Origin of the sequence: Corynebacterium sp. c24Ua_83, assembly GCF_039907245.1 — a bacterium.
Classification (GTDB): domain Bacteria; phylum Actinomycetota; class Actinomycetes; order Mycobacteriales; family Mycobacteriaceae; genus Corynebacterium.
Genome location: NZ_JASBOI010000012.1, coordinates 1 through 56839, shown reverse-complemented (window position 1 = coordinate 56839; position 56839 = coordinate 1). Strand labels below are relative to the sequence as shown.

Here is a 56839-nt window from a genome sequence, read left to right as displayed (position 1 = left end):
CACGTATCGACAACGGCAAAAGTCTGGATCCCAGAGCGTGCCTGTGTGGCCTGTTCTTTAGCTTCTTGGACCTCGGCGCGGTTGGCCTGTTCCTTGGTGAAACCACCAGGGATTTCTTCTTTATCGGAACGCATCTGTCCTGGGATGACTTTGCTTTTGGGGTTGATGGTGGGGTGCCAGTTTTTGCCCGCTTGGTTATCTACGTTGTTGTCGTCGAAGCCTGGTTCTGCCGGTTCGAGATCTTCGCGCCCGGGTGCGACGTAATCGGCGTTGTTGTCGCCTGGTGTGCTGGCGGCTGCTGGTGGTTGTGCGGGCTGAGCTTGCACGGTGGGGGTGAAGCCGATGCCGAGGGTGAGGGCGAATAGGAGAGTGGTGATAGTGCGAGATGGTCTGGCCATGTTGGGTCATCTTTCGCTGTGGTGAATGGTTAGAAATGAACTTAGCGCAAGATAGTTCCTTTGGGGATGAAAAATGGTTGAATAGTTGGGAAATCTTGTAAATATGCAGGAAGGTTCCTGAACTTATTCTGCATGGCTGTTTGTCGACAGTCTATTCAGCGCTATATCTGTTCTTCTTATATATGGAGTAGGTGAGCGGCCGGGAGAGGGGTGCGATGCGACGTGCCGTGAAAGAGATGCGAACTCCCCGGACTTTCCTCATATCTCGAGCCAGGCATACTCGGAGGCAATCGACGTGTGGCATTGTTCACCCCGATAGCCACGTATCCGGCAGCAGCCTCAAGTACTGCCCCCGCTTTCAAGCGGCGTCCGGTTTTCCCTTCCCCATCATCTGCACTACGTGTTCAGTGCCCAAGTCGATCAGTGCCGACAGATTATTAATCGCACTCGAGTTCGCGGAACGGAAGGCCTGCACGCGGTTCCTGACGCCTTTGCCAGGTGTAGCGGAGTCGTATTGGGCCTGGATTGAGAACACAGCATCGATAAGGGCTGTACTGATCTCCTGGGGGTAACCACCGCGGTAGGCGGTGAAGTTTGATTCGGGGATGTGGCGGGTTGCGGCAATGACAGCGTCAAGCTGGGCCGAGGTTATGGTCATGCCTTTGAGATCTCCGTATCAGTGGTATTTGGTACGCCTACGTGGGCTGCATTGATCCCTAAAGCGAAGTAGTACTGTACCCCATGCGAACATCACGGTCACTGACCCCGATTCCGGTGATACTCATGCGATGGACTGCCGCGTGGGCTCGGACGGCAGCACTCTAACTTGTCAGGTAGGAAAATCGAACGATTACGACTTTGGGGCAGACTTCGCCCTGAAGCAAAAGATGTGGTTCGACTACCTCACAATCGCCACTCCCCAGTAGGACTCCCCCGCGCCCTTCACGGATCAGGCGAACGCTAGGCAGGGGTCAGCGCACCGGCAGTAGCGATCACCGCGAACTCCGCGATCCAGATCCACAGCCAAGGGCGCTTCGGTAGCAATGGCAGCTCGTCTGCCAGTGAAGGCCGGGCGAAGATGGACTGTGTCGCCGAGTCGAAGGATTCCCACACTTCCCGGTAGCCGGACTCCGTGGCAGCCCACTGCCGAACCGCCTTGGTATCGCGGTTGTTCGCATACATCCAGAACAGTGCCGGTCCGGCAAACATGAGGAAGTAAAGTACAGCCAGGAGGATCTTCAGGCCTCCATCGACGTCCTCCATCGAGCCGGATAGGATCCCGAACAGCATCATCGCACCCAGGATCAATGCCAGCCAGGCCGCGATCTTCTTCGCGGTGCTCGGGCGGTACTTCGACAACCGAATGCGACGAGCTTCCAGATCCTGCTCATCGGAAGTGCGCACGACCTGCCCATCATGTGGATCCTCGTCGGGCATCCAGCCAGCCAGATAATCCTTATCCTGCGGGCGCTGCGGGTCCTTGTAACTCATGGATCTCAGTGTAGGCACTGCGCCGGACAACCCACAGTTCATTGTTCGATTTCGAGGGCTACACTGTGAATGTCCCTATGACTGTCCCAATGGACGTCCTATTTCGCCGACGCATAAGAGGAAACATACAGACGCAGTGAGCCAAACCAGCCCCGACCATCAGCCCTCCCCACTATCCCCGAAGCCCCCGCGCAACCCCGCGGAGTTCCCCATCCCCCAACGCCCGAGCGCTTGGGAACTGTTCAGTACCTTCAACTCAAAGGCCTCGGGCTGGGCTGGTGGACTGCGAGCCGCACTGTCGTTGCTGATCCCCGGCACTATCGCATGGTCGTTGGGCCACACCGATGCGATGTTGCTAGTTGCTGGCGGAGCGTTCACCGTCATCTACGGCGGCAATCTGCCGTACCGCATCCGCCTGAAGGTGATGGCGTTCTCCGCCGTCCTGCTGGCCGCCTGCCCCACCATCGCCGCCTGGCTGGGCAAGATGATGTGGGAGCACATGGATTCCGGCGGCTCGCACTGGTGGCTACTCATCGCCGGCGTGTACTGCACCTTCCTCTCCGGCGTGTTCACCTACGCCCAGAATGCACTGCGCCTGCCGCCACCGGGCGGCTTCTTCATCGTCATGGTCTCCGGCGGTGCCACCATGATCGCCCGCAACGACCTCAACCCGCTAGCCATCGGCGGCTGGGCCCTGTTCGGCGCGTTCGTCGCCATCATCGTGGGCATGTTCCCCGCCCTGTTTAACCCGCGCGGCCCGGAGCAACAGGCCATCCGCACCCTTAACAACGCAGTAGCAGACTTCGCTGAGGATCCAAGCCCCGGCAACTACTACCTGGCCCGCACATCCCTCTCCGAGGCATGGGCCACGCTCATGGGCGCGGGCATCGTCTCCGGCGGCAGGGTCGTCCGCGAATCACAACGCGGCCTGGTGGTGCAGGTGCAGCAGGCCCGCCAGAAACTCATGGCCGCCAGTGCGCACTCGGGCTACGTAGATACGGACGAGGACTTCTCCGATACCAACGGCATGGTCGACCCCACCCGCACCGCAATCCCACACCACAAGCCATCAGTGAAGTACCGCTTCGGCCGTTCCCTCAATATCCACAGCCATGCAGAGCTCAGCATGGAAAAAGTGGTGCTGGCCAGCCTGGTCTCTTGCGCCCTCACGATCTGGCTGGGCCTGGACCGCCCCGACTGGGGCGTGATCACCGCCCTGCTGATCCTGCAGTGGGGTCCGGAGAAAGTCCCCGGCACCATCCGTGGCGTCCACCGTCTCTTGGGCTCCATCCTGGGCATCGGCCTGTTCGCCATCGCCCATGCTTTCCAAATCGGTGGCCTCCCCCTGCTGTTCCTGCTGGCTGCCTGCCAATTCGCCGCGGAGTTCTTCATCGTCAAGAACTATGCGTTCACCGTCATCTTCACCACACCCATGGCGCTGATGATGGGCAACTCTCTGGACCGTCCGCTCGGCGACGTGGTGATCGATCGCCTCGCCGAGGTGTGTATTGCGGTTATCTGCTCGTTTATCTTCTTGTGGCTGTGGCGCACTACGTCGGACGCCCACTACCACCGCCGCCTGGTAGGCCACTGCGAAGCGGCAATGGGTGCATTGCTGGGCGCCTTGCTGATCAACCCGCCGGACCGCGCGCTCTACGCGCGCCGCGATCTGCAGTTCGAGCTGCTCAGCGAGCGCAAGCACATGATGAAGATGATCAACAACAACTCGCCCTATGCACGCAGCGTGTGGGCCAAGCACAACCAGCTGCAGCTCACCGGATATACCCTGCTGGATTACTGCAACGCCCACGCGAACGAGGAGCTCTCCTTAAGCGAGATCAACCGCCTGGCCGCGGCAGTGCGCCAGCTCGGCTGAGCCTAGTGGGCGTCAAAAGATCTAGTCGGCAGATCTAGTCGGCGTCAGTAGACAGAGCCGCGACGAAGGCCTCCTGCGGAACAGAAACCGAACCGATGGCCTTCATGCGCTTCTTGCCTTCCTTCTGCTTCTCCAGCAGCTTGCGCTTACGTGACACGTCGCCGCCGTAGCACTTGGAAAGAACGTCCTTGCGCAGGGCGCGGATGTTCTCGCGGGCAATGATCTTGGAGCCGATGGCGGCCTGCACCGGCACTTCGAACTGCTGGCGCGGGATGAGCTCCTTGAGCTTCACCGTCATCTTGTTGCCGTACCAGTGGGCATTCTCGCGGTGGACAATAGCGCTGAACGCATCCACCGGGTCGCCCTGCAGCAGGATGTCCACCTTCACCAGGTCGGCCAGCTGCTCGCCGGCTTCCTCGTAGTTCAGCGAAGCGTAGCCCTTGGTGCGGGACTTCAGCTGATCGAAGAAGTCGAAGATGATCTCGCCCAGCGGCATGGTGTAGCGCAGCTCCACACGATCCTCGGAAAGGTAGTCCATGCCGCCCATCTGGCCACGCTTGGACTGGCACAGCTCCATCGTCGCGCCCAGGAACTCCGCCGGCACGATCACGGTCATCTTCACAATCGGCTCGTAGATCTCGCGCATCTTGCCACCCGGCCAGTCCGAAGGGTTGCGCACCAGCACCTCGCTGCCGTCCTCCTTGACCACGCGGTACACCACGGAAGGAGCGGTGGAGATCAGGTCCAGGTCGAACTCGCGCTCCAGGCGGGCGCGGGTGATCTCCATGTGCAGCAGACCCAGGAAGCCACAGCGGAAGCCGAAGCCCAGGGCCACGGACGTCTCGGGCTCGAAAGTCAGGGAAGCATCGTTGAGCTGCAGCTTCTCGATGGCCTCGCGCAGATCCGGGTACTGGTCGGCGCTGATCGGGAACAGGCCGGAGTACACCATCGGGGTCGGCTCCTGGTAGCCCTTCAGCGGGGTTTCCGCACCGTTGACGGCCCAGGTGATCGTGTCGCCCACCTTGGACTGGCGGACGTCCTTCGCGCCGGTGATGATGTAGCCAACCTCGCCCACGCCCAGGCCCTTGGTCTTCGTCGGCTCCGGGGAGACCACGCCGATCTCTTGGGTCTCGTGGGTCGCGCCGGTGCTCATCATCTCGATCTTCTGGCGGGATTCCAGCCTGCCGTCCATCATGCGCACGTAGGTCACCACGCCGCGGTAGATGTCGTACACGCTGTCGAAGATCATGGCGCGGGCGGGGGCATCGGCATCGCCGACGGGCGCGGGCACCAGCTCGCAGACCTTATCCAGCAGCTCGGATACGCCCTCGCCGGTCTTGCCGGATACCCGCAGCACGTCCTCCGGCTCGCAGCCGATGATGTGCGCGATCTCCAGGGCGTACTTTTCCGGGTCCGCCGCGGGCAGGTCGATCTTGTTCAGCACCGGGATGATTTCCAGGTCGTTTTCCATCGCCAGGTACAGGTTCGCCAGCGTCTGCGCCTCGATGCCCTGTGCTGCGTCGACCAGCAGGATGCAACCCTCACACGCCTCGAGGGCGCGGGAGACCTCGTAGGTGAAGTCCACGTGGCCAGGCGTATCGATCAGGTGCATCACCAGCTCTTCGCCCGCGTGCGCGCCGGTCTTCGGCACCCAGGGCAGGCGCACGTTCTGCGCCTTAATGGTGATGCCGCGTTCGCGCTCGATGTCCATGTTGTCGAGGTACTGGTCGCGCATGTTGCGGTCCTCGACCACGCCCGACATCTGCAGGATACGGTCCGCCAGGGTGGACTTGCCGTGGTCGATGTGGGCAATGATGCAGAAGTTGCGGATCCTCTCTGGGTCCGTAAACGTCTCTGTGGCGTAATTCTTCTGCTTGGCTGCCATTTGCCCTCCTCTTTCGCTTATGCGTAACCCTACTATGCATCGCCCCGGAAGTAGCAGACGGGGTTTAGCTGCGAACCTTATTACTGTGCGCACGTGGTTCGGGTAATCTGTCACCTATGGCTGGTTCCGAAGGAAGTGTTGTGGATGTGACGCCCCCACGGGGGAAATCCCGCAATCCCATTGGGGCCATCAAGGGGTTCTTCCAGCGGTTTTATATCCGTCATTTCACGCGCCGGCAGGCTCTGAAGCGCGGCATCGCTGAACTTAATGCACACCTGGGAATGGGGGCGGAGTACGCCGGTTTGGCGGGCGACCGGGACGAAACCATCAAAACTCCCAGCCGGGAGCTCGCCCGCCCCGTCACCTACATCCCGGACATGGACGGGCAAGCGGATGCTGGTGAGGTCGTGTGGGCAGACATCCGCCCGAAGAAGGGAGTGCCCCCTGAGCGGCGCGCGGTGCTTGTGGTCGGGCGCAAGAGCCACCGGCTTCTTACTCTGCTGATTTCCTCCCGCGAGGAGTACGCTGATCAGCCGATCTGGGTTCCCATAGGAACCGGCCCGTGGAGCTCCGGCGCGGACCGCGATAGCTGGGTGCGTATAGATAAGGTGCTGCAGGTGCCGGAATCTCACATCCAGCGCCGCGGCATCCCGCTGCCCTCCCGCCGTTTCGATCGAGTAGCCAACGTGCTGCGCCAGGAGTACGGCTGGGGCTAGATGTGGGGCTAAAAGCCCCGCCCGGAGCTTTTTGCCTTTTCTGCTCCCCTGCTGCTAACATTTCCCGAGTTCACAGTGCTGCTCGTAGCAGCCACTAGCGCTAACCCCTAGCGCCAGCGCCGTTGTTGAGACGCACTGCGAGGCCACGCCGCATCCCACAGGACCTTGGGTGGGGTGTTAGAGACCGCGCGGCCGCGGCGGGAGCCCGCTCCCCTGAACAGGTTTTTTCCGAAGACTTTTTGAAAGAAGAGGTACGCCACCATGGCAAACATCAAGCAGCAGAAGAAGCGCGTTCTCACCAACGAGATCGCTCGCAAGCGCAACCAGGCTATTCGTTCCCGCCTGCGCACCGAGACCCGCAAGTTCAACGCCGCCGTTGAGGCTGGCGACAAGGAAGCCGCTGAGGCTCAGCTGCGCGTCGCTTCCCGCTTCTACGACAAGGCCGTCACCAAGGGCACCATCCACCGCAACAACGCGGCAAACAAGAAGTCCGGCATGGCCGCTCGCTTCAACAAGATGGCCTAAGGTTTATCCAAAAGATTCTCCAGCCGGCACTTGCCTGAATCGAGGCCCGCACCCTTCTACAGAGGTTGAGACGTTGCGTCACAAAGCAACAACAGTAACAACCTCCCCCGGGTGCGGGTTTTCGTTATGCCCTAAGCTTAAGAGCTAGATTAGGGCTGGATACAGCCACAGCTGACCGCTGCTAATGACTTTTCAAAGGAGTTCGACAAAGGGATGAAGGATCGCTTCCGCTCAGCCCTACTCGGCACCGCCCTGGGCGATGCGTGGGGTTACCCGTACTTGAACGAGCCGCAGCCCGAGCGCACCCCGCTACCCGATTCGCTGGTGATCAGCGACGCTACGCAGATGACCCTGGCCCTGTGCGCCGCTATGGCGGAGATTGACGACGGGGACCTGGACCGCGAAGAGGGCATGCAGGCCATCGGCCAGCACTTCATCAACTACCACGGCGACAGGGACTACGACCGTCACCCCGGGGCTTCGAACACCGAGTCTCTGGAGCGGCTGAGCCTGCTCGGGGCGGAGCACTGGGACGATGTGGCGACGCACTCGGGTGGCGCCGGTGCCGTGATGCGCGTGGCCGCCAGTGCTTTGCTCGCTCCCGCCGATGAGGGCGTGGGCTGGTCCGTCCTGCAGGGCATCTTGACTCACGACTCGGGCGTGGCCCGTGCGGCATGCGCCATGGTGGCCTGCATGCTGGCTGCGAAGAAGGGCACCCGCCTGCTCGACGTCGCAGAGGGACTGGCTGGCGACGAGAACTTCGATAACGATAGCCTGCTGACCAACGAGGAGAAGCTGGACATCCTCACGGACCTGGACGAGGCCCTAATCACGGATCTGACCGGCCCTGACGTTCCGCTGAGTGAGCTGATCTCGCGGGTCAGCGCCGTGCACGAGCATCTCACCCCGTTCCTGCAGCAGGGCGACTTCGAGGAGCTGTACCGCCATAGCGGCAAGTTCGTGCAGATTCTGGGTCGTGGGTGGGATGCAGGCTCCTGCACCGCCTCTGCCCTACTGCTGGCGCAGCTGTACCTGGATAATCAGGATCAGTACGCCCCGCACGACTTCCTGCACGTTGCCGTGAACTGGCCGGGCAACCGCAGTACTCGCGCGTCGCTGACCGGCGCGCTGATCGGCTCCCACCTGGAGGGTGGCGTTGACGCATGGGAGGAAACCCGCGAGTACGATTTCGAATCCCGCTACGACGACGCTGTGCACTGCGGCGTGTGGAAGGGCTTCAGCGCCCGGTAGCGCTATACCCGCTGCGCTATCTGCGCGCTGGCTGCCCGCCAGCGACGTAGGCGATTTTCCGCACCGCGTCCTCGACCGCGAAGTCGGGGTCGGCGCTGTGGCCCTTCACTCCCGCGTCTAGCTCCGCGGTGATCTGCACCGCCTGCGCGATCATGGGGGTGGTCCAGCGCCGGGCGGTGCGGATCGTTTTATCCAGCTTCCACGGTGCCATGCCGAACTTCGCCGCATCCCGGCGGGAGTTGATGTTGCCCGCGCCCGCCACCTTCGCGATGTCCGCGATCCCGGAGCTCAGCGCGCTGGCCAGCAGAACCGGCGCCACGCCCAGCTGTAGCGCCCGGCGCGCCAGCGCCACTGCGGCGCGGACGTTTCCGGCGATGGCGTAGTCGGCTACTTCGAAGCCGCTGACCTCCGCTTTGCCCTGGTAGTAGCGCTTCACCGCTGCAGCGTCCACGTGGCCGTCCGTATCTGCGATCAGCTGGCTGATGGCGCTGGCCAGCTGGCGGAGGTCGCTGCCCACCACGTCCAGCAGCAGCTCGCACACTTCACGGGTTACCCGCGCGCCCTGGCTGCGGAACTCTTGGTCGATGAAGGCCAGCTGTTCGCGGCCTTTGAGCGCCCCGGCTTGGAATACCACCGCGCCGAGTTTCGGCCAGCTATCCACCAGCTTCTTGTTGCGCCCCTTGCCGGTGTGCACGATGATCAGCACCACCCCGTCGGCCGGGTCCTTGATGGCTTGTTCTAGAAGCCCGACGATCTCCTTGCCCGTATCCTCCACGCCGGTGACGACCACAATGCGGTCTTCGGCGAACAGGCTGGGGCTGAGCAGTTCGGCCAGTTCGGGTGCGCTCAGTTCCGAGGCTTTGCGCATCTCTACCGGCAGGTTTGGGTCTCCGCTGGCGGCCCGCGCTTGGTCGACGATGCCCTGCCTGCGCCGTTCGGCCAGGAAGTCATCGCCGCCGACGATCAGGTTGATGGGTGCGGGATGCTCGGGGCGGTTCATGGGTTCGATCTTGCCAGATCTGCGCGCGCGACTTCTAACGGATCTCCACCTTGTCCTTGCACGGGTAGTACACGGGCACCCCGTTGGGCATAAAGCTGGGTCTGTCGTGGGGTTTCCCGCACTGCGTCACAATCACCGCCACCTGTTGCGTTCCCCCTTTCTCCGCCACGGATGTGTCGATCTGTTGCTGTTGCCGCATCGCTTGATCGTCGTCGCGGACCTGAAACACTGCCTTGCCGGTAAGGTCCACCGGCCCTGTCTGGATTGCTGCGGGTGCATCTGGTTTTTCTAGTTTTATGACGCCCCCTCGTCCCCACACCCCTATCATCAGCACCCCGCACATAAGCGTGGCCCAGCCCCACCGGAGAGTGCGCCAGTAGCGGGCGTAGCGCACGCTCGCCAGCACTACCGCCAGCAGTGCGCTGGCGATGCCCGCCCATGCCCATCCGCCTGGGGTGGCAAGCATAGGCGCGCTAGACCCCGTGCGGGCCACCTGCAGCACCCATGCCGCGCATGGCACCGCGGGGGCGATGATGATCTTGGCCAGCAGCATCGTCACCGGTGGATAGATCGCCGCCAGCAGTGCTGCCATGAGCCCCAGTACGGTGATCACTGGAACCACCGCCGTCACCGCCAGGTTGCAGAGGACCGCGACCAGGGAGACTTTCCCCGTCATATGAACAATGATCGGAATGGTCACCAGGTCCGCTGCGATAGCCACCAGAACCATGCGCACCACCATCGCCTGCAGCTGGGTGGGTCGCTCGTGGGCGGGCAGCCAGGGAATCAGCGGCATCCTGGTCAGTATGGCTTTTGACCACCAGGGAAGCACCACCACGATGCCCGCCGTTGCCGCCACCGAGAGCACGAAGGCGTAGCTAATGGCCATGTCTGGGGAAAGCACCATCAGCGCGATAATGGCCGCGCTCAAGGAGGCGATGATGTCCGTCCAGCGGGCAGAAGCCACCGCCACCAGGCCGACGCTGCCCATGATCGCCGCGCGCAGCACACTGGGTTCCGGGCCGACCAGCAGCACGAAGGCCACGAGGGCGCCGGCTGCCACCAGCAGCCGGGTGAGGCGCCCCGCCCGGCAGGCCGTGGCCAGCACCAACGCGGCTCCAGTGACTACCGCGACGTTTGAGCCCGAGACCGCGCTGAGGTGGCTTAGCCCAGTGACGGTGAACTGGTTGCGCAGGGTGGAATCCTGCATGCTGACGTCCCCCATCACCATGCCGGGCAGGATTTTCCCGGCTTCCCACGGCAGGTCTGCGCACAGCGCGTGGAAGCCTCTGCGCAGCCAGGCGGTGACGGCCCATATGCCCTCCGGCTCGGTGATGTTCTCCGGCGCTCGGGTGGCGGACAGGGTGACGGGAACCATCTCTGCCCCGCGGGCGGGGCGCATGGTGGCGGCAATGTCGAAGCTCATGCCGGGTTGGAGAGCCGTGAAATCGCTTGCGTCCACTGCACGGACCGCATCACCGCCAGCGCCGACTGCGCCTGCGTCTGTGGCACCGGCTCCGGCTTCGGTTCCGGCCAAATCGGGGCGCAGAAAGAGTGGCACCTCCCCCAGGCCGTCGACGTCCACGGGGACCAGCACCGTCCCCTCCGCAACTTGTTTTGGCAAGCCCGCCACCGTTACCCGCTGCTGCACACTGCCCGCTGTAGTGGAGAGGTCCTGCAGCAGCGGCTGGGCGTCAATAAGTAAGATCCGCCACCACGTGCCCAGGCCCACCGCGCTGGCGACGGCCCCAACAGTCGCAGCGCTGCGCGCGAGGAGGCGGCGCCACGGAGCTCCGTAACTGCGGCGGGCGTGCCACCACCACGCAACGCTGGCGAGCGTGATGAGTCCTCCTACGACAAGTGGCCAGAAGCTGCGGGTGAGGATGATCGCGGCGGCCATGAGCCAACACCCGAGCGCGACGGGGACGAGTCGCAGATCAACACCGCGGGCTTTGGTGACGGCTTCCGGACTGAACGGCTCCGGCGCGCCCAACACCAGCGAGCTAGATAGTGACGGCATCGCGCATCGCTTCGAACTTCGCCGGGCCAATGCCGCGGACGTCCAGGAGCTGCTCGATTCTGGTGAAGGAGCCGTTGGATTCTCGCCAAGCGATGATGGCCTCGGCGGTGGCGGGCCCGATGCCGCTGATGGTTTCCAGCTGCGCGGCGTCGGCGGTGTTGAGGTTCACTTTGCCGTCTGCGCCGTCTGTGCCACCCGCGCCGCCGGAGTTTCCTCCCTGCGCTGCTGACCCGCTGCCTGACCCACCAGGTTTAGTCCCGTCCGCACCTGCGCCGCCGGCCCCACCCGGCGCGGCTTGCGCTCCACCGGCGTACACCACGCGCGAGCCGCGATCATCCACCACGATCTGCATGCCATCGCTGACCGGCTCCGCCAGATTGATGCCCAACACCACTGCCTTCGGCAGGCCGCCGCCTGTGGCTTCTATGGCCTCGCCTACCCGTGTGCTGGCCTGCACCCGGAGCAGCCCGGGGTGATGCACCATCCCCTGCACGCTCACCACGACTTCCTGGTTATCGTCCTGCTCGATGGCCTGGCCGCCGTCCCCCGCCGGGGCCTGCCCCGTCCCGTCTGCCGCCGCGGCACCACCCGCACCTGTTTCAGTGGTGCCACCAGGTACCCCGGGCCCGCTAGTGGTCGCCAGCATGTCGGCGCCGCCTGCTCCCGCCCCGTCATCCGAATCTTGCCGTTGGCAGGCGAAAAACGTGACGCTGATGAGGACCGCCACGACCACCGTGACGATAAGCCCCCTGGATGCCGTGCTGCCTATGACCGTGTGCGTGTCTAGGTCAACGTTGGCGAGCTCATGCTCGGGCATGGGCTGAGCCAAAGCCTCAGCGCGGGCGCGAACCTTGTCGGCGGAACTTTGCCGCATACGTCGTGTGGACATGCGCCGATCAGACCATGCCCTATAGACCGCCAGCCGTCAGGCACCGCAAACGGCACATCAAAACCCCAGGAGGCTGTGGAAAACTCCTCCCCTGTGGATAACCCGCGAGTAGAAGCTCCCTGTAGTCTCTCCTGAGCTACTCGGTGTCGCTGCTCTCTGCGCTGTTATCCTCGGCCTTCTCGCCGTTCGCCTCGGGCGCCTCCGGCGCCTCTGCAGTCTCGGCGGACTTATCTGCCACTGCCTCGGCAGAATCGTCTGCTTCTGTGTCGGTCGCCTCGACATTCTCCGCCGTACCTCGCAGCGTCGCCACCACGCCCAGTGCCCCCTGCCCCACGTGCAGCTGCAGGACCTCCGGGATTCTCACAATACTGACCTCTACCTGCGGCAAGGACTTCCAGGTCTCTATCCGAACCTGCCTGCGCAGCGAGTGCGGGCGCGGCTCCGGCAGATCGGTTGGGGCCTCCAGCTGGTTCAGCTGCTCAATCATCTCCCCCAGCCGCGCCGATAGATCCACTGCCTGGTCCTCGGCATCGCTGTGGTGCACGGCAATCTGCACGTCCCGCGGGTTGCCCTTGCCCGCCACGGCCTCGTCGATCACCAGGCGGCGCACCAGGTCCACCACGCGATCCATCGCCTTGGCCTGGGTGCGGGTCTTCGCCGCCAATGTCAGCTTGCCCTCAGTCACCTGCAGAATCGGCTTGATCGCCAGCGTGGAGGTCAGCAGCGCCTGCCCCACCGACAGGCGCCCGCCCTTGCGCAGCACATCCAGCTGGTGGACGTACAACCACAGGGAGGAGTTCTTCAGCGACTCCTCCGCCACCGCCACCACGGTGTCCAGGTCCGCACCTTCGCGCGCGGCCTCGGCGGCGCTCAGCGCAGCGAAGCCCAGCACCATGCCGATGCTCTTGGTATCCAGAACTTTCACCTGGCCGTCGAACACTCCCGCCGCCACGCACGCATTGGCATAGGTCGCGGACAGCTGCTTGGAAAGGTGCAGTGCCACCACACCCGCATCCCCACCGCGTTCCATCAGGCGGGCGTAGCTCGCGGTCAACTCCAGGCTGCTCAGGCTCGAGGTTGTCTGTTCTTCCCCTTCGCCCTCCACGTGCAAGTCCAGCACAGTGATGCCGGCCTTCTCCGCAAGCTCCTTCGTCAGGCAGCAGGAGGAATCGGTGACAATCTGGACAGTCACTACCTACCTACCTTCGCTGGGGTTGTGCGGGTTGGAGCGGGTGGCGTCATTACCCAAAGAGCTAGGGGCAGCACCTGGAAGGGCACCCTCGTCCGGGCTTGCGTCGGTGGCCACGCCCAAGTTCCAGCCCTCCAGGTGCCACTGCGGCAGCTTCCACCAGTCGGCGCGGCTGGAAGGCACCAGTGGCACCGTGCTTCCGTCGACCGCCACCGGGGTGGTGCCGGCCGCCTCACCAGTAAAGCGTGGGCGGGCCAACAGCTGCGACCAGCAGGCATTACCCAGGCCGGTGAACACCGGGTAGTAGCGCACCGGCAGGTCCAGCAGGCGGGCGGTAAGAGCACCGATCGTGCCGCCGTGGGCGACGATCATCACGTCGCCCTTGTCGAAGACATCGGTAGCCATGATCTCCTCGATCACAGAGTAGGCGCGCTCGGCAACCTCCAGGCGCGTCTCTCCGCCCGGCGGAGCCCACTGCGGATCGTGGCGCCAATACGCACGCTGGCCGGGGAAGTCGCGGTCCACCTCTTCGCGCGAGGCCCCCTGCCACTGCCCCAGATCCGTCTCCCGCAGGCGGGTATCGGTCGTCACCTCGCAGCCGAAGGGCTCGGCCAAGATCAGCGCCGTATCGTAGGCGCGCTTCAGGTCGCTGGCGATCACCCGCGCGATGCGCTTATCCCCCAGCATCTGCGCGGTGACCTTGGCCTGCTGCACGCCCACCGGGGACAGGTCAGTATCCAGCTGTCCCTGCATACGCCCCGTGGCGTTGTACTCCGTCTGTCCGTGACGGACCAAAAAGACCCTGCGCTCGCCCATGGTGAAGACTTATCAGCTTCTACAGCTCGTCCGCATCCGGGGCGGGTCCGGCCAGCGGCAGGTCGTCAATGCTGGTGGCCTCCAGAACGTCCACTTCTGCATCGGCATCCCAGTTGCTTCCGCGGTCCACCTGCTCCACGCCCTCGACCTCGATCTGCGGAGCATCGCGCCACAGGCGGTCTAGCGCGTAGAACTCGCGCTCTTCCTTGCGCTGGACGTGCACCACAACGTTGCCGTAGTCCAGCAGCACCCAGTGGCCCTCGCCGCGCCCCTCACGGCGGGTTGGCTTGGGGCCGTCCTGGCCCACCTCGTATTCCACCTCGTCGACGATGGAGTTCACCATGCGCTCGTTATCGCCGCTGACGATGACGAACACGTCCGTAATGGCCAAACGGTCCGAGACATCGAGGACCAGAATGTCCTCCCCCAACTTCTCGGCCGCTGCGCGCGCCGCCACTCCGGCGAGCGCGATCGAATCTGCAGTAGCAGTCAAAAAATCTCAGCCCTTCATGATTGGTTTAAAACACATCCAGTCTAGCAACCCACCAGCTATTCGCTGGGAACGTACATGCCGTGCTTGGCGATGTACTGCACCACGCCGTCGGGCACCAGGTACCACACGGGGCGGCCATTCGTCGCCCGCTCGCGCACGTCGGTGGAACTAATGGCCATGGCGGGGATCTCCACCAAGGACAGGCGCCCGGCTGCGACTTCCTGCGATAGCGGATCGTCGCTGCCCTCGTCGCCCTTCGGCAGTTCATAGCCGGGGCGGGTAACACCCACGAAGTGCGCCAGGTCGAAGATCTTCTCCCAGTCCCGCCACGTCACAATCTTCTGCAGCGCGTCGGCGCCAGTGATGAAGAACAGCTCGGCCTCGGGGTATTGGGCGCGGATGTCCGCCAGGGTATCCACGGTGTACGTATCCCCACCGCGGTCGATATCCACCCGAGAGACCAGGAAGCGGGGGTTCGAGGCCGTGGCGACCACCGTCATCAGGTAGCGATCCTCCGCTGCGGAAACCTTCTTGTGCTTCTTCTGCCACGGCTGGCCGGTGGGCACGTAGATCACCACATCCAGGTCAAACAGGTCCGCAACCTCGCTGCCGGCCACCAGGTGCCCGTTGTGGATGGGATCGAAGGTGCCGCCCATGATGCCGACCCGGGTGGGCTGTGTGGTGGTCTTCTGCACTGTTGCTTCTGCCTTCTCTTCTTCCGGGCCGCGCTTCCGGCCGCCCGGGGCTTTATGTTTCCTGCCGGAAGATTCTAGTCTGGGGATGTGTGGGCGTTCGATCGCCCAAATTATAGGTGAAACAGCAGGGAGTGTCCGATCTAGCGATGAGTACGAACGCTTGGGTCCCAAATCAGCACGGTGCATGGGCGATGCTCATTTTGCCGATCGCCACGGGGCTGATCACCGCCGCTGTTATCGCTCCGTCCTACGGCAATCCGGTGCAGTGGTTGGCGCTGACCTTCATGCCTCTGGCCTGGATTTTCGGCTACTTCACGTTCTTCGCCTTCGGCCTGTGGTTCAAAACCCGCGCACCCGCCCGCCGTCGCGCTTACCTCTGGCCCACGCTGACGTACGGGGCTCTAACCGCCATATTCTCCGCGATTGTGCTGTATCTGCAGCCGCGATTGCTGTGGTGGTGCGTGCCGTTTGTGCCACTGATCGCGGTGGCTCTGATGGAGGTCTTCAGGAGGCGCCCCCGTAGCCTCATCTCCGGTATCTCCACCACGGTGGCAAGTGCCCTCATGTACATCGTCGCGGTCTCTGCCAGCGGTTTCTCCATCCTGCCGTGGTTCTTCAGCGAGGCCCCCGTCGCCGTTTGGGTAACCACACTGGTCATCGGCTTGTACTTCACGGGCACGATTTTCTACGTGAAGACCATTATCCGCGAGAGGGATAACGCGCCCTTCGAGCGGGTTTCGCTGCGTTACCACCGCATCGCGTTGTTGATCACGCTCATCACCTCGCTAACGGCCGCTATCGACGGTGGTTACACCGCCAGCGGCCCGCTAATGATCCTGGTGATGGCCGCCGCTGCCCTGCGCGCCAAGCTGATCCCACCGATCGCCAAGGCTAACCCCCGCGAGTGGACGCCCAAGAAGGTCGGCATGTGGGAGATACCGATGTGTCTGGTCCTGGCAGTCGGCGCGAGCCTTACGCTCGTGGTGTAGCTGTTCTTTCTTTATGACGCCCATTTATCAACCGGAGAAGTGAGCGCCAGCGCCACACTTAGGGGCGAACCTGGCCTTCGCCGTTGATAACCCACTTGGTGCTCGTCAGCTCCGGCAGCCCCATCGGGCCGCGGGCGTGCAGCTTCTGGGTGGAGATGCCGATCTCCGCACCGAAGCCGAACATCTCTCCGTCCGTCCAGGCGGTAGAGGTGTTGATGGAGATTGCGGCTGCGTCGACGTACTGCTCAAAGTAGCTAGTGGTCTTGTAGTCGCGGGCGGCAATCCCCTCGGTGTGGCTGGTGCCGTAACGGTTGATGTGGGTCACGGCTTCCTCTACGCCGTCGACGATGGCCACTGCAATGTCAAAGCTCAGGTACTCGTCGGTCCAGTCGGTTTCCTCCGCCTGGACGACGTCGTTGATCAGCGGATCCAGCTGCTTCTTCTCACCGTGCAGGGTCACGCCGGCCTTCTGCAGCTCCTCCAGTACGTAGATCTTGTCCGGGTCCGGCAGGGCGGAATCCAGCAGCACAACCTCGGTAGCGTTGCAGACGGAGCAACGGCGGGTCTTGCCGTTAATAACCAGCTTGGTGGCTTCCTCGATGTCCGCAGAGGAGTCAATGTAGAAGTGGCAGTTGCCCGTACCGGTCTCGATAGTGGGCACGGTAGCACCCAGCACCACTGCGTTGATCAGCCCAGCGCCGCCGCGCGGGATAACCAGATCCACCAGGCCACGGGCGGTAATTAGGTCCTGCACCGAGTCGTGGGTATCGCACGGCAGCAGCTGCACCAGCTCACGCGGCAGGTTGTGGCTTTCGGCAACATCCTGCAGGATCTGCACCAGTTTTTCATTGGTATGGCGAGCAGACTTGGAGCCGCGCAGCAGCGGCACGTTGCCGGACTTGATGGCCAGGCCGAAAGCATCGACGGTAACGTTGGGGCGAGCCTCGTAGACCATGCCCATCACACCCAGCGGCACACGCACCTGCTTCATACGCAGACCGTTGGGACGGGTGTGTCCGCGGACGATTTCGCCCACCGGATCCGATAGCCCGATGACCTGGCGCAGGCCGCCGGCAATACCGGAAATGCGCTCGGTATCCAGCGCAAGGCGGTCCAACAGGGAGTCGGCGAAGCCGCGCTCCTTGCCCGCTGCAATATCCTTCTCGTTGGCGGCGATAATGTCCGCCGCATTAGCCTCCAGCGCATCTGCTGCGTCAGCCAGCAGATCGTTCTTCTGCTGGGTGTTCAGCAGCAGCTGGGAACTGACCTCCTTGGCCTTTTTAGCCTTGGCTAGAACTTCGTCGCGTTCTGCCTGGCGTTCTGGGGAAAGGGTGTTCTCTTTAGCTTCGTTGGAGTTTGTCATACCAACCCATGCTAGCGAACTAGCCCCTAAGCTGCGGCACGTTGTTGGAAACCTGAATGCAGCATCGGTTCCTTGAGGGTAGTGTGACTTAAAGCACCGCTTCCCCGAAGTTGAAGCATATTTTCATGAACTGCTTTGTCTTCGACTTTCGCAGAAAGGAATCCGAATGAGTTCCCTAGCAACACGCGGCAGCTACCTTTTGGCTGCCGTTCTCGCCGGTGACGCATTGATCTCCGTCAAGCCGCCTAAGTTCATACGCCGTTGCCTGGAGGGCGTTAAGTTTCCCGAAGATTGGTGGTGGGCGCTGATCGCGATCAAGTCTCTCGCAGCCACAGGGCTGGTTTACGGTGCGGCTACCGGCAACGCTTCAGTCGCGACAACGGTCTCAGTAGGTGTACTGGGCTATTTCCTTTCCGCAATCATCGCTCACATTAAGGCGAACTTCCTCGGATCAGAATTCTGGATCAACTGCCTGGGAATGACGGCTCTTAGCGCAGGCGTCCTTTCCTTTAATGCGAAGTCCATGTAGGGGCTTGCTTCGCCACACAACGGCACCGCCGCGCAGCTAACGCGGCTTCAGCCCCTCCGGGCCAAGGGATCACACCCCTACTAACCCTTTAGCTGCGCTCGGTTAGCGTAATGGGACATGTAGTCGGCGTGCACCACGGGCCTCCGGGCGAACTCGGGTAGGTCGGAGGTCGACTGGCCAATCAGGTCGTGCAGCATGGCGGAATCGTATGCCACCTCACCACGGCCGACGATGTTGCCATCCGGCCCCACCAGGTCCACCACGTCGCGCTGCGAGAAGTCGCCCTCGACCTTGGTGATACCCACCGACAGAAGGGACTTGTGATTCTCGGTCACTGCATGCACCGCGCCGGCATCCAGGTGCAGCTGGCCATAAGAATCTGCGGCGTACAGCACCCAGAACTTCCATGCGCTCAGGCGATCCTGATCCGGCCAGAAGCAGGTCCCTACCTCCGCGGTATCCAGGGCCGCGCCGATGTTCTCCGTGGAAGTCAGCAACACCGGCACGCCCGCGCGGGAGGCCAGGCGGGCAGCCGATACCTTCGCCGCCATGCCACCAGTGCCGAGGCGGCCACCGTCGCCTGCAGCCACGCCCTTCAGATCCTTGGAACTCTTCACCTCGGCGATGAACTGGGCGCCCGGTTCGGCCGGGTTACGGTCGTACAGGCCGTCCACGTCGGAGAGCAGCACGCAGGCATCCGCGAAAGCCAGGTGGCTCACCAAAGCAGCCAAGCGGTCATTATCACCGAAGCGCATCTCAGAGGTAGCAACCGTATCGTTCTCGTTGACAATCGGCACGGCCTTCAGCTGGCGCAAGCGGTCAATGGTTCGCTGGGCATTGCGTGCGCGGTCGCGCTCTGCGGCGTCCGAAGCAGTAAGAAGAACCTGGCCAATAGTACGACCGTAACGGGCGAAGCTACGCGCCCACTCCTGGGCCAGCAGCACCTGGCCGACAGACGCGGCGGCCTGCTTGGTAGCCAGGTCGGTGGGGCGCTGGGCGAGCTCCAGTGGGCCCATGCCGCAGGCCACAGCACCAGAGGAAACGACGATGAGGTCGGTGTCGCGCGCCATGCGCGCCTCCAGCGCGTCGGCGATCATGTCGATCTGGTTCGGGTCCACACGGCCGTCGTCGTCGGTCAGGGAGGAAGATCCGATCTTCACCACCAGACGGCGGGCGTGGGCAATGTCGGCACGCACATCGGAATCGTGCCCCATTGCCGGATCGTCTTCGTCCGCCTCCGGTTCGGGGAACTCAATGGACGTCGCGGGTACCACTGGGCCCGGCTCGTGCACTGGCCTTTGCCCGTAGGTCGGCACGGGCGTGGCTAATTCGGGAGTCATCTCCCCCGGTCCTGCGTAGCTAAACGCGGACTGGGCTGAACTGAACTCTTTTTCGTCTGCAATGTCGGAATCGGAGGATGACATACACACTAGTATGCCAGCCCCGCTCCCGGGGTTGTGCAGATTGGTTCAACGTGGCTACCCCTGCCAGCGTTCGCGCTCTGCGACCTCCCCGTCGCCGAAATCGTTCTCGTCGATCAGGCCGCGGCGGGCCTGCGAGGCGCGCTTGCGTTCCTCCGGGGTAGCACGGGTGTTCTGCTCCAGGCGTATGTCGGTGCCGCGCCCACTGCGCATGACGTCCACACCGGCGGCGGTCTGCGGATCCCACTCGAAGGTGATCTCCCCGATCGTTACCTCGCTGCCCGCGTCCGCGCCGGCCTTGTAGAGTGCTTCCTCCACGCCGGCCTTCGCCAGACGGTCGGCCAGGTAGCCCACGGCCTCGTCGTTTTCGAAGTCGGTCTGGCGGATCCAGCGTTCGATCTTCTCGCCACGGACGATGAAGGCATCCTCGGCGGACGGGTCGACCTCCACCTCGAAGTCGGCAAACCGTCCGCCGGAGCGCTTGCGCAGCCCCTTCGGGGTAATCACCTGTGCGGGCTTCTCCTCCACCGGATTGGCCTTGCGGTGGGCCTTCACGATGTCCAGCAGCGCATACTTCAGCTCGTCCAAGCCCTTGTGCGCCACGGTGGAGATGCGGAAGATCGGCCAGCCGAACTCCTTGAGCTCTTCTTCCTGCAGGTCGGCCATGTCGGCAGCATCGGGCACGTCCATCTTGTTCAGGATGATCACGCGCGGGCGCTCGCGTAGGTCGCCCAGCCCGGAGTCGCTCGCCAGCTCCTCCTGGTAGTTGGCCAGCTCCTTCTCCAGGGCCTTGATGTCCGCGACCGGATCGCGGTCTGCCTCCAGCGAGGCGGCGTCCACAACATGGGCCAAAACGGCGGTGCGCTCGATGTGGCGCAGGAAGTCCAACCCCAGGCCCTTGCCCTCGCTGGCGCCGGGGATCAGACCCGGCACGTCGGCGACGGTGAACACCTCGTGGCCGACGTTGACCACACCCAGGTTCGGCACCAGGGTCGTAAACGGGTAGTCCGCGATCTTCGGCTTCGCGGCCGACAGCACGGAAATCAGCGAGCTCTTACCCGCCGACGGGAAGCCCACCAGGCCGACGTCTGCCATGGACTTAAGCTCGAGGATGACGTCTTTTGCCTCGCCAGGTTCGCCCAGTAGCGCGAAGCCCGGGGCCTTCCTGCTTTTGGACGCCAACGCCGCGTTCCCCAACCCGCCATGTCCGCCCGCGGCGACGATCATCCGCGTGCCCTTGCCTGTCAGGTCGGCAATTGCCTCGCCCTTGGAGTTAAGCACAACGGTGCCTTCCGGCACTTGGAGTACGAGGTCTTCCCCGCGCGCACCGTGTCGGTGATCGCCAGCGCCGTTGTTGCCACGCTGAGCCTTGATGTGAGGGTGGAAGTGGAAGTCCAACAGGGTGTGCACCTGTGAGGAGACTTCCAGGATGATGTCTCCGCCGTGGCCGCCGTTACCGCCGTCGGGGCCACCGAGGGGGACGAACTTCTCGCGGTGAACAGAGGCGCAGCCGTGGCCGCCGTCACCGGCCTGCAGATGCAGCACTACGCGATCAACGAACTGTGGCATAGCTTTCCCTTGCTTTCTTTTCGCCCCAATTAATACTTCGAGCTCCGAGTCTATCTGTGTTTGGGGTAGCGGCCTAAAAGGTGGAGAATCCGAACCCTGTGTTTCCTCCATAGGCATACGTGAACTATAGTTAGCCTACCCTTGCCACTGGTAAGGCTAAGCTAAGCATGAGAGTGGGCTCGGCCCAGCCTCTCACACCCCTCACGTAAGGATGAACAATGCGTTTTTCTCCGCTTCGCAAAGTCTGCATCGGCGTCGTAGCAGCAACCACTGCCCTCGGCCTCGCAGCCTGCGGCGCATCTAACCCCAGCGACGGCAACGCTTCCGGCGCTAGTAAGTCCGGCTCCGCCATCACCATCACCGATGTGACCGGCCGGCAGGTCACCTTCGACTCTCGCCCAGAGAAGATCCTCCTCGCAGAGGGTCGCGGACTATTCGCCACCTCCATCTTGAACAAGGAAAACCCAACGGAGCACATCGTGGCCATCGGCTCCGACATGCACTCCGCCGCTCCCACCTTCGAAGAGAAACTCTCCAAGGCGGACAAAAAGTACAGCGACCTCCCGACCGTTGGAAACATTTCTAAGGGCGATGTGACCGTAGAGAACCTACTTGCCCACAAACCGGACGTCACCGTACTTTCCCTAGATCACAAGAAGGCCGCCGAAGAATCCGGCCTACTGGACAAGATGGATCAGGCTGGACTGAAGTACGTATTCAGTGACTTCCGCCAAAAGCCGCTGGAGAACACCACCAAGACGATGAGCCTCTACGGTCAACTGCTAGGCAAGGAAGATAAAGCCAAGGAGTTCAACGACTTCTACTCCGGCAAGGTTAAGGACGTCACCGACCGTGCAAACAAGGCAAAAGACAAGCCGAAGACCCTGGTCTGGCGCGCGGCGGGCATGAAGGACTGCTGCGGCACTGTGAAGAACTCCAACCTCGGCGATCTGGTCAACGCTGCGGGAGGAAAGAACATCGGCGACGACCTGCTGGACACGGAATCCGGGGACCTCACCGCAGAGAAGGTCCTCGCCGAACAGCCAGAGCAGATCATTGCCACAGGCGGCGCATGGGCCAAGGATCCCGAAAAGCCCGAGGTGCTGCCGCACGTGGAGCTCGGCTACACGGCCAAGCCCGACGTATCTGAGAAGACCCTCAAGGGACTGCTGGCCACGCCTGGTTTTAATTCGTTGAATGCTCCCAAGGAGGGCAAGCTACACGCGGTCTACCACCAGTTCTACGATTCCCCGTTTAACGTTTTCGCCCTTGAGCAGTTCGCACAATGGCTGCACCCCGAACTGTTCCAGGAACTAGACGTAGAGAAGGACTTCGCGGACTTCCACACGAACTGGCTGCCGTTCGAGTACTCCGGAACGTTCTTCACCTCCACCAAAAGCTAACCCCAAGAAGTAACCCCCATGTCCCACCTTTTAATCCCAGACAAGTCATCAACGGACGAAGGCGAGATATCCAACGCTCACGATGCTGCGCTTCCGGCCGGAGCCAGCGCAGTCGTCGAACAGTATCGTCGCCAGGCCAGGCGGAAAATCCTCGCCATTTTCGCGCTATCCATCGCTGCTTTCGCAGCCTTCGCCGTCGCCACGATCGTCGGCCCCATCGACCTGAGCTTGATGGAACTATGGAAGGCACTCATCGACCCCAACGGTGTCGATGAGACCACCCACACCGTCCTATGGAACCTACGCCTGCCTGCGTCAGTGATGGCCGTTCTCATCGGCGCCTCGCTCTCCCTATCCGGGGCGCACATGCAAACCATCCTGGATAACCCGCTAGCGGAACCGTTCACCCTTGGCATCTCCGCAGCAGCGGCGTTCGGCGGAGCCGCATCCATTGTGTTGGGCTGGACGGTGCTGGCTAACCCGCAGTTCAACCTCGCAGCCGTGGCTTGGGTGGCCTCGCTAGTGGCGGTATTTATCGTGGCGGGCGCTTCATTGTGGCGCGGTGCCAGCGCAGAATCTATGATTCTGCTCGGAATTGCGCTGGTGTTCTTGTTCCAGGCAATGCTTTCCCTGATGCAATACCGCGCGACAACCGAGGCACTGCAGCAGATCGTATTCTGGACGATGGGTTCGCTCCAGCGCGCGAACTGGACGTCTAACGCCATCATCTTCGGTGCGTTGGCAGTCGCGATTCCTTTCACCATCCTGAATTCGTGGAAGCTCACTGCCCTACGACTGGGCGATGATCGCGCGGCGGCGCTGGGAATCAACGTCCAGCGCTTGCGCGTCACCACACTCATAGTCTCCTCCCTACTGGCAGCCAGCGCGGTAGCGTTCGCGGGCGTGATCGGCTTCATCGGCCTGGTCGGCCCCCACGTCGCCCGCATGCTCGTCGGCGAGGATCAGCGCTACTTCGCCCCTGCATCCATGGCGGCCGGAGCTCTGTTGCTGGCCGCTGCACACGCGGTATCGATCACTGCGGTTCCTGGCGTGGCGGTGCCGATCGGCATCATCACATCCTTGGTGGGAGTTCCTTTCTTCCTCATTCTGGTGTTCGTCCGCCGACGCACGGTCTGGGGGTCCTAGCCCATGCTGACTATCGAAGATATCCACGTCCGCTACGGCAAGAATCCGGTTCTGCAGGGAGTATCCGCTTCCGGCTTTCAGCCGGGGTCCATCACCGGCCTGTTGGGGCCCAATGCCGCGGGAAAGTCCACCCTGGTGAAGACGATTGCTGGGATACAGCGGGCGTCATCAGGCACCTGCCGAGTCACCAGCAACGGCGAGGAACTATCCGGCACTAACCGGCGCGACGCGATTGGCTATGTTCCGCAAGACCTGCTGTCCAGTGCTTCCCTGACGGCCTTCGAATCGATCCTCGTGGCGACGAAACGATCGACACGCCGGGCAGCGGCCGCAACCGCACAGGAACAAGCGGCCGCAGTGCTGGAGCGGCTGGGGATTACACACCTGGCTTCGCGTTATGTTCACGAGCTGTCGGGTGGGCAGCGACAGCTGGTCGCCGTGGGACAGATGCTGGTGCGCGAGCCCGAGGTGCTACTTCTGGACGAGCCGACGTCTGCCCTTGATCTGCGGCACCAGGTGGAACTGTTGCAGCTCATCCGCCAAGAGGTATCCCAAAAGGATTCGATCGCGCTGATTGCGATTCACGACTTGAACTTAGCGGCGCGATACTGTGATCAGCTTATTGTGCTCCACCGGGGGCGCCTAATGGCGCAGGGGCAACCTTCCGAGGTGCTGACTCCTGGCCTGCTAGACGAGGTCTACGGACTGCGGGCGAAGGTGCTTAACGATGATGGCACGCCAGTGATCTGCCCTGTCGAGGAGTCAACGCCGAGCCTTAAGTAGCATTGACTACTCCAAGACAAGCCCCGGTTCCGCCGGGGCTATTTTCATGGCTAATATGAAGGATTTCATTACAGTATGGAAACGCAAAAACCCAGTGCACGCACTTAGTGCGTCCACTGGATTTTCAAGCTCTACGTGGGCTCAACCGAAGCTATGCCAAGAGCTAGCGAAGGCTAGCGAGAGCTTAGGCCTCGACTGCCTCGTTCTCGACGATGTTCACCACGCGGCGACGACGCTTGGTAGCGAACTGTACGGCGCCGGCCTTCAGGGCGAACAGAGTGTCGTCGCCACCACGGCCAACGTTCTCACCCGGGTGGAAAGAGGTGCCACGCTGGCGGATCAGGATCTCGCCGGCCTTGACCTGCTGGCCGCCGAAGCGCTTCACACCGAGACGCTTGGACTCGGAGTCACGGCCGTTGTTGGAGCTAGATGCACCCTTCTTGTGTGCCATTAGTCTCTCCCTCCTTAAGGAAGAAAATCGAAGTGTCTCGGTAGTTTACTTGATACCGGTGACCTTCAGAACCGTGAGGCTCTGACGGTGGCCGAAGCGGCGCTTGTAACCGGTCTTGTTGCGGTAGTGCATGCCGCGGATCTTCGGTCCACGAACATGCTCAACGATCTCAGCGTTGACGTTGACAGATGCCAGCTTGTCACCGGTGGTGACGTTTGCGCCATCGACGACGAGAACCGGGGTGAGAGCCACGGACGAACCCGGCTCACCCTCGATCTTCTCGACCTTGACGAGGTCACCTTCGGCAACCTTGTACTGCTTTCCGCCGGTCTTGACGATCGCGTACATGTAGGGCTACCCCTTTATTTCTCTAATCGGCTCAGGCAGCCCCCTGCGGGAAGGAAGCATCCTGACTGTTACTTTTGCTTAGCTGCGTTCGTTCCCCCAAAAGCGCCCGGGGCACTTCTGTGCACACTGTGCGAGCACAACTTGCTAGAAGCTAGTGCACTCGCGCAGTCCCCGGCGACGCGCGCGTTAAGGCTGGTCACCGGCGGAACGAACAGCGACTGGTTAAGACTACCCGGTCAGGGGGCTAAAAACCAAATCCCTTTGCTTTCGCTCGGAACTAGTTCGTCTTGCGCACCACTCGCCGGCGACGGCCACGCGAACGGGGCTTCTCACCGCCCTTTTCGGCGCTATTGTTTGTGACGCCGAAGTCCTCCGGTCGCGGGGCAAAATCAGACTTAGAGTTGCCTCTTGTCTGTCGCTTCCGGCGTGGGGATTCCTCGAACTTGCGCTTCGCTTCCTCGTAACTGGATTGGTTGGCGGCGGAAGAGTGGGCGTCCCGCCCCGAAGAAGAACGAGCACTGCGCGCGTTCGTGTGCGCCGAACGCACTACGCGGCGGCGACGGCGCACCCTGTTAGCCGCGACCTTATTCTGCTCCGGCCGCTCTGCGTTGTCGGCTGCCGAAGGCTCGTCCGGATCCTCCTGGGCGGACCGCTTGCGGGCGCTGGCGACGATGCCTTCGATGTCGCTGGCACGATTGCGCGCCTTAGCGTTACCTCCCCGCTTCTGTGACTGCTCCTGCTTTGGTTCCGGCTGCTCCTCCTGCCGCTCGGATCCCTGGGCAGCGAGCGGGGTACCGCGACGAACCACACGGCGCACGCGACGGCGAGTGCCCTGCAGAGACTGTGGCCGCTGAGTCTGCTCGGTCTGCTCGGTCTGCTTATCCTCGCGCTGGCCACGCTCCGGAGCCTTACCCTGGCCTCGCTCCTTGAGCTGCCCCTTGGACTGCCCCTTGGGCTGATCCTTGGACTGCCCCTTGGGCTGGTTCTTGCCCTGGTTTTTAGCCTGCTGGCGCTCCTTGCGGTGCCCGTGGTCGCGTCGCGGCTCCGGGTCCTTCTGCTCCACCGGGTCCGGATGCATGATGAACCCGCGTCCATCGCAAGCCTCACATGGGGTGGAGAAAGTTTCCAGCAGACCAGTACCCAATCGCTTGCGGGTCAACTGCACCAGACCCAGCGAGGTCACTTCACCCAACTTGTGGCGCGTGCGGTCGCGGCCTAGGAACTCCGACAGGCGGCGCAGCACCAGATCCTGGTTCTGCTGCAGCAGCATGTCGATGAAGTCCACGACGATCATGCCACCGATGTCGCGCAGACGCAGCTGGCGGACGATCTCTTCGGCCGCCTCCAGGTTGTTCTCCGTGACCGTGGCCTCGAGGTTGCCACCGCTACCCACAAAGGAACCGGTATTCACGTCGATGACCGTCATGGCCTCAGTGTGGTCGATGATCAGGTAACCGCCCGACGGCAGCCACACCTTGCGAGCCATAGCCTTTTCCAGTTGCTGGTCCAGGTCCAACGGTGCGAAGGCATCCTGGCCGTCGTGCTTGCCGCGGTTCCACTTGTGTACGCGGTCCATCAGCTCCGGGGAGGTGCGCCCCAGGTAATCGCGCACGGCCTGCCAGGACTTATCGCCGTCGATGATGAGCTCGGAGAAGTCCGCGTTGAAAACATCACGCACGACCTGGATCAGCATGTTCGGCTCTTCGTAGAGCGTCACCGGCTTGGAGCCCTTGGAGTTGCGCTCCTTGTTCTCGAGCTTCTGGATCTCCTGCCAACGCTTCTCCAGGCGCTGCACGTCCTCAGTGATCTGCTCTTCCGTTGCATTCTCTGCAGCGGTGCGGATGATCGCGCCGCCATCGCCGGTGATGACCTCACCCAGGATGTCCTTCAGACGCTTGCGCTCGCCTGCGGGAAGCTTGCGGGAAATGCCGGCGGTCGTGCCCGCCGGGAAGTACACCAGGTAGCGGCCCGCAAAGTTAATGCGGTTGGTCAGGCGCGCACCCTTGTGTCCGATCGGGTCCTTCAGCACCTGCACCAGGATCTGATCACCCGGGCGCAGCGCCTGGTCGATCTTGCGGCTCTTGGAGTGCAGGTGGGGCGAACGCCAATCCATCTCGCCTGCGTACAGCACGGCGTTGCGGCCCGTGCCGATGTCCACGAAGGCTGCCTCCATGCTGCCCAGCACGTTTTGCACGCGGCCGAGGTACACGTTGCCAATCAGCGACTGGTGCGTCGCATCCGCCACGAAATGTTCAACCAGCTGACCATCTTCTACCACGCCGACCTGAGTCATCATGCCCTTGTGATCGGTGCGCTCCGAGTCACGGACGATCATCGTGCGCTCCACGGATTCGCGGCGGGCCAGGAACTCGGCGCGGGTGATGGCCTTGTAGTTCTTGTCGCGGTTCTTTGCCCGCCAGCGGCGCTGCGATTCGAGGCGGGTTGAGCCCTTCATCTTCACCGGCTCGTCCACCAGGTCTTCGGTGGCACGCTCGGCCGGGTGGAGATCCTCGGGCGCGATGTTCTTCGCGGGGGTCTCTTCGGCTTTCTCTTCTGACGCCCGCTCCTCCGCCCGGCGCGCACTTCCTACGCGGCGTACGACTCGGCGGACTCGACGGCGCCGCACCGGCTTCTGCTCGGAATTTTCTTCCTGTGCCTTCTCCTCCTGCGCCTTTTCTTCCTGAGGCTTCGCTACCTGGGCTGCTGCCCGCTCCGACTTCTTCTCCGGCTTCTGCTCTGGTTCCTCAGCCTGCTGCGGCTTCTTGGCAGACTTCTTTACAGCGCGCTTCGCCGTCTTCTTCACAGAGCGCTTGGCGGTTCGCTTGGCCGGCTTCTTCTCCGACTTTTCAGAAGTCTCCTCAGCAACCGCTTCAGGAGCCACCTCAGTAGCATCCTCTACAGCCTGCTCCACCTGCTCTTTCTGCTCGGCAGGCTCGACAGACTTGGAGGGCTTGGCATGCTCAGCAGGCTCAGAGGACTTCTTCGTCCGCTTCTTCGCAGTCTGCTTTGCAGACTTCTTAGTAGCCTTCTTCGCTGCCTTCTTAGCTGACTTCTTCGGCTTCTCGGCCGCAGGAGCCTCTACCTCCGCAGGCTTTTCGTCTGCTTGAGATGGCTCGGAGCTGGCACTGAGGGCGTCCAAAACAGAAAAGACCTGCGCCTGAGTCAGCGACGAGGCCGTCTTCTTCCCCTCAATGCCATGGTCCGCCAGAACACCCAGGAAGTCCGTCGCGCGGATCCCCAACTGCTTGGCAACGGTGTGGACGCGAACCTTCTCCCCCACACTGTCTCGATCAATTTTCGCAGCCTGAGCTGCAATTTCCGGGCTGATGGTCGCCACGAAATCTCCTTTTAAAGTCTTCAAAGTTTTCCTGATCGCCATGCCGCATCGTCGTTGTGGGCACCCGATCTGTACCCCATTGTCTCACATCGTCTCGAATCCATCCGACAACCCATCCGACAACGCTGTGTTCAAGTGCGCGACTGTTACGCTGAACGCCATGCCCAACCCATCGTCGCCCTCCGTCGCCTTCGATCAGACAGTGCTCACCGATGTCCAAAACGGCATGCGCCCCAGCAAAGCCGCGCAGTTTGTGATTTCGCTGATTTTCGGACTGATGATGTTCATCCTCTGCGCACCGATCACCGGACCATTGCCAGCGCTGGGGATCCTCGTCGCCGCCGTCCTGGCTGGCGTCGTGTGGTGGCGTTACCTGCGGCGGGGCGGCGTGCGCGGCAACGACTACTCCCCCATGAAGTCAGACGCCGAAGCCGCCCGCACCCCCTTCAGTTGGAAGGAAGAAGGCCGTTTAGTGCTAGTGCTTGCGCTCGTATTCGGCATATCGCAGGTCGCAAGCATGTTTAGCAGCCAGGGCAGGTGGGGCTTCGCCGCTATTGCCGCGCTGATCACCGTTGGGTTGATGTACTGGGTCGTTACTCTTGACGCCTGGCGCCCCACTCGCTACACCGACCCGGAAAAACTGGGGCGAGAGATGCGAATTGAGGACCCCACCGAGTGGCTACAGGCATTCCTCTACTGCCGCCGATGTGTCCCGGGCGGGCTGCAGATCCTGAGCGATACCTTGAAGGAGGATCTTTCGCGGTACGGATGGACCACTCGCAGTGCGAACGAAGCTCTGGACAAGCTAGTAGAGCAGGGCAAAGCTGTGAAAATCCGGGAGTTGCGCTCTACCGATGGGGCGAGGAAATGGGTCACGCTGACAAAGGAAGGCTCCCAAGACTTCCAGGAGCGGCACGGAGGCTAAGCCGCGCCTCGCCTTCATCAAAGCCCCTGATATGCAAAAACCGCGGACGCGCTGCGCCCGCGGTTTTTTCCAGCTGTTTACAGGTTCGGGAACCAGATGCCGATCTCGCGCTCCGCGGACTCCGGGGAGTCGGAGCCGTGAACAACGTTTTCGCCAACGGTCAGAGCGAAATCGCCGCGGATGGTGCCCGGGGTGGCCTTCTCCACTGGGTGGGTGCCACCGGCCAGCTGACGCCAAGCGGCGATAGCAGACTCGCCCTCAACGATGCCGGCAACCAGCGGAGCGGAGGTGATGAAGTCCACCAGCTCGCCGAAGAAGGGCTTATCGGCGTGCTCAGCGTAGTGCTTCTCCGCGGTCTCGCGGTCAGCGGTACGCAGGTCCAGCTCCACGAGCTTCAGACCCTTCTTTTCGATGCGGGAGATAATTTCGCCCACGTGGCCGTTCTTAACGCCGTCGGGCTTAATCAGAATCAGAGTGCGTTCAGTCATGTCAGTGATTCTACACGTGGCGTCACGGCACTACAGCGCAGCAACACCCAGGCGCTATACGCGGCTGCGCACCTGATTCATCAGTGCGTAGGCACGGTCACCCGGGCACGCGGTCGCAGTGGAGACGTCGCCCCAGTCGCGGTGACCGGTGATCGTGCGGCGGGTCAAGTTCAGGCGGGCCGCGTTGTTTACGTAGCGCACGCTACCGCGCGGGTCTAGCCCCAACCCACGGCACAGGTGGCCGAGAACGCGCACAAGAGAGTTGATGGCGGCCGGGGTGGGAGCCTGCTGCATGAAGTTCCCCAGCAGACACACACCAATATTGCCGTCGTTCGCGTTGTACACGTGACCTGCGGTGACGGACATGGGCGATGCGCCCAAGCTGCCGGACTGGAAGACCGCCTGGCCACCCGTGCCGGTGGTGCGCCCCTGGAACACAGTGCCATCCGGAGCAATCAGCAGGTGGTAGCCGATGTCTCCCCAACCGCGCCCGCCGTTGGCCCGGGAGGCGTGGAAGGCGTAGATGCTGCGGACGTTCGCGGCGTAGTCGCCGTTGGCAGGAGTGGCCATCGCCGTGTGGTGCACAGTAATGAGCTGCGCGCGGGTGAAGCGGGGAGTCCACCCCATCAGCGACTCGTTGGCACCCCACTCGCGGCGGGAAACCACGCGCAGGCCGTTGATCACGTTCGCGCCACCGATGCCAGCGCCGCCACCCGGAGCCGGAGCACCCGGATTGGCCAGGCCACTGGACTGCAGGATTCCGGCGATGGTGCCCGCCAGCGCCAGGGAGCCGGCCAGGCCCGCAGCTCCGGTCGCCAGACTGCTTTGCAGTTCAGCCGGGTTGGAGGGCAGGCCCATCGGTGCAGCGTAGGGTGCAATGCCCGCGCCGAAGATCTGCTCTTCCTGCCCCTTCGGAGCCTCCACAATGTGGAGGAACAGGCGCGTCGCCGGGTCGTTAACCTCGCCGGGCAGCCATACGACCGTGGCACCCTCGGGCAGCTCTACCGGTTCGGACTTCAGTGCGGAATCATCACCCTCGCGGTCGTGCGCCTCGGGCTGCACCACGCGATCCTCGGTGCGACCGTCCTGGAACTCGAAGCGCAGGGTCGCCTGCGCTGCCTCGGTCGCTGCGGGCGCAAAGGTGATGGTGAGGTACCCGGTGCCCCCGGGTAGCTCGCCCTTTTGGTTGACGCCGATTCCCGTCCCGGTGAAGCCCTCTAGCTCGGCAGGGGTCGGTGCGCCGGCAGCTCCGGCGGGATCTGCACCGGGGAGTGCGTCGTCGGCGGAGGAGAAGACCCCCATGTTGTTGCGGTTGGCGAAGAGGAGAGAGCCACCGACGCCGGCCCCCAGAGCGGTGGAAGAACGGAAAAATGCACGGCGCGTTAACGTCATGCACCGGATAATAAACCACATTCGGGGGTAGCGGGAGACTTACCCCTATTTAAGGGTATTCCCAGTTGAGTGTTACTGATGTTAAAGACGGTGCGAATGTGGCGTCACAAAGATTAGTCGGCGGGGGTAGTCGGGCGCCGCACGTTACCTTCCTCATCGAGGTGCTGCGAGGGCAGCAGGCCGCGCTCCATGCGGCGCATCAGGTTCGAGCGCAGGTGGTAGATGTACCACCAGCACAGAGCGAAGATCACGCCCATCGCACCCATCGCCGGGTGCACGATGAAGCCCGCGATCGCCAGCACCTGCAGGGCAATGTTCAACCAGTCGGCCCACTTGGCCTTCTGCAGGAAGGCGGCGACGATCATCGCACCCCCCAGGCCGATCACGTAGGCCATGTTGAAGGTCGTGGCGGAAGCACCGGCATCCACCCGGGTGATGACGGTCAGCACCAGCAGGATCACGATGGCTTCCATGATGTGCGTTCCGGCCATCACACCGCGCAAGCCCTTCATCGGGTCGTTGGCCGGGGCCTGGCCGGGACCCAGCGGGCCGAATTCGCCCTGTCCACTGTGCCCACTCTGCCCACTGTCCTCGCCAGCCTTACTGCGGTTGTGCGGGTTCTGTGCCACGATTGTGCAGCTCCTTGGTAGATCTTCCGTTTAAAAAATTTTCCTGGCGCCGGCGAGTGTCCCGGCGCCTGTCCTGGCCGCCTACGCCGGTTCCTTGCCGAACAGCGTCCGAGCCTCCCCGGCCGTCACCACCGAGCCAGTGATCAGCACGCCAGCGCCGGACAACACGCCGTCCTCGTCGTCTTCGGCCAGTTGGGTGGCGATCTCCACGGCTCCGGGCAGGTTCGCGGCCACGTGCACGCGCTCCTCGCCGAAGGCATCCCGCGCGTACTCGGCCAGCACGTCGACCGGCAGGGCGCGCGGGGAGTTCACCTCCGTCACCACGACCTCGTCCATCACGGGCTCCAGGGCGGCCAGGATGCCGCGGGCATCCTTGTCCCCCAGCACGCCGACCACGCCGACCAGCCGACGGAACTCGAAGTCGCGGTCGATGGCCGCAGCCAGGGCCTTCGCCCCGTGGGGGTTGTGCGAGGCGTCAATAAACACACTCGGGGTGGAGCGCACGCGCTCCAGGCGCCCGGGCGAAGCGACAGAGGCGAAGCCCTCCCGCACCGTGTCCACGTCCAGCTGGCGCTCGGCTCCGGCCCCGAAGAATGCCTCCACGGCAGCCAGGGCCACGGCGGCGTTGCGTGCCTGGTGTTCGCCGGAGAGCGGCAGGAAGATGTCTGTGTACTCGCCAGCCAGTCCGCAGATGGTCACGGTCTGCCCGCCGACGGCGATCTGGCTGGAGACCACACCGAACTCGCTCCCGGCGCGGGCGACGGCGGAATCCTTCGCCACGGCCTCTTCCAGCAGCACGCGCATCGCCGCCGGCTCCTGCTCGGCGACGACGGTCACGTTGTCCGGCGGGGTGAGCAGATCGTCGGCATCCCAGCGGGCCTTGATGATGCCCGCCTTCTCACCCGCGATGTCCTCTAGCGTGTCGCCCAGGTAGTCCGTGTGGTCCAGCCCTATCGGGGTGATCACGGCAACGTCGGAGTTCACCACGTTCGTCGCGTCCCAGCGGCCACCCATGCCGGTTTCCACCACGGCCACGTCCACCGGCGCGTCGGCGAAGGCCGCGTAGGCCATGGCCACCAGCACCTCGAACTTGCTCATCTGCGGGCCGCCCTCGGCCTGGCTCTTCGCATCCACCATTTCCACCATCGGCTGAATGTCGCGCCAGGTGTCCACGTAGTCGCGCGGGTGCAGCGGCTTGCCGTCGATGGCGATTCGTTCGGTGACGATCTGCAAGTGCGGACTAGTGGTCCGTCCGGTACGGCGGTGGAAGGCGCGCATCAGCGATTCAATCATCCGCACCACAGAGGTCTTGCCGTTGGTTCCCGCCACGTGGATCACTGGGAACGCACGCTCCGGGTGGCCGAGCAGGTCCATGAGCATCTCGATGCGCTCGAGCGTCGGGTCGATCTTCGTCTCCGGCCAGCGCTGGTTCAGCTCCGCGTCGACCTCCGCCAGCACGGCCAGGTCTTCGGGCGTAATGGGACGTTCTTGTACGGACGCCACCTCGGCCTCATCCGCCCCCACACCGTCGATAGGCAGGGCTAGGCCTGCCTCATCGAGCGTGACCTCTTCCGGGTAGTTATCCCCGACCTTTTCCTCGAAGCTTTTGCCGGCGGCACTCTTGTCGTCGCTCATGCCTTTGGCAGGCCTTCCAGGCGGGCAGTGATGCGCTCGAATTCCTCCTGTGCGACGCGCTGGCGTTCGCGGATTCCTTCGACGACCTTCTCCGGTGCCTTGGACAGGAAGTTTTCGTTACCCAGCTTCTTCGCTGCGTTGTCCAGCTCCTTCTGAGCTGCCGCGAGGTCCTTCTCCAGGCGCTTGCGCTCCGCGGCAACGTCAACGGTGCCGGAGGTATCCAGCTGCACGGCGATGGTTGCCTGGGACAGTCGGACCTCAATGGACGCAGTCTCTGCGAAGCCTTCCTTCGGGATTTCCAGGCGCACCAGGGATCGCACGGCCTCCTCGAAGTCCGCCAGGTCAGCGGCAGCGAAATCCAGCGCGGCGGGCACCTTCTGGGAGGGCTTCACGCCCTGGTCGCTACGGAAGCGGCGCAGCTCGGTGACCAGCTTGTCCACGTCCGCCATGCGGCGTACCGCATCGGCATCGGTCTGCGTCCCACCGTTGGTGAGGTCGGCGGTCGGCCATTCGGCGGTGACCAGGGAGTCGGAGTAGCCCTCTTCCCCATCGGTCAGCGCCTTCCACAGCGTCTCGGTCACAAAGGGCATGGCCGGGTGCAGCAGGCGCAGTACCGCGTCCAGCACGCGGCCCAGCACGATCTGGGTGCTGATGCCCCGCTGGACCTGTTCCTCCGTGGCGCTATCCCAATCGCGCGGGATCTGCACCTTGGCGATCTCCAGATACCAGTCGCAGAACTCACCCCAGGCGAAGCGATACAGGTTCTCGTTCGCCAGGGAGAACTCGTAGCGATCCAGCGCGTCGTCCACCAGCTGGCGAACCTCTTCCAGACGGTCCAGGATCCAGCGGTCGGCATCCGTCAGGATCTCGCGGGCGGGCAGCTCGCCCACGCGCGCGCCGTTCATCAGGGCGAACTTGGTGGCGTTGTACAGCTTGGTGGCGAAGTTACGGGAAGACTGCGCGGCATCCTCACCCACCGGCAGGTCGGAGCCCGGGTTGGCGCCACGCGCCAGGGTGAAGCGCAGCGCATCCGCGCCGTAGTCGCGCACCCAGTCCATCGGGTCGATGCCGTTGCCCAGGGACTTCGACATCTTGCGGCCGTGCTCGTCGCGCACCAGGCCGTGCAGGAAAATGTCCTTGAACGGGATCTGCGGGCGGTCATCCTTGCCCGTGCCCAGCACCTCAGGGGTGTGCTTGGAGGCGAAGGTGGCGAACATCATCATGCGGGCGACCCAGAAGAACAAAATGTCGTAGCCCGTCACCAGCACGCTGGTGGGGTAGAACTTCTCCAGTTCCGGGGTCTTCTCCGGCCAACCCATCGTGGAGAACGGCCACAGGGCGGAGCTGAACCAGGTGTCCAGCACGTCCTCGTCCTGGCGCCAGCCCTCGCCCGTCGGCGCTTCGTCGTCCGGGCCGCAGCACACGATCTCACCGTTCGGGCCGTACCAGATCGGAATGCGGTGGCCCCACCACAGCTGGCGGGAAATGCACCAGTCGTGCATGTCGTCCACCCAGTCGAACCAACGCGGCTCCTGGGAGGACGGGTGGATCACCGAATCGCCGGAGCGGATCGCATCGCCGGACATCTTCGCCAGCTCGTCAACCTTGACGAACCACTGCTCGGACAAGCGCGGCTCCACGGCCTCCTTGGAGCGCTCGGAGTGGCCCACGCTGTGCACGTAGGGGAACTTGCGGGCCACGATGCGGCCCTGCTCCTCCAACGCCAGGCGGATCTTCTCGCGCGCCTCGTAGCGCTCCATGCCGTCGAACTCAGTGCCGGTGTTCGCAATGTGGCCGGTCTCGTCCATGATCACCGGCATCGGCAAGTCGTGGCGCTGGCCCATCGCAAAGTCGTTCGGGTCGTGCGCCGGCGTGATCTTCACCGCACCGGTGCCGAACTCCGGGTCCACGTAGTCGTCGGCCACCACGATCATCTGCCGGTCCGGCAGGAACGGGTGCGGCAGGGTCTTTCCCACCAGATCCGCGTAGCGCTCGTCCTCCGGGTGCACAGCAACGGCCACGTCGCCCAGCATCGTCTCCACACGAGTGGTGGCCACGACCACGTGCGGTTCGGAATCGTCCAGCGAGCCATAGCGGATGCTCACCAGCTCGCCCTCGTCGTCGGAGTACACAACCTCGATGTCGGAGATCGCAGTCTGCAACACCGGGGACCAGTTCACCATTCGATTCGCGCGGTAGATCAAGCCGGCGTCAAAAAGCTCCTTGAACATCGTCTGCACGGCGCGGGACAGGCCATCGTCCAGGGTAAAGCGCTCGCGCGACCAATCCACGGAATCACCGATGGCGCGCATCTGGCGCTGGATCACGCCGCCGTACTGATCCTTCCACTCCCAGACCTTCTCCACGAAGGCCTCGCGGCCGTAGTCGAAGCGGTCCTTGTCCTCGGTTTCCTTCAGGCTGGCCTCGACCTTCGTCTGCGTGGCGATGCCCGCGTGGTCGGAGCCGGGCAGCCACAGAACCTCGAAGCCCTGCATGCGCTTGCGGCGAGCCATCGCATCCATCAGCGTGTGGTCCAGCGCGTGGCCCATGTGCAGCTGGCCGGTCACGTTCGGCGGCGGCAGCACAATGCTGAAGGGCGGCTTATCGCTGGAAGGATCGGCCTTAAAGTAGCCGGAATCCACCCACCCCTGGTAGAGGTTTTCCTCTACTGCGGCGGGATCCCATGCCGCGGGTAGCTGTGCCGAGCGGTCGGCACCAATCGGGTTAGAGCCATTTGCCTTAGAACTGGAGTCACTCACGTCTGCCAAGTCTAGTAGACGGCCCGGACAGGGCATACACCCCTCCTAGTACCCGCCTACCACCCGCTCACCCACTGCGCATTTACATCTCGAGCGCCGCCCGCAACACACCGGCAGCCTCGTCCAACGCCCGCCCAGAGTTACGCCACACGCCCGAAGAATTCACGAAGGGGTGGATCAGGCCGGGGTGGCGTCGGAAAGAAACGGGCACACCCGCCTCCCGCAGCTTCTCGGCATAGGCCGTGCCCTCGTCGCGCAGCGGATCAAAGCCAGCGACGGCGACATAGGCCGGAGCCACACCGCTGACGTCCTCGGCGAGCAGAGGTGACACATCCGGGTCCAGCCGCTGCACGTCATCGGCGAGGTACTGGTCGCGATACCACTGCATGTGCGCCTGGGTAAGGAAGTACCCCTTGGAGAACTCCTTGTGGCTGGGCGTATCCAGCCTGGAAAGGTCCGTAACCGGCACAAACAGCAGCTGCGCACGCGGCTGTTCCCGCCCTTCGCGCTTACGGCGCAGGCACACCACGGCGGCCAGGTTGCCTCCCGCGGAGTCGCCGCCGACGGCCACCTTATTCTTATTGACGCCCTTAACCTCGCCCGCCATCGCGGCATCAACCACGTCACAGCAGTCGTCCGGCGCGGCGGGGAAAGGATGCTCCGGGGCCAGGCGGTAGTCCACGGAGAGCACGGCCACGCGGGCGGCCTCGCACAGCCAGCGGCAGGTGGAATCGTGCGAATCGAGGGAGCCGACCACCCAGCCGCCGCCGTGGAAGTACACCAGGGTGGGCAGGTCCTCGTCCGGCGAGACCGCACCGGTGGGACGGTAGTGGCGCACGCGCACGCCCCGGATCCGCTCCTCCACCACGGAGCCGACCTGGGTGACGTGCCCGCCGGCCATGTACGCAGCATCCTCCACAACCGCGCGGGTGGCCTCGACGGACTGCTGAGAATAGTCCGCCGGGTGCATCAGGTCGGTGACCAGGCTGGAGGCGCGCACGTCGGAATCCAGACGATCACCGTCGGAGTTGGTGCGGGAGCCGAAGATCCGCAGAACCGGCTCGGGGATCGCGGGCAACAGCCACCCGGCGCGGGCGGTGAGCTGGCTGAAAAGCGAGTGCTGGAGTGGTTGGGAGTGGATCGGGGCTGTGGGATTGGTCATGCCTAACATAAAACCACCCGACCAGGCGGCCGGGTGGCGATATGCAGAAAAAAGTTTTTCCTTAGGAAACTACAGAAAAACTACGGCAAACTACAGCAGGCCAGCCTCCACAACGGCGGCCTTCTCTTCCTGCAGCTCCTTGATGTTTGCGTCGATGCGCTCCTGCTGCGCCGGGCTGATCTCCAGGCCCTGCACGATCTCCCACTCGCCGTTGACGGAGCGGCAGGGGAAGGAGAACACCAGGCCCTCCGGGATTCCGTAGGAGCCGTCGGAAGGCAGTGCGACGGAAACCCAGTCGCCCTCAGCGGTGCCGTTCACCCAGTCGCGCATGTGATCCAGCGCGCCGCTGGCTGCGGAGGCTGCCGAGGAGCGCCCGCGGACCTCGATGATCTCCGCGCCGCGCTTAGCTACGCGCGGGATGAACTCGTCGTTTACCCACGCTGCATCCAGCTTGTCGGCGACCTTCTCGGCATTCAGCGTCAGCTCCGCAACGTCCGGGAACTGCGAGGCGGAGTGGTTGCCCCAGACGGTCATGTTCTTCAGGTCGCGCACGGCCACACCCAGCTTGTCCGCCACCTGCGCCAGGCCACGGTTGTGATCCAGGCGGGTCAGGGCGGTAACGCGGCGCGGGTCGAGGCCCTCTGCGTGGGCCGCAACGATCGCAGCGTTGGTGTTCGCCGGGTTGCCGACGACAATCACGCGAACATCATCGGCGGCGTGCTCCGCGATCGCCTTACCCTGCGGGCCAAAAATCTTGCCGTTGGCGGCCAGCAGGTCGGCGCGTTCCTCACCCTTCTGGCGGGGCTTGGCACCCACCAGGAAGACTGCGTTGGCATCCTTAAAGCCCTCGTCGAGTTCGGAGGTGATGGTGACCTCCCCCAGCAGCGGGAAGGCGCAGTCGGCCAGCTCCAGGGCCACGCCCCGGGCGGCCTGCAGGCCCTGCTCGGTCTCCAGCAGGCGCAGGTTCACTACGCGGTCGCCGAAGACCTCCCCCTTGGCGATGCGGAACAGCAGGGAGTAGCCGATCTGGCCGCCGGCACCCGTGACGGTGACGGTAACGGCATTCTGGTTATTGGTGGTCACGCGGGGCTCCTTAAGCAATGCGTTGGTGAGAGTTTTCTTAAATCCTCTCCCCACTGTAATAACCTGCCCGACACCCTGCACTCTCACTACACTCTTACTTCCAGCCACCCCCGCACGAGCCTGGATTAGCTGCACAGTGCTGCAGGTTCGGCTTCTTCATAGATAAACTGAATTGGTGCAGAATAAGCCCCACCTTCCCGCCTCTGCGGCCTGGTATGGCCTCGGCGAACAGCAGTACATCCAGACCATGAACACCGCCGTGACTATCGCCATTCGGGTCGGTGCCGCATTCACGCCGGAGCACCTGGCCGCGATCGCCCAGGCTGCACGCCTGCCGCACAACTGCGAGCTGCTGAATTCCCCGGCCCGCCTATACGAGGAGGCGCTGCGTTATGCCCACTCCTCCATCTGGCCCGTGCCGCTAAATGGTTATGACAACCCGGAGATGGATAACTCCCCGGTCCGCGAGATGCGCAAGCTCGTCGCCGCCACCTACACGCGCTTTGCCACCCACCCGGACGCAGTGCGCCTGATCGTGGCGGAGAACCTGCTGAGCGATCCGGAGCTCGTCCACCGCGTCGGTGTGCTGGAGGATTCCCCGGTGGTGCTGCACCTAGATCGCGTGCTGATGCGCGGCCACGATATTGGTGCCTTCCGCAGCGGTGTGTCCGCGGAGGATACCTATGCACTCATCACTGCGCTGTGCTCCTTCGCCGTCACCCAAGGCCCGACGTTCCACGCCCTGTACGGCATGGATTCCAACACCCCCGAAAACGAGGACGGCCTGCGCACCCTGACGTGCGATGCGGTCATCGCTTTCCTCACCACCACGATGCCCACCAACCAGGGCGCGTCGTACACCCACGCTTCGCATTCTTCGGTGATTGGTACCTCGGTCGCCGCGTCGCTCTACAACCACGCGCGACATGAGGATGAAGAGGTTGATGACGCCCCCTCGGCGCCATCGGACCTATATCACGACTAGGCGCTCTTCTTATCCCGCCTGGCGACCTCTTCGTGGGTCAGCAGGGTCGGTTCCGCCTCCCCGCGGGCGCAGGCGCCGGTGATGATGACCTCTCCGGTTTCCTCATCTTCCGGAATGGCGAACATGGTCGGCAGCAGCAGGGTTTCCATGATGGACCGCAGGCCGCGGGCGCCGGTCTCGCGCGCCAGCGCCTTCTGGGCGATCTCCCGCAGCGCCTCGTCCTCGAAGGTCAGGCGCACGCCGTCCATGTCAAACAGGCGCTGGTACTGGCGCACCAGGGAGTTCTTCGGCTCCGTGAGTACGCGCACGAGGGCGTCCTCATCCAGGTGGCCAACGTGAGTCAGCACTGGCAGGCGGCCGATTAGCTCGGGGATCAGACCGAACTTCACCAGATCCTCCGGCTCCACGAACTGGAACGGGTTCGGATCTTCCTCGGACTTCGCGCTGATCTCCGCGCCGAAGCCCAGGCCCTTCTTGCCGCGGCGCTCGGAAATGACCTTCTCCAACCCGGAGAACGCACCCGCCACGATGAACAGCACGTTCTTCGTGTCGAACTGGATGAACTCCTGGTTCGGGTGCTTGCGGCCGCCCTGCGGCGGAACGGCGGCAACGGTGCCTTCCAGGATCTTCAGCAGAGCCTGCTGCACGCCCTCGCCGGACACGTCGCGGGTGATGGACGGGTTCTCCGACTTGCGGGAGATCTTGTCCACCTCGTCGACGTAGATGATGCCGCGCTGGGCCTTCACCACGTCAAAGTCGGCGGCCTGGAGAAGCTTCAGCAAGATATTCTCTACGTCTTCACCGACGTAGCCGGCTTCGGTCAAACTGGTGGCGTCCGCAATGGCGAAAGGCACATCGAGCATTCGAGCGAGCGACTGCGCCAGATAGGTCTTGCCCGAACCGGTCGGCCCCAGCATCAGAATGTTGGACTTCGCCAGCTCCACCTCGTCGTCGGAGCGGCGAGCGGCGGCGTTCGACTCCTCGACCTGGATGCGCTTGTAGTGGTTGTACACGGCAACGGCCAGCGTGCGCTTAGCCTCGTCCTGGCCGATCACGTAGCTATCCAGGAACTCTGCAATCGCCGCAGGCTTCGGCAGCTTCGCGGAGCTCTCCGCAGGATCGACGGCCAGCAGCTCCTCTTCGATGATCTCGTTACAAAGCTCGATGCATTCGTCGCAAATGTAAACACCAGGGCCGGCAATCAGCTTGCGGACCTGCTTCTGGCTCTTTCCACAGAAGGAGCACTTCAGGAGCTCTGCGCTTTCAGGCATGCGGGACATCAGGCTTTCTTGGATCGGGTAACTTGCGGGACAGCTAGATTAGCACCCTCGTAGGCCTTCAATTCTACTGCGCCACACCAAAAACCCCGCGGAAGCTGAAAGCCCCGCGGGTCGCTAGTGTTTGCCGGGCGCTAGTTCTGCGCCGACAACTTGCGGTAGTCGAAGACCTGGTCGACGATGCCGTACTCCTTGGCCTCCTCGGCCGTCAGGATCTTGTCACGGTCGGTGTCGATGCGTACCTGCTCGGCGGACTTGCCGGTGTGGCGCGCCAGGGTCTCCTCCATCAGCTTGCGCATGCGCTCGATCTCCTTGGCCTGGATCTCCAGGTCGGAAACCTGGCCCTGCACACCGCCGGTGGCGGGCTGGTGGATCAGCACGCGGGCGTTCGGTAGAGCAGCGCGCTTGCCCGGGGTACCGGCGGCCAGCAGCACGGCAGCGGCGCTGGCGGCCTGGCCGAGGCACACGGTCTGCACGTCCGGGCGGACGTACTGCATCGTGTCGTAGATCGCCATCAGGCTGGTGAAGGAACCGCCGGGAGAGTTGATGTACATCGTGATGTCCCGGTCCGGGTCCAGCCCCTCCAGCACCAGCAGCTGCGCCATGATGTCGTTGGCGGAAGCGTCGTCCACCTGGGTGCCCAGGAAGATGATGCGCTCCTCGAACAGCTTGTTGTACGGGTTGGATTCCTTCGCGCCGTAGCTGGAGTGCTCCACGAACGACGGCAGGATGTATCGCATTTCTGGCATCTGCATCTCTGACATGTCTTAGCTCTCCTTCGCAGAGGTGATGACGTGGTCGACGAAACCGTATTCCTTGGCCTGCTGGGCAGTGAACCAACGGTCGCGATCGGAATCCTTGGTGATCTGCTCAACGGTCTGGCCGGTGAACTCCGCGATCAGCTCCGCCATTTCCCGCTTGGTGTAGGCGAACTGCTCCGCCTGGATGGCGATGTCGGCGGCGGTGCCGCCCACGCCTGCGGACGGCTGGTGCATCATGATGCGGGCGTGCGGCAGGGCGTAGCGCTTACCCTTTGTGCCTGCGGAAAGCAGGAACTGGCCCATGGACGCCGCCAGGCCCATCCCGTAAGTAGCGATGTCACACGGCGCATACTTCATCGTGTCGTAGATCGCCATACCCGCGGTGACGGAGCCACCGGGAGAGTTGATGTACAGGCTGATGTCGCGCGTCGGATCCTCTGCGGACAGCAGCAGAATCTGGGCGCACAGCTCGTTGGCGATTTCATCGTCCACCTGGCTGCCCAGGAAGATGATTCGCTCGCGCAGCAGGCGCTCGTAGACTGAGTCTCTATGGTTTGGGGTTTCCGAACTCAACTTCGCTCCTTGCCGAAAGTATTACGAAAGTTCACTTTTGTATGCGCCCCAGCCTAGTCACACCCGTCGGTAAAGCGTGCCTTCCGGTGGGGTTGTTCGCTGTCAGCGCACGGTGTGGCTGCGCACCGGAGCGGGTACGGGACTGGCGGGGCAAAAAGAAAACCGCCAGAACCTCGCGTAGAGGTCCCGGCGGTCAGGGAAAACTCTTAGTCTTCCTTCTTCTCCGCTGCCTTCTTGGTGGTCTTCTTGGCAGTGGACTTCTTCACGGTCGACTTCTTGGCCGTGCTCTTCTTCGCAGTGGACTTCTTGGCCGTGCCCTTCTTGGCAGTCGACTTCTTCGCGGTGGACTTCTTGGCAGGAGCTTTCTTCGGCTTCTCCTCGGCCTTATCCGCCTTGTCAGCCTCAGCCTTGTCGGCCTTCTCAGCCTCGGCCTCAACGTCACCGAAGTACTCCTTCGGATCAACATCTGCGCCGTCGGTGTCCTTCACAGAGGTACGGGCGATGTTCAGCGCCAGAGCCTTGCCGCGGCGGACGTCAGCGAACAGGCTGCCCAGCTGGCCGGCCTGCTGTAGCTGCATGATGAACTGGTTCGGATCCATGCCGTACTGGTTTGCAGTGAAGGCGATGTGATCCATCAGCTCTTCCTGAGAAACCTCCGGCTGCTCCTTGTCCGCAACTGCGTCCAGGAACAGCTGGGTGCGCACGGAATCCTCAGCGGAGCTGCGTGCATCCTCTTCGAACTTCTCGCGCGTCATGCCCTGGGCAGCCAGCATGGACTCGAAGACCTTCTCGTCGCCACCGAACTGCTGGATGATCTGCTGGATCTGTGCGTCGACCTGCTCCTTGACAACACCCTCCGGGAGCTCAAACTCGGTCTGCTCCAGAGCCTCGGCCAGAACCTTGTCGCGGATCTCGCCGGCCTGGGTGTTCTTCAGCTGCTGCTCGACCTGACCCTTCAGGGACTCCTTCAGCTCGTCCAGGGTGTCGAACTCGCTAGCCAGCTGTGCGAAGTCGTCGTCCAACTCCGGCAGCTCGCGCTCCTTGACGGAACCGAGCTTGACGGTAACCTCAGCCTCTTCGTCGGCGTGCTCGCCGGCAACCAGCTTGGAGGTGAAGGTGGACTCCTCGCCCTCCTTCATGCCGACCAGCGCGTCATCCAGTCCCTCGATGAGGGAATCGTTGCCGACCTCGTGGGACAGGCCCTCGGTGGTGGCCTCGTCGACAGTCTCGCCGTCGATGGTGGCGGACAGGTCGATGGAGACGAAGTCGCCCTTCTTCACCGCGCGGTCAGCCGGCTTCAGGGTGCCGAAGCGAGCCTGCAGGTTCTTCAGCTCTGCGTCGATGGCCTCGTCGTCAGCCTTCAGCGGCGCAACCTCAACGGAGATGGCGGAGAAGTCCGGAACCTCGATCTCTGGGCGAACGTCGACCTCTGCAGTGAAGGTGATGTGCTTGCCATCCTCCAGCTCGGAGATCTCAATCTCCGGCTGGCCGAGGGCCTTCACGTCGTTCTCCTCGACAGCCTGACTGTAACGAGAAGGCAGCATCTCGTTGATGACCTGATCCAGGACAACGCCACGGCCCAGGCGAGCTTCCAGAATCTTCGCCGGAACCTTGCCCTTGCGGAAGCCCGGCATGTTTACCTGCTGCGCGAGGGTTGCGTAGGCCTTGTCGAACTCTGGCTTAAGCTCCTCGAATGGAACCTCAATCGTCAGCTTGGTGCGGGTGGCGCTCAGCTTTTCTACAGAGCTCTTCACGAATGCACACTCCTGTGTATTAATAGCTTCTTTGGCACCGCGGTCTCTCGTTCATCTCGCAGCGCTTTTACGGTCGGTGCTCAATTTTATAGAACCATCGCCAGGCGCATCACGCTGGGGTGTGGTTTTCAGGCTCCCTGGCTACGAAGCGGATCACCGAATCCCCCACCGATCCGAACTGCGAACCCCCATTTCACCTTTTCAATGCGACGAACCGCAGGGTGGCGTCACAAAGAAAAAGGGCGAAGATAAAAAATGTCGGGATAACAGGATTTGAACCTGCGACCCCTCGCTCCCAAAGCGAGTGCGCTACCAAACTGCGCCATATCCCGATCTTTGCATGCCCCGAAGGGACGTTGCGCCCGCTACTTTACTGGCTGGCTACCTGGAAATACAAAACGGCAGCTCCCCCGTCGTTGCGCTCGCCTGCGCTCGGGGGAACTGCCTAAAAAGATTGGAGGGAATGACGGGAATCGAACCCGCGTCTTCAGCTTGGAAGGCTGAGGTATTAGCCACTATACGACATTCCCATTGGAAGCTAGCTTCCGTTACGTTGTGCGATGTTACACCATACACCCCGCTATCCAGCAAAATCGCCCCAGCACTGCTAGCAGAAATAGCCTACAACCTGCATGGTTGCGGGGGTATGCAGGTGTAGCAAATGCGCGATGCTAATTGTATGGGTTACTTATCGGCGGTACATTCTAGTTTTATGGAACCAATTATCGTCGACAAAAACACCGGCACGGAGCTCTGGACCGCATCACAGTGCGCTGAGTACTCCGGCACAGCTCGTGGCACCTTCACCAGCTATGCAGGCCGCGGTCGCGCGCCCCGGCCAGTGGCCAAGTACAACGGGCTGACCCTATGGGATTCCAACGTGGTCAAGGAATGGCAGCAAAAACGCGATGGCGCCCCGACCTCGTCGGGCACCACCGCGCAGAAGTAGACCTCGCGAGTGGATCTCGAGGAGAAGTAATTCTTTAGCTCTCCGGCAGAGCGGGGGCCTCGCCCGTGCGCTCGTACTCAGCCAGGATGTCGATGCGGCGCTGGTGGCGCTCTGCCTCGGACCACGGCTGGGTGACGAAAGCATCGACAATCGCCAGCGCCTCCTCCTCGGAGTGCATACGACCGCCCAGCCCGATCAGCTGGGCGTTGTTGTGTTCACGGGCCAGCTTTGCGGTCTCCACGGACCACGCCAGCGCACAGCGGGCGCCCGGAACCTTGTTGGCAGCGATCTGCTCGCCGTTGCCGGAACCGCCGAGCACGATGCCCAGCGAGCCCTCGTCTTCCACCACGGACTTGGCCGCTGCGATGCAGAACGCCGGGTAGTCGTCGTTCGCGTCGTAGGTGTGGGCGCCACAGTCCACAACCTCGAAGCCCCTGGAGGTCAAGTGATCCTTGATCACGTTCTTCATCTCAAAACCGGCATGATCTGCACCTAGGTAAATACGCATGCTGCCAGTCTAGCCGGTTGCCGGCTGCCGGCGGGCGCTACTCCGCAAGTGTTCTACCGCGGATGCCTTACTCCGCGACCGGCGCTTCGGTGCGGGAACGCTTCAGCTCGAAGAAGTGCGGGTTCGCCGCCAGGGTCACGGAGGCATCGAACATCTTGCCTGCCTCTTCCCCGCGCGGGATGCGGGTGATGACCGGCCCGAAGAAGGCCACGTCGCCCAGCTGCACGACCGGGGTGCCGACCTCGTCGCCCACCAACTCGATCGCCTTGTCCTGGGATTCGCGCAGCGGCGCGTCAACGGAGTCTTCATCGTCGGCAGCCAGGTGGCCCACCTTGGACAGCTCGGCGGGCAGCTCAGCCTCTTCCAGAGCCTCGGCGATCAGTTCGTCGTAGCCGTGCGGATCGGTTGCATCGGCACGCTCCTCGTTGTGGATCTTGGTGCCGATGGCGGTGTACCAGGCGGAGAGCTTCTCCGGGTGCTGCTGCCAAATTGCGGTGGCCACGCGCGCCGGCGCCCACGCGGCATCCATCTTCTCGCGGTAGTCAGGGTCCAGGTCGCGCCCCTCGTTCAGGACGGAGAGGCTCATCGGCTGGAACTTCACCTCCACGTCGCGAACCTCCTGGACCTCCATCAGCCAGCGGCTGGTTACCCAGGCGAAGGGGCAGATGGCGTCGAAGAACATGGTTACGGTCTGGTTCTTTGTATCGGTCATGTTCCCCACTCTAGCCATGGCGCGGGAACCCTGTCCGGCGCGCCTACTAGGGTGGTCTGCATGACTTCCATCAACCTAACCCGTACCGAGGCCGAGCATCGCGCTAGCCTCATCAGCGATGTTCACTACACCATCCAGCTGGATCTTTCCGGCGGCGAGAAGCCCGAGAACAAGCACTTCCGCTCGCTGACCCGCATCACCTTCACCTCCGGCACTGGATCGACCTTCCTGGACCTGCGTGCGGACTCGCTGTCGCGGGTGGAGCTCGATGGCGCTGAGCTTGGGGACTTTACTTATGACGCCACTACGGGCATACCGCTCGAAGGCCTGTCTAGTGGCCAGCATGAGCTGCTGGTGGAGGCGGAAATTCCGTACTCCACCACGGGCCAGGGTCTGCACCGCTTCTTCGACCCCAGCGACGACCAGGCCTACATGTACACCCAGTTCGAGACGGCGGACGCCAAGCGGGTCTTCGCCTGCTTCGACCAGCCGGACATCAAGGCGACCTATGACGTTGAGCTCACCACGCCAGCCGAGTGGACCGTGGTGACGAACAATGAGGTTTCCGTGGCGGAGGCTGAGGGCGTCAATAAGAAAAAGCACAGTGCGACCGTGGATTACCTGCTGTCGACCTACCTCATTGCGTTCTGCGTAGGCCCGTGGCACGTGGTGCGCGACGAGTGGCGCGGCACGATCACCGAGCACCCCGAGTCCGCGGCGGCGAAGGAAAAGAACCTGCAGACCAGCGGGGAGATGCGTGTGCCGCTGGCGCTGTACTGCCGCCAGTCGCTGGCGGAGAACCTGGATGCCGACGAGCTGTTCGAGGTGACCAAGCAGGGCTTCGACTACTACGCGGATAAGTTCGGCATCGGCTACCCGTTCTACAAGTACGACCAGATCTTCTGCCCCGAATACAACATGGGTGCCATGGAGAACGCGGGTGCGGTGACGATCCGCGACGAGTACGTCTTCCGCTCCGCGGCCAGCCACTACCAGTACGAACGCCGTGCGGATACGATCCTGCACGAGCTGGCGCACATGTGGTTCGGCGACCTGGTGACGATGAAGTGGTGGGACGACCTGTGGCTGAACGAATCCTTCGCCACCTGGTCAGCCGCCATGAGCCAGGCGGGGGCCACGAAGTACGACACTGCGTGGGTGACCTTCAACAGCAAGGAGAAGGCGTGGGCGTATGCGCAGGATCAGCTGTCCTCCACCCACCCGGTGTTCTCCGACGCGGGCGACATCGAGACGGTGGAGGCGAACTTCGACGGCATTACCTACGCCAAGGGCGCAAGCGTGCTGAAGCAGCTGGCGGCCTACGTGGGGCTGGAGGAGTTCTTCGCGGGCATCCGCGCGCACTTCGCGGCACACGCCTGGGATAACGCAACGTTCGCGGACCTGTTGGGGGCGCTGGAGAAGGCTTCGGGGCGCGACCTTTCCGACTGGTCGGACCAGTGGCTGCGCACGACGGGCATCAACACCCTGACTCCGGTCTTTGAGGTAAACGACGGGGCTTACACTTCCTTCGCGGTGGAGCAGTCCGGCGCGCAGCCTGGCGCAGGCGAGACCCGCACCCACCGCATTGCCGTGGGCGTGTATGGCTTTGACGGAGATGTGTTGAAGCGCACCAAGCGCGTTGAGCTGGATATTTCCGGCGAGCGGACCGAAGTTCCGGAGCTGGCGGGCGTGCCCGCTGGCGACCTGGTGCTGGTCAACGACGACGATCTGGCCTACGGAAACATGGCGCTGGATGAGGGATCCCTGGCAACTGCGGTCGGCGACAGTGATAGCGACGGAGCTGGAGCCGGCAAGCCGAACATCGTGCGCATCACAGATCCGATGGCGCGTGCCCTGGTGTGGTCCGCGGCGTGGCAGATGACCCGCAACGCGCAGATGCGGGCGCGCGACTTTATCGGCCTGGTTGCCGGCGGCGCGGCTGAGGAAACCGAGCTGGCAGTGCTGGAGCAGATTCTGGCCCAGGCCCGCGCGGCGGCTGCAAACTACGCAGACCCGGACTGGGCGGACCAGAGCTGGGCGCAGCTGCGCGAGGCCTTCCTTGCTGCAGCGCGCGAGACCGAAGGCCCGGCTCAGCTGGCGTTCATCCGCGCCTACGTGGGCTGCGTGCACTCTGCGGAGTCCGCAGGCGTGCTGCGCGCGCTGTTGGGCGAGGTTGACGCCGCCGAGGTGATCCCAGGACTGGACGTGGATCAGGACCTGCGCTGGGCGATCATCATTGCGCTGACCGCCGCGGCTCGCGCCACCGGCGAAACCGCCGAGCAGGTGGAAGCACGCATTGCCGCCGAGGAGGCCCAGGACAAGTCCTCCAGCGGAGCGGCATTGGCACTGCAGGCGCGCTCCTCCGTGCCGGATGAGCAGACCAAGCAGCAGGTCTGGCGCGCCCTGACCGTGGAGGCCCCGCAGCAAAGCAACCTGAGCCTGCGCCACCGCAACGCAGGCCTGGTACACGTCGGCCACGCCGACTTGTTGCAGCAATTCAGCGCCGATTACGTTGCCCACGCCGTGGAGTGGTGGAAGTCCCTGAACTCGGAGATGGCTCTGCGTACCCTGGAGGGCATCTACCCCTCCTGGGATCACAGCGACGCCACGGATGCCGCCATCGCCGAACTGGTGAAGGCAGAGGACACCCCAAGTGGCCTGCGACGCGTGCTCTCCGAGGGGCGCGACCGGGTAGCGCGCGCCAAGGCTGCCCGCGCATTCGACGCGGCGGGAAAGTAGCCGCCCGGCTGCGTCCCTACGGCCGTGGCCGCGCCCAACCTGCCCCGCCCGCATTAACAGAACAGATATGGTTGGAGGCATGACTTCTAGCTTCTACGACGCTGTTGGCGAAGAGACCTTCCGCGCCATCGTGCACGAGTTCTATCGCCAGGTTCGCACCGACGATATCCTCGCGCCGATGTACCCGGAACAGGATTTCGAAGGCGCCGAGGATCGACTGCGCTGGTTCCTGGTGCAGTACTGGGGCGGCCCTGCGGAATTCGACGCTCGCCGCGGCCACCCGCGCCTGCGGATGCGCCACGCCCCCTTCCGCATCGATACGGCCGCCCGCGACCGCTGGCTAGAGCTCATGGGTAACGCCATGGCCACCATCGACAAGGAACAGCTCCCCGACGCACACCGTGCGGCCATGTGGGAGCACATGGAACGGGTCGCACACATGCTGGTCAACACCCCCGATCAGTTCTAACGGTGTTAGCCGACCTTTCAGTCGAGGCGTTTTCAGTCCTCGCAGTGGGATCCTTCGTCGCTGGTCTGATTGATGCCATCGTCGGCGGCGGTGGCCTCGTCCTCATCCCCCTCATTTTGATCGTCGCACCCGCGACCCCCGAAGCCTCGGCAATGGCGACGAACAAACTCGCGGCGGTTTTTGGCACTTCTTCGGCTGCCACGCGCATGCTCCGATCCTCTGATATTCGCCAAAAGATCGATCGGCGCCTGGTGGCCTATGGGGTTCCGCTGGCTTTCGCCTGCTCGGCCTCTGGTGCGCTGCTGGTAGCAGCGCTCAGCTCCGAGGTTCTGCGACCTCTGGTGATTGTTCTCTTGCTTGCGGTTGGCACGTATGTCGCCCTCAAACCCAGCTTTGGCACACCCCAACGCGCTCCATCGCAGAGCCGTCGCCGTTGGCTCATCGCGCTGTTCGCGGTGGGAGCTATCGCCACTTACGACGGCTTCTTCGGTCCGGGTACGGGCACGTTTCTCATTATCGTTTTCACCGCGCTTCTTAGCAGGTCCTTCGTGGAATCCGCCGCACTGGCGAAGGTCATCAACATCGCCACGAACCTGGGCGCGCTAACCGTGTTCGCCATCGGCGGTCACGTGCTTTGGCTGCTGGGCCTCGGCCTGGCGGTCTTCAATGTGGCGGGAGCGCAAATTGGGGCGCGCCTGGTACTTTCCAAGGGAACCGGCTTTGTCCGCATCGCGCTGCTCGTCGTTGTCGTGGTCATGAGCACCAAGTTGGGCTACGACATGTACGCCGGTTCCTAAATCGCTCACGTCGCAGCGGCCCGCGTGCGGCGGCTCCCCAAACCTCTAGCGTGGCCCGGGCACCCGCGCCAGCCCACCGGGGCGTGGCGCGTACACGCTGCCGACCAGCGCATCCACCCGAATCCACGATCCGCTGGCGCTCACGCGCACATAGTCATAGTCCCGCAGTTTCTCCCCCGGCTCCGGAACCAGCCGCAGGCCGCCAAGTGCCGCGATGGTTCGCCCCTCCAGTGCGACAGAGGCGGTGGCGTCATTACCGCGCTGCACTGTGAGAACCTGCTGTTCTAGCAAGCTGCGCGCGATGCCCATCGGCCCGGAGTTTGCCTCATTTTCCGAGGCCATATCCGCGTGCAAGCCGCGCACCACGTCCCCCGGAACCGTGTCAATCAGCTCGAAGCCCTGCTGCGGAGGCGGCGAGCCCACCCACATCAGATCCATGTCCGCGCCCAGGTCGAGGGCTTGCTGGCCGGGTTCAAACGCGACGATCGCCTCCAGTGCGTCGCTGGCGTATGCCACCGTGCCGGCGCCGCCTACCTGTCCGGGCACTCGCACGGAAGCAACGCAGCCTAGGGGCGTCGAAATAAAAAGATCCGTCGACCGCTCCCCCACAGCGCTCAACCGCACCAGCGCACCCGGATCCATCACCAGCGCACGCTTCATTACCGCTCCCGCGCGCCGCATAGCACTCACGGCCGCGGTCGCGGATCGCGAATCAATTGTTCCCTGTAGATCGATTGTGACGCCCATAGTTCCCCCACCTTAGCCCTCCCCAAGGCTGAAGCTCGCGTGGGCTGGGCGCTTGCGGGTCAGCGGGTCAGCACGGAAGTTGAAGGCGCGCCAGTTATCCGGCTCGGATTAGAAGCGCGCGGCAGTGGTGGCGCGGTCAGTGACCACCTCGTGGTCCTCCGGAATCAAGAACTGGTTGATGTTGTCGATGTCCTGCTCGCTCCACTCGCGGGACTTACCGGTCATCACGTCGATACCCACCATAACCGCGTCGATGGTGCAGGTGATCCGCCCGACGGAGTCTTGGACAACCTGGCGCATGGTGCAGGATTTGCGCCCGACGTCGATGAAGTAGGAGGCTACGGCCACTTCCGACTCCCCCGGCGACAGCGGGAATGGATAGTCGATGGTGGTGTGGCGCGCGAACATCGGAGGAACAGCAATGTCCATTTCCATCAGCACGTCTTTGAGGAAGACCATCCGCGCGTCCTGGCCGAATTCCAGATACTTGGCGTTATTGACGTGCTGGTATTGGTCGAAGTCGGACCAGCGGAGCTCGCGGTGGCAAGTGTGCCAGCGAGTTCCGGTGGCCTCGTGTTCGATGAAGGGCATTGCGTTTCAAACCTCGCTTAAAGCCTCACAGATAACTTTTGTTTCGTGAACCAATACTGCCACATCGTTCACACAGGTTCACGTTGTTACACGGTTTAAGCGAGAAAGGCGGCGCAGGCCATTTAGTTAGCCTGCGCCGCCGAGCTGCTTTAGCGTGCTTCCCGACTAGCGGGTCAGCTTGCGGTGCGTCACGCGGTGCGGACGTGCAGCTTCCGGGCCGAGGCGCTCCACCTTGTTCTTCTCGTAGTCCTCGAAGTTGCCCTCGAACCAGTACCACTGGCCTTCGGCAACGTTGCCCTCCCAAGCCAGGATGTGGGTACAGGTGCGGTCCAGGAACCAGCGGTCGTGCGAGATGACCACGGCACAGCCCGGGAACTGCTGCAGAGCGTTCTCCAGGGAGGACAGGGTCTCAACGTCCAGGTCGTTTGTCGGCTCATCCAGCAGGATCAGGTTGCCGCCCTGCTTCAGCGTCAGCGCCAGGTTCAGGCGGTTGCGCTCACCACCGGACAGCACCTTGGAAGGCTTCTGCTGGTCCGGGCCCTTGAAGCCGAACGCGGACAGGTACGCGCGGGAAGGCATTTCGTTCTGGCCGACGTGGATGTAATCCAGGCCGTCGGAGACTACCTCCCAGACAGTCTGCTCCGGGTCGATGTTCTCGCGGTTCTGGTCTACGTAGCTCAACTGAACAGTAGAGCCGACCTTCACCTCGCCAGAATCCGGCTCTTCCAGGCCAACGATGGTCTTAAACAGGGTGGTCTTACCCACACCGTTCGGACCGATGACGCCCACGATGCCGTTGCGCGGCAGGGTGAACGACAGGTCCTTGATCAGGGTGCGACCGTCGAATCCCTTGTTCAGATCCTTGACCTCGACCACCTGGTTGCCCAGACGCGGCGGGGTTGGAATCTGGATCTCTTCGAAGTCCAGCTTCTTGTACTTCTCCGCCTCGGCAGCCATCTCCTCATAGCGCTGCAGACGGGCCTTGTTCTTCGCCTGGCGAGCCTTCGCACCGGAGCGGACCCACTGCAGTTCTTCCTTGAGTCGCTTCTGCAGCTTCGCGTCCTTCTTACCGGCGACTTCCAGGCGCTTGGCCTTCGTCTCCAGGTAGGTGGAGTAGTTGCCCTCGTAGGGGTACAGCTTGCCGCGGTCGACCTCACAGATCCAGCCGGCGACGTGGTCCAGGAAGTAGCGGTCGTGGGTGACGGCCAAGACGGCGCCCTTGTAGTCCTTCAGGTGCTGCTCCAGCCACAGCACGGACTCGGCGTCCAGGTGGTTAGTGGGCTCGTCGAGCAGCAGCAGGTCCGGCTCGGAAAGCAGCAGCTTCGCCAGGGCCACGCGGCGGCGCTCACCACCGGAAAGATGGGTCACCGGCTCATCGGACGGCGGGCAACGCAGGGCTTCCATGGCCTGTTCGATCTTGGAGTCCAGCTCCCACGCATCTGCAGCGTCGATCTTCTCCTGCAGAGTCGTCATCTCTTCCATCAACTCGTCGGTGTAGTTGGTGGCCATTTCTTCGGCGATCTCTTCGTAGCGCTGGCGGATCTGGAAGATCTCGCCCATGCCCTCTTCGACGTTCTGGCGAACGGTCTTTTCCTCGTTCAGCGGCGGCTCCTGCAGCAGGATGCCGACGGTTGCGCCGGGGTCCAGGAAAGCCTCGCCGTTGGAGGGCTGGTCAATGCCAGCCATGATCTTCAGGATGGAGGACTTACCTGCACCGTTCGGGCCCACCACGCCGATCTTGGCGCCGGGGTAGAACGCCATCGTGACGTTATCCAGGATGACTTTGTCGCCGTGCGCCTTGCGCACGTTCTTCATGGTGTAAATGAACTCGCCCACGGTGAACTCTTTTGACCTTTCGTGGTTAGTGTCCCAATGTATTCGCCCACCCAGTGTACGTGGTGCCACCGTGCGAAGGCCGACCTGGGCTACTCCCCCGAGCCACCCAGGTCGACCTCACCGTTTAGCGCCCATTATGCGCTTGGATTAGCGCTGAGACTAGCGCTTAGAACGCAGGTTCCACTTCCTCTTCCTGGACGCCTGCGCCGACTCCCACCAGCTCCGGCGAGCCGCTGGAGTTTGGCGCCGCACCCGGCTCCGCGACCTGTGCTGTGTTCTGCTGTGCGTTTTGCTCCACGGCCTTGCGCACGTTCACCAACACGTTTCGCGCGCTCAGGTCCGGACCCACGTGGGTGGCGCGCACGCGCAGCACGCTGCGGGTCACGGACTTGCCGTCTTCGCCGTTGGCTTCCCACGTGCTTTGCACGATGCGTCCGACGACGATCACGGACATTCCCTTGCACACCGTCGCGCTGACGTTATCGCCCAGTGCTCCCCAGCACTGCACTTCCATGTAGCACGGGTCGCCGTCCTTCCACTGCCCGTCCGCGCCTTGGTAGCGGTGGTTCATCGCCACGCGGAACGTGGTGAGTGTGGGCCCGCCGTCCAGCCCCTTGATCCGAATCTGCGGGTGGTCAACCGCGTTCCCCACCAGATATGCCTGCGCCAGATTGTTGCTCATCTGACTTGTCCCCTTCCTTGTTTTCGCACCGAAGCTTGTTCCCCGGCGCGTGGCTTTATTGTTAGCGCGTTTCGGGGTTTTTCTTTTTCTTCGTGACGCCACCCTGTGGACAACTCCGCCCATCAAAGGCGCTTTTCCACAGGCTGGAAAGAAGGGGGTTGACAGTTTGAGGCGGGGTGTGCGTTAGTCCGACGTTCGGCGGACTTGCTTGTTCTCGGCTTTGGTTTCGGCCTTGCTTTCGGCCCGGTTCTCGCCTTGATTCTGGCCTTGGTTCTGAGTCTGGCGCTGGGCTTGGCTCTGGCCCCTGTGTTGGGCCTTGTGCTGCGATTTGTGCTTGGCCGAGTGCAGGGAGCTCTGAACGTCCTGGTCGTGGTAATCATCGCCGTAGTACGCGCGGTTGCCAGTATCGATCTGCCCGCTGGAAAGTCCAGCCAGCATCGCGTTGTATGCCTCCAGTTCTTCGTCACCAGTGCGTTCTTCACGGCGGTCGAAGCGCTTAGCTTCGCGCCGGTCGGAGCGCAGCCATTGGAATCCGTGGGCGATGGAAACCACCAGCAGCGGAATTTCGCCCAGAGCCCAGGTGATGCTGCCGCCCAGGTACTGCTGGTGGTCCAGGTCCACTGGGAATGGGAAGTCCAACTGGTTATAAAACTCCGCGTTCAGCGGCTCGGAGATCTGCATCATCGCGATACCGAACCATGCGTGGAAAGTCACCATCGCAAACAGCGTCAGCATCTTGATAAACGGCGAGAGGTTCCGCGGTGCGGCATCCACGCCGATGATCACCCAATAGAAGATGTATCCCGAGATGATGAAGTGCAGCATCATAAACAGGTGGCCGGCGTGCTCACCCGCGATGGCGTCAAAAAGTGGCGAAAGATAGAGGTAATAGAAACCAACAACGAACTGCGTTCCGGCGACGATTGGGTGCGTCAGGAAGCGCGAGAACGGGTTGTTGATGAACACGACCAACCATTCGCGCGGGCCCGCCACGCCGTTTCGACCGGCGGCAGGCAGGGCGCGCAGCAGGAGCGTCATGGGGCCGCCAAGAACCCAGAACACGGGCACGGCCATGGAGAGAATCACGTGCTGCAGCATGTGTGGGCCGAACATCGCCATGGAGTACATGCCAAGGCCGGAGCTGGTGGCGAACAGCAGGGTGACGTTGCCGGCGGTCCACCAGATCAGGCGCTGGATGGGCCACTCGATGCCACGCTTCCGGATGCTCAGCCAGGCCCACATGTAGCCGGCCTGCAGGAGGATCGCGCCCACGCCGAAAACAAGGTCCAGGCGGAACATGGTGAAGTAGCGCCCGATACTCGGCGGCTCGGTGAGGGTATAGCCCAGCAGTATGTCCTGCGGAGTGAGGTCCACGATCTGCTCGATGGGTGGCGGGATGCGGCCCAGGGAGACGGCGATGCCGATGGTGGCGGCCATGATGAAGATTTCCAGGGCCGCGAAGCGGATGAACGGCTTGCGCTGAGCGTTGGTGGTTTTACCGCTTTCGCCCTCGCCTTCGCGCAGCTTCGGGATGATGCGGGAGCGCTGCTCCCAACCGAACCAGGCCAGGAGCAACGTCATGACCATTTTTGCGACGATGACCAGGCCGTACTGGGTGGTGAAGAGCTCGTCCAGGTGGACACGCAGCAGTGCATTGATGAAACCGGAGATCGCGACGGCGATGATGCAGAACAGCGCCAGGGTGCTGTAACGCTGGACGATGAGGGCCAGGTGCGGGCCGCGGCGCTTCGCGTGCGCCAGCAGAGCCAGCAGGCCACCCACCCACAGCGATACGCAGATGATGTGCCAGAGCAGCGAGTTCACGCCGTAGTCGTGGTTACCGCCCGCCGCGGAGTGCCCCTCCAGGGCCAGCGGAACCAGCGAAAGAACCGACAGCGCCAGGAAGATCGGCTGCCAGATCCACTTCCGCGTGAGCAGCGACAACCCACCGGCCGCGCCAGCGAAAATGGCAACCCAGAGCCAAGCCTTTGACGCCGACACCTGATCCAGTGCAATCCCCCAGTACTCGGGCTTAAGAACCTCTGTGAGGGGGCTGCCGGAGATGTCCGACATGTACATGGGGATCAGCAAGATCGCCAGGAGCGCGAAGCCGATCATCCCCCAGGTGCCCGTGCGGGCGGCACGGAAGCCGTCGAGCGTGAGATAGCCCTGCTTGTCCGGGGGCGTGCCGAAGGCGGACATCAGGAACCCGCCAAGGCCCAGGCAGCCGATGAAGATCGCCGCGCCGCGGACGAAGGGCAGGCCGATGGTGGTCAGCGGGCCGGGGTCCGGGATGCCCAGCAGGGCGAGCGATTCGCCGAGGAAGGAGTAGCCGATGGCCGCGCCGAAACACCCGGCGACGAGGGCGCCGATGAGGTACACGAGGCCGGGGTTGCCCAGCTTCGCGGGCTGGGTGGGGGTTTGCGCTTCCGCTTGCGCGGGCTTCGCTGTGGTTTCCGCCTGCTTCGCCTGCGCGGACTTGGCTTGCGCTGCTTGCTTAGCTTCCTGATCTGCCTGGGAGGACATGTTTGGAACCTTACCCTCCGCTCCGGACAGGGTGAACTTCCTGGTTTTGTGATGTTCGTTGCGTCACAGTGGTGGCGCATTTTGGCCGCAGATCGGTGCCACGATACCCCGGCACCGACCTGCGTGACTGCGCCACGCTTACGGTATGGCTGCCCCGCAAATTCAGCGCACGTGCGCGTGCATTATCATCTACTCGTATGCCTCCGTAGCTCAGTGGATTAGAGCAGTGGGTTTCTACCCCATGTGTCGCGGGTTCGAGTCCTGCCGGGGGCGCCAT

50 protein-coding genes and 3 tRNA genes (1 of these 53 cut by a window edge) are annotated in these 56839 nt (G+C 63.1%); 16 read left to right on the top strand and 37 right to left on the bottom strand.

Annotated features, from left to right (window positions below):
- From QKE30_RS08160 to QKE30_RS08150, 3 genes are all read right to left on the bottom strand, one after another.
- Nucleotides 1–398: the 5' end (the start) of a hypothetical protein gene (locus QKE30_RS08160; protein WP_347934554.1), read on the bottom strand. Its footprint begins 793 nt before the window's first position; the window shows 398 of its 1191 coding nt (coding positions 1–398); the start codon lies at nt 396–398; its stop codon lies beyond the left edge, outside the window.
- A gap of 358 nt (nt 399–756) precedes the next feature.
- Nucleotides 757–1056, bottom strand: coding sequence for a hypothetical protein (locus tag QKE30_RS08155; RefSeq protein WP_347934553.1), 300 nt, complete (start codon nt 1054–1056; stop codon nt 757–759).
- A gap of 302 nt (nt 1057–1358) precedes the next feature.
- The gene (locus QKE30_RS08150; RefSeq protein WP_239201120.1) at nt 1359–1889 is read right to left on the bottom strand and encodes a hypothetical protein; all 531 of its coding nucleotides are present in this window, start codon (nt 1887–1889) and stop codon (nt 1359–1361) included.
- Nucleotides 1890–2025: 136 nt separating this feature from the next.
- Here QKE30_RS08150 and QKE30_RS08145 point away from each other — a divergent pair, with 136 nt between their 5' ends.
- On the top strand, nt 2026–3765 hold the full coding sequence (locus QKE30_RS08145) for an FUSC family protein (RefSeq protein ID WP_347934552.1): 1740 nt from the start codon (nt 2026–2028) through the stop codon (nt 3763–3765).
- Between the two features lie 34 nt (nt 3766–3799).
- On the opposite strand, the gene lepA is transcribed toward QKE30_RS08145, so the two are convergent.
- Nucleotides 3800–5650 (bottom strand): translation elongation factor 4, encoded by a 1851-nt coding sequence (lepA, locus tag QKE30_RS08140; protein WP_239201113.1) that lies wholly within the window; start codon nt 5648–5650, stop codon nt 3800–3802.
- 116 nt (nt 5651–5766) lie between these two features.
- On the opposite strand from lepA, the gene QKE30_RS08135 reads away from it, so the two are divergent.
- From QKE30_RS08135 to QKE30_RS08125, 3 genes are all read left to right on the top strand, one after another.
- Nucleotides 5767–6366: a type II toxin-antitoxin system PemK/MazF family toxin gene (locus QKE30_RS08135; protein ID WP_035005334.1), complete on the top strand. Its 600-nt coding sequence runs from the start codon at nt 5767–5769 to the stop codon at nt 6364–6366.
- A 261-nt stretch (nt 6367–6627) separates the two neighbouring features.
- Nucleotides 6628–6891: a 30S ribosomal protein S20 gene (gene rpsT / locus QKE30_RS08130; protein ID WP_005296442.1), complete on the top strand. Its 264-nt coding sequence runs from the start codon at nt 6628–6630 to the stop codon at nt 6889–6891.
- 213 nt (nt 6892–7104) lie between these two features.
- A complete protein-coding gene (locus tag QKE30_RS08125; protein ID WP_239201106.1) occupies nt 7105–8142 on the top strand; it encodes an ADP-ribosylglycohydrolase family protein in 1038 nt (345 codons plus the stop codon).
- A gap of 16 nt (nt 8143–8158) precedes the next feature.
- Here the strand turns inward: QKE30_RS08125 and holA are convergent, their stop codons facing one another.
- The 7 genes from holA to nadD form a co-directional block, all read right to left on the bottom strand.
- Entirely contained in the window at nt 8159–9142 is a 984-nt protein-coding gene (gene holA, locus QKE30_RS08120; RefSeq protein WP_239201104.1) for a DNA polymerase III subunit delta, read from the bottom strand.
- Between the two features lie 34 nt (nt 9143–9176).
- Complete coding sequence (locus tag QKE30_RS08115; protein ID WP_347934551.1) at nt 9177–11162, bottom strand: ComEC/Rec2 family competence protein; 1986 nt, start codon at nt 11160–11162, stop codon at nt 9177–9179.
- A complete protein-coding gene (locus QKE30_RS08110; RefSeq protein ID WP_347934550.1) occupies nt 11146–12036 on the bottom strand; it encodes a ComEA family DNA-binding protein in 891 nt (296 codons plus the stop codon). Before QKE30_RS08110 ends, QKE30_RS08115 begins: the two co-directional genes overlap by 17 nt.
- Nucleotides 12037–12187: 151 nt before the next feature.
- On the bottom strand, nt 12188–13243 hold the full coding sequence (locus tag QKE30_RS08105) for a DegV family protein (protein WP_239201101.1): 1056 nt from the start codon (nt 13241–13243) through the stop codon (nt 12188–12190).
- A 3-nt stretch (nt 13244–13246) separates the two neighbouring features.
- Complete coding sequence (locus tag QKE30_RS08100) at nt 13247–14056, bottom strand: histidine phosphatase family protein (protein ID WP_239201100.1); 810 nt, start codon at nt 14054–14056, stop codon at nt 13247–13249.
- 19 nt (nt 14057–14075) lie between these two features.
- Nucleotides 14076–14549: a ribosome silencing factor gene (gene rsfS, locus QKE30_RS08095; RefSeq protein ID WP_005296457.1), complete on the bottom strand. Its 474-nt coding sequence runs from the start codon at nt 14547–14549 to the stop codon at nt 14076–14078.
- A gap of 56 nt (nt 14550–14605) precedes the next feature.
- On the bottom strand, nt 14606–15244 hold the full coding sequence (gene nadD / locus QKE30_RS08090) for a nicotinate-nucleotide adenylyltransferase (protein WP_347934549.1): 639 nt from the start codon (nt 15242–15244) through the stop codon (nt 14606–14608).
- Nucleotides 15245–15390: 146 nt separating this feature from the next.
- Here nadD and QKE30_RS08085 point away from each other — a divergent pair, with 146 nt between their 5' ends.
- Entirely contained in the window at nt 15391–16233 is an 843-nt protein-coding gene (locus tag QKE30_RS08085; RefSeq protein WP_239201099.1) for a YwiC-like family protein, read from the top strand.
- A gap of 58 nt (nt 16234–16291) precedes the next feature.
- Here QKE30_RS08085 and QKE30_RS08080 read toward each other — a convergent pair whose 3' ends face one another.
- Nucleotides 16292–17596, bottom strand: a complete 1305-nt coding sequence (locus QKE30_RS08080; protein ID WP_239201098.1) for a glutamate-5-semialdehyde dehydrogenase — start codon at nt 17594–17596, stop codon at nt 16292–16294.
- 166 nt (nt 17597–17762) lie between these two features.
- On the opposite strand from QKE30_RS08080, the gene QKE30_RS08075 reads away from it, so the two are divergent.
- A complete protein-coding gene (locus QKE30_RS08075; protein ID WP_239201097.1) occupies nt 17763–18125 on the top strand; it encodes a DoxX family protein in 363 nt (120 codons plus the stop codon).
- An 80-nt stretch (nt 18126–18205) separates the two neighbouring features.
- Here QKE30_RS08075 and proB read toward each other — a convergent pair whose 3' ends face one another.
- The gene (proB, locus tag QKE30_RS08070; protein WP_347934548.1) at nt 18206–19549 is read right to left on the bottom strand and encodes a glutamate 5-kinase; all 1344 of its coding nucleotides are present in this window, start codon (nt 19547–19549) and stop codon (nt 18206–18208) included.
- 54 nt (nt 19550–19603) lie between these two features.
- Nucleotides 19604–21115, bottom strand: a complete 1512-nt coding sequence (gene obgE, locus QKE30_RS08065; RefSeq protein ID WP_347934547.1) for a GTPase ObgE — start codon at nt 21113–21115, stop codon at nt 19604–19606.
- Between the two features lie 218 nt (nt 21116–21333).
- On the opposite strand from obgE, the gene QKE30_RS08060 reads away from it, so the two are divergent.
- The 3 genes from QKE30_RS08060 to QKE30_RS08050 are packed head-to-tail and all read left to right on the top strand — an operon-like array spanning nt 21334 to nt 24447.
- On the top strand, nt 21334–22518 hold the full coding sequence (locus QKE30_RS08060; protein ID WP_239201082.1) for an ABC transporter substrate-binding protein: 1185 nt from the start codon (nt 21334–21336) through the stop codon (nt 22516–22518).
- Between the two features lie 18 nt (nt 22519–22536).
- Nucleotides 22537–23664, top strand: coding sequence for an iron ABC transporter permease (locus QKE30_RS08055; RefSeq protein WP_239201080.1), 1128 nt, complete (start codon nt 22537–22539; stop codon nt 23662–23664).
- 3 nt (nt 23665–23667) lie between these two features.
- Nucleotides 23668–24447 carry an ABC transporter ATP-binding protein gene (locus tag QKE30_RS08050; protein WP_239201078.1) on the top strand — a complete coding sequence of 260 codons (780 nt, stop codon included), beginning with the start codon at nt 23668–23670 and terminating at the stop codon, nt 24445–24447.
- A 184-nt stretch (nt 24448–24631) separates the two neighbouring features.
- Here the strand turns inward: QKE30_RS08050 and rpmA are convergent, their stop codons facing one another.
- The 3 genes from rpmA to QKE30_RS08035 form a co-directional block, all read right to left on the bottom strand.
- On the bottom strand, nt 24632–24898 hold the full coding sequence (rpmA, locus tag QKE30_RS08045; RefSeq protein WP_005296479.1) for a 50S ribosomal protein L27: 267 nt from the start codon (nt 24896–24898) through the stop codon (nt 24632–24634).
- A gap of 45 nt (nt 24899–24943) precedes the next feature.
- The gene (gene rplU / locus QKE30_RS08040) at nt 24944–25246 is read right to left on the bottom strand and encodes a 50S ribosomal protein L21 (protein WP_005296481.1); all 303 of its coding nucleotides are present in this window, start codon (nt 25244–25246) and stop codon (nt 24944–24946) included.
- A 277-nt stretch (nt 25247–25523) separates the two neighbouring features.
- The gene (locus QKE30_RS08035; RefSeq protein WP_347934546.1) at nt 25524–28583 is read right to left on the bottom strand and encodes an Rne/Rng family ribonuclease; all 3060 of its coding nucleotides are present in this window, start codon (nt 28581–28583) and stop codon (nt 25524–25526) included.
- A gap of 160 nt (nt 28584–28743) precedes the next feature.
- Here QKE30_RS08035 and QKE30_RS08030 point away from each other — a divergent pair, with 160 nt between their 5' ends.
- Nucleotides 28744–29508, top strand: a complete 765-nt coding sequence (locus QKE30_RS08030; RefSeq protein ID WP_239201072.1) for a hypothetical protein — start codon at nt 28744–28746, stop codon at nt 29506–29508.
- A gap of 77 nt (nt 29509–29585) precedes the next feature.
- Here the strand turns inward: QKE30_RS08030 and ndk are convergent, their stop codons facing one another.
- The 7 genes from ndk to QKE30_RS07995 all read right to left on the bottom strand — a co-directional run bounded on the left by ndk (nt 29586) and on the right by QKE30_RS07995 (nt 38656).
- Nucleotides 29586–29996, bottom strand: coding sequence for a nucleoside-diphosphate kinase (ndk, locus tag QKE30_RS08025; RefSeq protein ID WP_034973318.1), 411 nt, complete (start codon nt 29994–29996; stop codon nt 29586–29588).
- Nucleotides 29997–30050: 54 nt separating this feature from the next.
- Complete coding sequence (locus QKE30_RS08020; protein ID WP_347934545.1) at nt 30051–31388, bottom strand: peptidoglycan recognition family protein; 1338 nt, start codon at nt 31386–31388, stop codon at nt 30051–30053.
- 113 nt (nt 31389–31501) lie between these two features.
- Nucleotides 31502–31900 (bottom strand): DUF4233 domain-containing protein, encoded by a 399-nt coding sequence (locus QKE30_RS08015; protein WP_239201197.1) that lies wholly within the window; start codon nt 31898–31900, stop codon nt 31502–31504.
- A gap of 198 nt (nt 31901–32098) precedes the next feature.
- Nucleotides 32099–33652, bottom strand: a complete 1554-nt coding sequence (locus QKE30_RS08010; protein ID WP_347934544.1) for a folylpolyglutamate synthase/dihydrofolate synthase family protein — start codon at nt 33650–33652, stop codon at nt 32099–32101.
- Nucleotides 33649–36447: a valine--tRNA ligase gene (locus tag QKE30_RS08005; RefSeq protein ID WP_347934543.1), complete on the bottom strand. Its 2799-nt coding sequence runs from the start codon at nt 36445–36447 to the stop codon at nt 33649–33651. Before QKE30_RS08005 ends, QKE30_RS08010 begins: the two co-directional genes overlap by 4 nt.
- Nucleotides 36448–36493: 46 nt before the next feature.
- Entirely contained in the window at nt 36494–37573 is a 1080-nt protein-coding gene (locus QKE30_RS08000) for an alpha/beta hydrolase (RefSeq protein WP_347934542.1), read from the bottom strand.
- 90 nt (nt 37574–37663) lie between these two features.
- A complete protein-coding gene (locus tag QKE30_RS07995) occupies nt 37664–38656 on the bottom strand; it encodes a malate dehydrogenase (RefSeq protein ID WP_347934541.1) in 993 nt (330 codons plus the stop codon).
- A gap of 175 nt (nt 38657–38831) precedes the next feature.
- Between QKE30_RS07995 and QKE30_RS07990 the strand changes: the two genes are divergently transcribed.
- Nucleotides 38832–39641 carry a hypothetical protein gene (locus QKE30_RS07990; RefSeq protein ID WP_297667073.1) on the top strand — a complete coding sequence of 270 codons (810 nt, stop codon included), beginning with the start codon at nt 38832–38834 and terminating at the stop codon, nt 39639–39641.
- Here QKE30_RS07990 and clpX read toward each other — a convergent pair.
- The 6 genes from clpX to QKE30_RS07960 all read right to left on the bottom strand — a co-directional run bounded on the left by clpX (nt 39638) and on the right by QKE30_RS07960 (nt 44536).
- Complete coding sequence (clpX, locus tag QKE30_RS07985; protein ID WP_347934540.1) at nt 39638–40912, bottom strand: ATP-dependent Clp protease ATP-binding subunit ClpX; 1275 nt, start codon at nt 40910–40912, stop codon at nt 39638–39640. The genes QKE30_RS07990 and clpX overlap by 4 nt on opposite strands.
- A gap of 140 nt (nt 40913–41052) precedes the next feature.
- Nucleotides 41053–41682, bottom strand: coding sequence for an ATP-dependent Clp protease proteolytic subunit (locus QKE30_RS07980; RefSeq protein ID WP_011273209.1), 630 nt, complete (start codon nt 41680–41682; stop codon nt 41053–41055).
- A gap of 3 nt (nt 41683–41685) precedes the next feature.
- On the bottom strand, nt 41686–42252 hold the full coding sequence (locus QKE30_RS07975) for an ATP-dependent Clp protease proteolytic subunit (RefSeq protein ID WP_011273208.1): 567 nt from the start codon (nt 42250–42252) through the stop codon (nt 41686–41688).
- Between the two features lie 206 nt (nt 42253–42458).
- A complete protein-coding gene (tig, locus tag QKE30_RS07970; RefSeq protein ID WP_347934539.1) occupies nt 42459–44006 on the bottom strand; it encodes a trigger factor in 1548 nt (515 codons plus the stop codon).
- A 258-nt stretch (nt 44007–44264) separates the two neighbouring features.
- Nucleotides 44265–44338 (bottom strand) — tRNA-Pro (locus tag QKE30_RS07965).
- 123 nt (nt 44339–44461) lie between these two features.
- Nucleotides 44462–44536: transfer RNA gene (locus QKE30_RS07960), tRNA-Gly, on the bottom strand.
- Between the two features lie 182 nt (nt 44537–44718).
- Here QKE30_RS07960 and QKE30_RS07955 point away from each other — a divergent pair.
- On the top strand, nt 44719–44955 hold the full coding sequence (locus tag QKE30_RS07955) for a hypothetical protein (RefSeq protein WP_239201051.1): 237 nt from the start codon (nt 44719–44721) through the stop codon (nt 44953–44955).
- A gap of 34 nt (nt 44956–44989) precedes the next feature.
- On the opposite strand, the gene QKE30_RS07950 is transcribed toward QKE30_RS07955, so the two are convergent.
- Together QKE30_RS07950 and QKE30_RS07945 are read right to left on the bottom strand one after the other, a co-directional pair.
- Complete coding sequence (locus QKE30_RS07950; RefSeq protein WP_239201050.1) at nt 44990–45463, bottom strand: ribose-5-phosphate isomerase; 474 nt, start codon at nt 45461–45463, stop codon at nt 44990–44992.
- Nucleotides 45464–45530: 67 nt separating this feature from the next.
- Nucleotides 45531–46193: a disulfide bond formation protein DsbA gene (locus QKE30_RS07945; protein ID WP_347934538.1), complete on the bottom strand. Its 663-nt coding sequence runs from the start codon at nt 46191–46193 to the stop codon at nt 45531–45533.
- Between the two features lie 42 nt (nt 46194–46235).
- Here QKE30_RS07945 and pepN point away from each other — a divergent pair, with 42 nt between their 5' ends.
- The 3 genes from pepN to QKE30_RS07930 all read left to right on the top strand — a co-directional run bounded on the left by pepN (nt 46236) and on the right by QKE30_RS07930 (nt 50180).
- Complete coding sequence (gene pepN / locus QKE30_RS07940; protein ID WP_347934537.1) at nt 46236–48914, top strand: aminopeptidase N; 2679 nt, start codon at nt 46236–46238, stop codon at nt 48912–48914.
- 79 nt (nt 48915–48993) lie between these two features.
- Nucleotides 48994–49383 carry a globin gene (locus tag QKE30_RS07935; RefSeq protein ID WP_347934536.1) on the top strand — a complete coding sequence of 130 codons (390 nt, stop codon included), beginning with the start codon at nt 48994–48996 and terminating at the stop codon, nt 49381–49383.
- 2 nt (nt 49384–49385) lie between these two features.
- A complete protein-coding gene (locus tag QKE30_RS07930) occupies nt 49386–50180 on the top strand; it encodes a TSUP family transporter (RefSeq protein ID WP_347934535.1) in 795 nt (264 codons plus the stop codon).
- Nucleotides 50181–50225: 45 nt separating this feature from the next.
- On the opposite strand, the gene QKE30_RS07925 is transcribed toward QKE30_RS07930, so the two are convergent.
- The 5 genes from QKE30_RS07925 to QKE30_RS07905 all read right to left on the bottom strand — a co-directional run bounded on the left by QKE30_RS07925 (nt 50226) and on the right by QKE30_RS07905 (nt 56562).
- Nucleotides 50226–50840 (bottom strand): hypothetical protein, encoded by a 615-nt coding sequence (locus QKE30_RS07925; RefSeq protein WP_347934534.1) that lies wholly within the window; start codon nt 50838–50840, stop codon nt 50226–50228.
- Between the two features lie 195 nt (nt 50841–51035).
- Entirely contained in the window at nt 51036–51518 is a 483-nt protein-coding gene (locus QKE30_RS07920) for an acyl-CoA thioesterase (RefSeq protein WP_035005369.1), read from the bottom strand.
- Nucleotides 51519–51683: 165 nt separating this feature from the next.
- Nucleotides 51684–53354, bottom strand: a complete 1671-nt coding sequence (gene ettA, locus QKE30_RS07915) for an energy-dependent translational throttle protein EttA (protein WP_347934533.1) — start codon at nt 53352–53354, stop codon at nt 51684–51686.
- A gap of 166 nt (nt 53355–53520) precedes the next feature.
- Nucleotides 53521–54036 carry a single-stranded DNA-binding protein gene (locus tag QKE30_RS07910; RefSeq protein WP_297667090.1) on the bottom strand — a complete coding sequence of 172 codons (516 nt, stop codon included), beginning with the start codon at nt 54034–54036 and terminating at the stop codon, nt 53521–53523.
- Between the two features lie 183 nt (nt 54037–54219).
- Entirely contained in the window at nt 54220–56562 is a 2343-nt protein-coding gene (locus tag QKE30_RS07905; protein WP_347934532.1) for a cytochrome c oxidase assembly protein, read from the bottom strand.
- Between the two features lie 199 nt (nt 56563–56761).
- Here QKE30_RS07905 and QKE30_RS07900 point away from each other — a divergent pair.
- Nucleotides 56762–56838, top strand: a tRNA-Arg gene (locus QKE30_RS07900).
- Nucleotide 56839: the final 1 nt, after the last annotated feature.

What these genes read in the sequence shown, in the direction of transcription:
- QKE30_RS08155 (WP_347934553.1), bottom strand. Translation starts at nt 1,056, where the DNA reads ATGACCATAACCTCGGCCCAGCTTGACGCTGTCATTGCCGCAACCCGC.
- QKE30_RS08150 (WP_239201120.1), bottom strand. Translation starts at nt 1,889, where the DNA reads ATGAGTTACAAGGACCCGCAGCGCCCGCAGGATAAGGATTATCTGGCT.
- lepA (WP_239201113.1), bottom strand. Translation starts at nt 5,650, where the DNA reads ATGGCAGCCAAGCAGAAGAATTACGCCACAGAGACGTTTACGGACCCA.
- QKE30_RS08135 (WP_035005334.1), top strand. Translation starts at nt 5,767, where the DNA reads ATGGCTGGTTCCGAAGGAAGTGTTGTGGATGTGACGCCCCCACGGGGG.
- rpsT (WP_005296442.1), top strand. Translation starts at nt 6,628, where the DNA reads ATGGCAAACATCAAGCAGCAGAAGAAGCGCGTTCTCACCAACGAGATC.
- QKE30_RS08125 (WP_239201106.1), top strand. Translation starts at nt 7,105, where the DNA reads ATGAAGGATCGCTTCCGCTCAGCCCTACTCGGCACCGCCCTGGGCGAT.
- holA (WP_239201104.1), bottom strand. Translation starts at nt 9,142, where the DNA reads ATGAACCGCCCCGAGCATCCCGCACCCATCAACCTGATCGTCGGCGGC.
- QKE30_RS08115 (WP_347934551.1), bottom strand. Translation starts at nt 11,162, where the DNA reads ATGCCGTCACTATCTAGCTCGCTGGTGTTGGGCGCGCCGGAGCCGTTC.
- QKE30_RS08110 (WP_347934550.1), bottom strand. Translation starts at nt 12,036, where the DNA reads ATGCGGCAAAGTTCCGCCGACAAGGTTCGCGCCCGCGCTGAGGCTTTG.
- QKE30_RS08100 (WP_239201100.1), bottom strand. Translation starts at nt 14,056, where the DNA reads ATGGGCGAGCGCAGGGTCTTTTTGGTCCGTCACGGACAGACGGAGTAC.
- QKE30_RS08085 (WP_239201099.1), top strand. Translation starts at nt 15,391, where the DNA reads ATGAGTACGAACGCTTGGGTCCCAAATCAGCACGGTGCATGGGCGATG.
- QKE30_RS08080 (WP_239201098.1), bottom strand. Translation starts at nt 17,596, where the DNA reads ATGACAAACTCCAACGAAGCTAAAGAGAACACCCTTTCCCCAGAACGC.
- QKE30_RS08075 (WP_239201097.1), top strand. Translation starts at nt 17,763, where the DNA reads ATGAGTTCCCTAGCAACACGCGGCAGCTACCTTTTGGCTGCCGTTCTC.
- proB (WP_347934548.1), bottom strand. Translation starts at nt 19,549, where the DNA reads ATGTCATCCTCCGATTCCGACATTGCAGACGAAAAAGAGTTCAGTTCA.
- obgE (WP_347934547.1), bottom strand. Translation starts at nt 21,115, where the DNA reads ATGCCACAGTTCGTTGATCGCGTAGTGCTGCATCTGCAGGCCGGTGAC.
- QKE30_RS08060 (WP_239201082.1), top strand. Translation starts at nt 21,334, where the DNA reads ATGCGTTTTTCTCCGCTTCGCAAAGTCTGCATCGGCGTCGTAGCAGCA.
- QKE30_RS08055 (WP_239201080.1), top strand. Translation starts at nt 22,537, where the DNA reads ATGTCCCACCTTTTAATCCCAGACAAGTCATCAACGGACGAAGGCGAG.
- QKE30_RS08050 (WP_239201078.1), top strand. Translation starts at nt 23,668, where the DNA reads ATGCTGACTATCGAAGATATCCACGTCCGCTACGGCAAGAATCCGGTT.
- rpmA (WP_005296479.1), bottom strand. Translation starts at nt 24,898, where the DNA reads ATGGCACACAAGAAGGGTGCATCTAGCTCCAACAACGGCCGTGACTCC.
- rplU (WP_005296481.1), bottom strand. Translation starts at nt 25,246, where the DNA reads ATGTACGCGATCGTCAAGACCGGCGGAAAGCAGTACAAGGTTGCCGAA.
- QKE30_RS08030 (WP_239201072.1), top strand. Translation starts at nt 28,744, where the DNA reads ATGCCCAACCCATCGTCGCCCTCCGTCGCCTTCGATCAGACAGTGCTC.
- ndk (WP_034973318.1), bottom strand. Translation starts at nt 29,996, where the DNA reads ATGACTGAACGCACTCTGATTCTGATTAAGCCCGACGGCGTTAAGAAC.
- QKE30_RS08020 (WP_347934545.1), bottom strand. Translation starts at nt 31,388, where the DNA reads ATGACGTTAACGCGCCGTGCATTTTTCCGTTCTTCCACCGCTCTGGGG.
- QKE30_RS08015 (WP_239201197.1), bottom strand. Translation starts at nt 31,900, where the DNA reads ATGAAGGGCTTGCGCGGTGTGATGGCCGGAACGCACATCATGGAAGCC.
- QKE30_RS08010 (WP_347934544.1), bottom strand. Translation starts at nt 33,652, where the DNA reads ATGAGCGACGACAAGAGTGCCGCCGGCAAAAGCTTCGAGGAAAAGGTC.
- QKE30_RS08005 (WP_347934543.1), bottom strand. Translation starts at nt 36,447, where the DNA reads ATGCCCTGTCCGGGCCGTCTACTAGACTTGGCAGACGTGAGTGACTCC.
- QKE30_RS08000 (WP_347934542.1), bottom strand. Translation starts at nt 37,573, where the DNA reads ATGACCAATCCCACAGCCCCGATCCACTCCCAACCACTCCAGCACTCG.
- clpX (WP_347934540.1), bottom strand. Translation starts at nt 40,912, where the DNA reads ATGCCTGAAAGCGCAGAGCTCCTGAAGTGCTCCTTCTGTGGAAAGAGC.
- QKE30_RS07980 (WP_011273209.1), bottom strand. Translation starts at nt 41,682, where the DNA reads ATGTCAGAGATGCAGATGCCAGAAATGCGATACATCCTGCCGTCGTTC.
- QKE30_RS07955 (WP_239201051.1), top strand. Translation starts at nt 44,719, where the DNA reads ATGGAACCAATTATCGTCGACAAAAACACCGGCACGGAGCTCTGGACC.
- QKE30_RS07950 (WP_239201050.1), bottom strand. Translation starts at nt 45,463, where the DNA reads ATGCGTATTTACCTAGGTGCAGATCATGCCGGTTTTGAGATGAAGAAC.
- QKE30_RS07945 (WP_347934538.1), bottom strand. Translation starts at nt 46,193, where the DNA reads ATGGCTAGAGTGGGGAACATGACCGATACAAAGAACCAGACCGTAACC.
- pepN (WP_347934537.1), top strand. Translation starts at nt 46,236, where the DNA reads ATGACTTCCATCAACCTAACCCGTACCGAGGCCGAGCATCGCGCTAGC.
- QKE30_RS07935 (WP_347934536.1), top strand. Translation starts at nt 48,994, where the DNA reads ATGACTTCTAGCTTCTACGACGCTGTTGGCGAAGAGACCTTCCGCGCC.
- QKE30_RS07925 (WP_347934534.1), bottom strand. Translation starts at nt 50,840, where the DNA reads ATGAAGCGTGCGCTGGTGATGGATCCGGGTGCGCTGGTGCGGTTGAGC.
- QKE30_RS07920 (WP_035005369.1), bottom strand. Translation starts at nt 51,518, where the DNA reads ATGCCCTTCATCGAACACGAGGCCACCGGAACTCGCTGGCACACTTGC.
- QKE30_RS07910 (WP_297667090.1), bottom strand. Translation starts at nt 54,036, where the DNA reads ATGAGCAACAATCTGGCGCAGGCATATCTGGTGGGGAACGCGGTTGAC.
- QKE30_RS07905 (WP_347934532.1), bottom strand. Translation starts at nt 56,562, where the DNA reads ATGTCCTCCCAGGCAGATCAGGAAGCTAAGCAAGCAGCGCAAGCCAAG.